Consider the following 57,671-nt stretch of genomic DNA (forward strand, 5'->3'; position numbering starts at 1 on the left):
CAAGCCCCCATGGACGGGTTTACGGCGTCTCCCGCAACCGGCCCCACCCCGCCATCCCTCAGGAAACCAGCTTCTGCTGTTGCTGTTGCTGTTGCTCTGGATCGTAGCGGGTGCAGGGCGCAGCCCTGCCAAACCCCTACCCTCTGGCCATTGCCTGCCACCACTGCGACAGCAGCTCCGGCCTGCGCAGGCGCTCGCGCCACCAGCGCAGTGCAGCGCCATCCTCGCCGGTGCGCCAGGCCAGCCAGAAGGTCTCTTCCGGTTTGTGTTCCTCCACCTCACGGATCACCAGCTGGCCACGCGCCACCGCAGCGCGCGCGCACGGTTCGGGCAGGAAGCCGAAGCCCACGCCTTCGCACTGCAGCTTCAGCTTGCTGGCCATGTCCGGCACCGTCAGCATTTCCTGCCCCATCAACAGGCCGACCGTGCGTGGCAACAGCCGCCGCGCCGAATCGGAGACGGCGATCGCGCAATGCTCGACCAGCTGCTCGCGACCGAGCACGCCCGGCACCGCCGCCAAGGGATGATCGGGCGCCACCGCGAACACGAACTCCACCGTGCCCAGCGGCTCGACCACGTAACCACCGCCACTGGGCCCCTCGCCCGGCGCACCGACCAGCAGGTCGGCACGGCGGTCCAGCAGGGCTTCCCAGGTGCCGGACAGGGCCTCGCCAATCAGCCGCAGCCGGGTCGGCGCCTCGGCCTCACGGAATGCGGCGATATCCGGCCCCAACAGCCAGGTCGGAAACACCGAGTCGACCGCCAGGGTCAGCTCGGTCTCCCAGCCCGAGGCCACCCGCCGCACCCGCAGTTCCAGCTCCCGGGCGGCGCGCAGCAGGTGCCGCCCCTCGTCCAGCAGCGCGCGTCCGGCCTCGGTCGGCTCGGCACGCGGGCCGATCCGGTCGAACAGTTGTACGCCCAGGTCCTCCTCCAGCTTGGCCACGGTGTAGGAGATGGTCGAGGGCACCTTGTGCAGGGCCTTGCCGGCGCCGGCGAACGAGCCGCGGCGGTCGATGGCATCCAGGATCTGCAGGGCATCGAGGCTGAGCTTGAGCATTCGAATTTTTCGATGATGGCTGTCAAAACTATCCGTTTTTCAAACCCCGGGCGCAAGCGGATACTTCTCTGCAACGGGGAAACACAGCGGCTACCGGCCCACCCCGCCCCATCGAAACCATCGAACAAGGAGATTCCATCATGCTGCAGATCCGCAAGAGCGCTACCCGTGGCCTGGCCGAGCATGGCTGGCTGTCCTCGCGCCATACCTTCTCCTTCGCCAACTACTACGACCCGCGCTACGTCAGCTTCGGCCCGCTGCGGGTGATCAACGAAGACAAGGTGATCGGCGGCCAGGGCTTCGGTACCCACAGCCACAGCAACATGGAAATCATTTCCTACGTGCTGGGCGGCGCGCTGGAGCACAAGGACTCGATGGGCACCGGTTCGGTGCTGCGCTACGGCGACGTGCAGCGCATGAGCGCCGGCAGTGGCGTCAGCCACAGCGAGTTCAACCACTCGGCCGACGAGACCGTGCACTTCCTGCAGATCTGGATCTTCCCGGACACCGAGAACATCACGCCGTCGTACGAGGAGACCCATTTCGCGCCGGAGACCAAGCGCGGCCAGCTGCGCCTGATCGCCTCGCCGGACGGTGCCGACGGTTCGCTGCGCATCCACCAGGATGCCCGCATCTTCGCCACCATCCTCGATGGCGGCCAGAAGCTGCACCATGCGCTTGGCAACGGTCGTGGCGCCTATGTGCAGGTGGCGCGTGGCCAGCTGCAGGTCAACGGCATCACCCTGGAAGCCGGTGATGCGCTGCAGGTCAGCGACGAAGCGCAGTTGACCCTGGAAAACGGCAACGACGCTGAAGTGCTGGTGTTCGACCTGCCGCTGTAACGACAACGCCCGCGATGCTGCAGAGCATCGCGGGCGTACGTGTAGAGCCGAGCCCATGCTCGGCTGCGGTGCGACAGCCAGCCGAGCGTGGGCTCGGCTCTACAGGACCCGCGTCAGAACCTGTAGTTCACGGTGAGCCGTACATTGCGCGGCTCACCCCAGGTGTAGGTGCTGTACCAGTTGAAGATCGTGTAGTACCGCTTGTCGAGCAGGTTGTTGACGTTGACCGTGGCCGACAGGCGATCGTTGAACTGGTAGCGCGCCATCGCGTCGAGCAACCAGTAAGGCTGCGTGCGATGCACCACCTTGGCCTGCGTGGCCGGATTGGTGATCTCGCCGAAGGTCGAATCCTGCCAGCGCGCGCCACCACCCAGCGTCAGCGCCTGCCAGGCACCGCGCAGGCGATAGCGGGTATGCAGGCTGAACTGGTTCTCCGGTTCCAGCGTGGTCACCTTGGTGCCCGCCTGGCGGGCGATCTTGTGGGAGAACCCACCCTGCACCTGCCAGCCCTCGCCCAGCTGACCCGACATTTCAAGCTCGTAACCCTTGGTGCGCACGCCCATCAAGGCGCGGTAGGCATCCTGGCCATCCGGTGTCTTGCCGCCGGTGGGCTGGGCGAAGTTGTCCTGATCAAGCTTGAACAGCGCCGCACTGGCATTGAGGCGTCCATCGAAGAACTCGGCCTTCAGCCCCATCTCGTAGCTGCGGCCTTCCAGCGGATCCAGTGCCTTGCCCTGTTCGTCACGCTCGCCCTGGGGCTTGAAGATGGTGCTGTAGCTGGCGTACACCGAGTAGTGCTCACCGAGGTCGTAGACCACACCGGCATACGGCACATAGACGCCGGTCTCGCGTGTATCCGGCGAGCGGTAGCTGGCCAGCCGGCTGCCGACGATCAGCTTCAACGGATCGGCCACGTCGAAACGGCCGACCACGTACAGCCCGTTCTCACGGGTCACTTCATTGTTGTCATAGGTGCGCTGCCACTGCGGTTCGGCAATGTCGCCATTCCAGCTGCGGTAGTCCGGCACGGTATCCGGGAACCCCGCCTGCGGGCCGTAGCCGGTATTGGTCCAGCGCTTGCGCGAGGCACTGCCACCGACCACCAGCTCATGCTCGCGGCCGAACAGGCCGAAATGCCCACTCACATAGAAGTCGGCGGCATTGCTGACGGTCTTGCCGACGTACTTGCCGAGCCACAGGCTGACGCCCTCGCCGGTCAACGGATCCGGATTGCCGGCGGCGGCACCGGCCAGTGCGGCGTCATAGCCGTTGACCTGATGGTTGAGCTGCAGCTTGGCAATCCAATCGTTGGCGAACGTGTGCTCCAACGTGGCGAAACCGGTACGCACGTACTGGCGCCAGCCGGCCCATTGCGCACCATTGTTGAACGAGCGAGGCATGCGGTTGAAGTTGCCGGCGCTGTCCAGCAGCGGAATGCCGCCCCACGTGGAGCCCTTCGGGTCGCTGTCCATCACGTCGCCACCGATCGACAACAGCGTGCGCTCGCCCAGATCGGCTTCCAGCACGGCATAGCCGACCTTGCTGGCGCGCTGGTAGTGGTCCAGGTTGGAGTGCTTGTCTTCCCAGGCCCCCACGGCACGGCCACGCAGGCGGCCATCGGCAGTCAGCGGACCACCGACATCGAGCTCGGCGCGGTAGTCGTCCCAGCGGCCGACACCCAGTGAGGCGCTGCCGGCGAAGTCCTTGGCCGGCTTCTTGCGCACCAGGTTGATGGTCGCACCCGGATCGCCCATGCCGGTCAACAGGCCGGTCGCGCCCTTGAGCACCTCGATGCGGTCGTAGATGGCGGTATCGCTGAGCGTGTTACCGGCGGAGTACGCCGAATTGCGCGACATCGGAATGCCGTCGTACTGGAAGTTCTGGATCGCGAAACCACGCGCGTAGTACTCGGTGCGTTCGCTGTCGTAGGTGACGATGCTGATGCCGGGGGTCACCCGCATCACGTCGTCGATGCCGTGCAGGCCGAAGTCATCCATCTGGGCGCGGGTGATCACGCTGATGGTCTGCGGGGTCTGCCGTGGCGTCAGCACCAGGCGGGTAGCGGTGGCAATGGTGCCGGGCGTATAGGCGCCGCTGCCCTCGGTGATGGTACCGAGCAGGTTGGCGGTGACCTGTACCGTCTGCAGGGTCTGCGATGCAGGCGCCTGGGAATCCTTGCCTGGATCCGTGCTGGACTGGGCAGCAGCAATACTGCTGCTGGCCAGTGCAGCGATCAGCAGGCCCTGCGCGAGCGCCTGCGGCAACGCGCGGCGACGCGGCAAGGGAAACGGAGCATGGGCAACAGGCACGGACAGCACGGCGGGACCTCCACGATAGGGTGGGATCCTCTGGCGGCGGCTGGAGGGAAGAGAGGGACGCGGCCGGATAGCCGCAAGCGCAGGAGTGTACTCCCCTGCGCCCCGGCTGTCGTGCAACGCGCTGCCGCAGCTATCAGCCGCCGATGGCGGCGCACGCCTCCAGGATCAGCGCCGTCACTTCCTTCGGCTGCGAGGCCAATGAGGCATGGCTGGCATCCAGCTCCAGCAGGCGCTTAGGCTGCATCCTTGCGGCCATGGCCTTCTGGTTTTCCGGCGCGATCATGCGGTCGTGGCGGGACAGCTGGTACCAGCTCGGCGTGTGCTTCCACGCCGGATCGCTGACCGCATCACCGAAGGTACTGGCCAGCGGCGCCTTCTGGGTCACCGCCATCACCCGGCCCTCGTCCTCGCTCAGATCCTGGCAGAAGCTCTCATGGAACTTGTCCGCACGCAGCCACAGGTAGCCATCGCTGTCCGGTGCCAGGTTCGGCGCCGCCTCCGGCAGGTGCTGCTGGGTGATGCCACCGGGACTCTCGCCGGCATCAGGCGCGAACGCGGCGATGTAGACCAGGCCCTTCACGTTGGGCTCGTTGCCGGCCTGGCTGATCACCGCGCCGCCATAGGAGTGGCCGACCAGCAGTACCGGCCCGTCGATCTGCCGGATCATTTTCCGGGTTCGCCCTGCGTCGTCGGCCAGCGAGGTCAGCGGCAGTTCCACCGCCTGCACACGGTCGTGGCCATTGCGATGCAGTTCCAGGATCACCTTGGCCCAGTGTGCGGCCCCGCCCCAGAATCCATGGACGAGGAGGATGGTCGGTGTCGTGCTCATGTACGGATCTCCGGCAGCGGCCGGCGGGATGCCGACCGTGCAGCCACTGTCCGTGGGCGACGTTAATCGCCAGTGACGCGATCGGGTCACTGCAATCGTATGCGTCGCCCGATGTCACGCATGGCACTTGCCGAGCCGACCTGAAAACGTTTCCATAAACGTCCCCTGGAGCTTCGCATCGCGCATGACGCCTTCATCCCCACGTGCCCAGCAGCACGCCACCCGCGCCGCCTTCTTCATTCCCGGATTCGCCACCGCCGCGTGGGCGCCCATGGTGCCCTACGCCAAGGCCAAGGCCGGACTGTCCGACGCCAGCCTCGGCGCCGTGCTGCTGTGCCTCGGGCTCGGCTCGCTGCTGGCGATGCCGTTGGCGGGTGCGCTGACCGGGCGACTGGGCTGCCGCCGGGTGATGGTGATCACCTGCGCGATGATGCTGTGCGCCCTGCCCCTGCTGGTGCTGGCGCCTTCGCCGGTGGCACTGGGCGCGGCACTGTTCGTGTTCGGCGCCGGCGTCGGTGCGCTGGATTGTGCGATGAACATGCAGGCGGTGGCGGTCGAGCGCGACGCCGGGCGCGCGATGATGTCCGGCTTCCATGCCTTCTACAGCATCGGGGGCTTTGTCGGTGCCGGCTGCATGACCGGCCTGCTGATCCTCGGCACGCCGCTGTGGCTGGCCGCGCTGGTTTCGGTGGCGGCGCTGCTGCTGGTCGCGGTACTGTCGGCGCCGCACTGGCGTCCGCAACGGATCCTGCACGAAGGACCGTTGCTGGCGCTGCCGCACGGCGTGGTGCTGTTCATCGGCGTGCTGGCCTTCGTGGTGTTCCTCGCCGAGGGCTCGATGCTGGACTGGAGCGCGGTGTTCCTGGCCGAAGTGCGGCAGGTGCCGCGTGACCAGGCCGGCGCCGGCTTCGCGCTGTTCACCCTGGCGATGACCGCGATGCGCCTGTTCGGCGACGGCATCGTCGAGCGCCTCGGCCGCACCCGCACCCTGGTCTTCGGCGGCATCACCGCCGCAGCCGGTTTCACGTTGGCCACCCTGGTACCGTCGTTCCCGGTGGCGCTGGCGGGCTATGTGCTGGTCGGGCTGGGCTGCGCCAATATCGTGCCGGCACTGTTCTCGATGGCCGGCCAGCAGCGGGCGATGCCGGAGAGCATCGCCATCACCGCAGTGACCACGCTGGGTTACGCCGGCATTCTCGCCGGCCCCGCAGCGATCGGTGCGCTGGCACACGGCACCAGCCTCGGCTTCGCCTTCCTGTGCGTAGCCGCGCTGCTGCTGGGCGTCGCGGCGTCTGCCCGCTCGCTGGCACGACGGGTGGCCTGACAGAAAAAGGGGACGGAGGGGATTAAGTCGTTTGCAGCACACCTGTGGCAGATGCGACTTAATCCCCTCCGTCCCCTTTTCTCAGCTGCGCGTCAGCCACTCGGCCTGGGCCGGCAACTGGGGAGCCGGGCAGGCGCTCTGCGGATGGTGCTCGTCGCGCGCCATCCAGTCATCGACCACGCCGGCCAGCAGGTCCAGCCGCAGCGGCAGGGTAATGTGGTCCTCGCCGCGCATCTCGATGTAGTGCGCGCGCGGGTTGGCCTGGGCCAGTTCGCGCCCTTGGCTGACCGGAATGTGCTGGTCGCCCTGCCCGTGCAGCAGCAGCACGCAGGCGCGGGTATCGGCCAGCGCGCGCGCTACATCCACGCGGTCCAGATCGACGTCGATGCGGCGGCTGGCGGCGGCGATCACCTGGTTGATGTCCTGGCCGCCATAGCGCCAACGCGCGTACGACGCCACCGCCTGCGCCTTCAGGCCTTCCGGCTGCAGTCCCATCAGGTGCGGGATCATCGTGCGGATCGCTACGCCGGCATTGGCGAACGATTCCATCGCCACCACGCCTTCCACCTGGTCACCGAGCTTGTCGGCGGTGAACACCGCCGTGGCCGCACCATAGGACACGCCAAACAGGTACAGCGGACCGGTCACTTCACCACGTGCACGCAGCTCGCCGATCACATCGACCACGTCATCCGATTCATAGGTGCCATAGCCCGACGGCCCGGTACCGGACTGTCCATGGTTGCGCAAGTCGAGCGTGACCACGCGGTAGCCGGATTCGGCCAACTGCAGCGACCATGGCAGCATCGAATCACCGTTCATCATCCAGCCGTGCAGCAGCACCACGGTGCCGCGCGGTGCCTGCGCGCGGAACGGCTGCGGTACTGCCAGGCTCAGGCCGGTATCCAGCGGCAGGCCGTTCTCGTGGCGCTGCGGCAGGTAGTGGTAACGCGCGCCGTAATCGCCAGGATCGAACACGCGCCAGAAGATCGGCACGCCATCGCGGCCGGGCGCAAAACCGTGGCGGTTGGGCAGCTCAGCGATGGCCGCAGCAATGCGCGGGCGATCGAGCAGGGTCGATACGCCACCCGGCGCGATCAGCCGATCGGCGAGCGAGGTGGACGAGGCATTGATCGAGGACGAGCATGCAGCCAGCCACAGGCCGGCGCACGCCAGCAACAACAGCAGCAGGCGCTTCATGGGCAATCAGGGAAAAGGTGCGACAGCGTGGCAGGTTAGCGATGCGGGCGTGGGCCATCTATCGCGCGCGGATGACGGCTTGATGACAACGCAGGAACGATTCAGCTTGGTGTGAACGCTGTATCCGTTCAGTCATTGATCCGGATCAATGAACGCGCGCGCGGCATTGCCCACAGTGCCGCCATGCGCACCTCGTTCAAGCTCGCCATTGCCCTGGCCGCCACGCTGGCCGCCGCCTACGGCATCGCCCGCACCACGCCCTACTGGTTCGCACCACGACAGTCGGCGCAGGTCGACATCCACGATCCGACGCTGATCGCGCAGGGACAGTACCTGTCGCGCGCCGCCGACTGCGCGGCCTGCCACACCGCGCCGGGCGGCAGGCCGTTCGCCGGTGGCCTCGGCATGCAGACGCCGATGGGCACGATCTACTCGACCAACATCACGCCCGATCCGGACACCGGCATTGGTGCCTATGACTACGCCGATTTCGAACGCGCGGTGCGCCGCGGCATCCGCCACGACGGCCAGCCGCTGTATCCGGCCATGCCGTACGCCTCGTACGTGATCGCCAGCGATGCCGAGATCAAGGCGCTGTATGCCTATTTCATGGGCTCGGTGCAGCCGGTGAAGCAAAGCAACGCCGACAGCACGATTCCATGGCCGGCCAACATGCGCTGGCCCCTGGCCTGGTGGCAGCTGCTGTTCGCACGCCCGCGCACGTTCAACCCGGATCCGTCGCAGGATGCCGGCCAGCAGCGCGGCGCCGAACTGGTGGAAGGCCTGGCCCATTGTGGCGCCTGCCACACGCCACGCGGGCTGGCCTTCCAGGAAAAGGCGATGGCCGACGATGGCGGTCGCCAATTTCTGTCCGGCTCGGTACTGGAAGGCTGGTACGCGAAGAACCTGCGCAACGAATCGACCGGCCTGGCCAGCTGGAGCGAGGGTGAGATCGTCGATTTCCTGCGCACTGGCCGCACCGATCGCTCTGCGGCCTTCGGTGGCATGGCCGACGTGGTCGAGCACAGCACGCAGTACCTGTCCGACGCCGATCTGCTGGCCATGGCCCGTTACCTGAAACAGCTGCCGGCCCGCGAAGGACGTAGCGCACAGTGGTCGCCCGGTACCGACACCACCACCGCCGCACTGCGCAGTGGCGACTATCGCGTGGCCGGCTCGCTGGCCTATGCAGAGCACTGCCAGGCCTGCCATCGCGCCGACGGCCGCGGCATGCCACGGGTCTACCCAGCACTGGCTGGCAACTCGATCGTGTTCGCCGATGATCCCAGTTCGCTGGTGCAGGTGACCCTGATCGGTGGCCGCACGCCGCATACCCCGCACGACCGGATGGCCTTCACCATGCCCGGCTTCGAACAGCTGCCGAACGCGCAGCTGGCGCAGATCCTGACTTTCATCCGCAGCAGCTGGGGCAACCAGGCCAGCGCCGTGAGCGAGGTCGACGTGGCGCGCATGCGCCGGGTGGTGCGCGACAAGCCAGTGCACTACGTTCCGCAGGAGGCCGCACGATGAAGCGTTCGCGCACGCGTTCCCGCCTGCTGATCGGCAGTGCGATCACCCTCGTGGTGCTGGCGGGCGCCGGCACCCTCGCTTACCGTCATCTGTACCCGGACCTGGATGCCGCCGTGGCCAGCACGATCGATATGCTCGATGCGCAGGGCAAGGTGGTCGGCCACTACCATGCGCCGAGTGCCGAGGAGATCGCCGGGCTCGGCAATGCCGAATCGGTGATGCTCGGCCGCCGCATCCTCAACGAGACCGCACGGTTGCTGCCGGACAACGTCGGCAACGATCTGAACTGCAACTCGTGCCATATGGCCGAGGGCAAGCGGCCTTTCGGCAATCACTACTTCAATACCGGCGGCGGCGCCTATCCGCGCTACATGCCGCGTCCGGGCAAGGTGATCGGGCTGACCGAGCGCATCAACGGCTGCCTGCAGCGTTCGATGAACGGCAAGCCGCTGCCGAAGGGCTCGCCGCAGATGCGCGCCATGCTCGATTACATGGCGTGGTTGAGCAGTCCGGTGCCAGAGGGTGCAAAGGTGGCCGCCCCCAGTGAGGGGCCCATCGACAGCACGCTGACCCCGGACCCGGTCCGCGGCCAGGCGCTGTACGCCGTGCAGTGCGCCGCGTGCCATGGCGACAACGGCGAAGGACGGCGCGACGCCAGCGGTGACATCGCCTTCCCGCCGCTGTGGGGCGACCACAGCTTCAACATCGGCGCCGGCATGGCGCGGCTGTACAAGGCCGCCGGCTTCGTCAAGCACAACATGCCACCGGCGGTGACCCGCGAGCCGCCACTGGGGCAGCAGGTGATGCCCGACCAGGATGCGGTGGACATTGCCGGCTATTTCATCAACCAGCCGCGGCCGGATTTTGCCAACAAGGGTAAGGACTGGCCACGCGACCCGAAACCCAAGGACGCGCGGTACTGAAGCAGGCAGCAGGTGCCGGCCGTCGCTCAACACGATTCCTGCATCGCCACGTCATGCCGATGTCATTGGCGCTGCCGACACTCCGGGGCTTCCCTCCTCTGAAGGTCCGGTCTCGATGCGAACGTCTGCGCGCTTTCCCCGTGTCTCGCTGCTTGCCCTGCTGATCGCCCCCGCACTGGACGCCCTTGCCGAAGCACCGCAGGGCGATGCCGCTGAAGCGCGCAGCAGTGAGGCCCGCACCCTCGACCAGGTGCAGGTGATCGGCCAGGCCACCAGCTACGCCAAGACCTCGGTGCGCGCGGAAACGCTGAACCGCCAGACGGTGATGAGCAGCGTCAACGACGCGCTCAACGAGGTACCTGGCGTGGTGGTCAGCGAGGCCGATGCCACCGGCTCGTCGGTGTGGGGTACGCAAATCAGCATGCGTGGCTTCGTCACCAACCGCGACACCCAGCAGATCGGCACTACCATCGACGGCCTGCCCAATGGCGGCTCAGGTTACGGCGGCGGCTCGCTGGCCAACCGCTACATCGACACCCTGGACCTGGAAACGGTGGAAGTCAGCCAGGGCACCGCTGATATCTCCTCGCGCTCGAACGAAGCCCTCGGGGGCACCCTGAACTTCCTTACCAGCGATCCGCTGCAGGACAGCCGCCTGCGCTTCGTGGTCGGCGCCGGTGACAACGAGGCACGCAAGTACTACGTGCGCTACGACACCGGCCTGCTCGGCGGCCACACCCGCGCCTGGGTCAGCGCTTCCTCCGCGCGCGTGCACGACTGGATCGACGGCAGCGGCAAGACCAGCAACGACCACATCGCCGGCAAGTTCATCACCGAACTGGACCGCTGGACGCTGACCGGCTACCTGTCCTACAACGATGCCGACGAGCCGGAATACACCAGCGTCTCACCGAAGGGCTTCGCCACCAATCCGGATCGTGACAACCTGGTGGGGACCCTCACCGGCATTCCCTACCTGGACCAGAACTACCGCTCCGGCTCGCGTGCACTGCGCGAGAACACCTTCGGCTACCTGCGTGCGGCCTTCGACGGCGGCAACGGCTTCAAGGCCTCGGTGGCCGCCTACGGGCACCGCATGCAAGGTCGTGGCGATTGGCTGCCCCCCTACCTGGCACAGGTCAGCGATGAGGGTGCGGGCCGCCCCGAATCGGAATACGTCGGTGGCAAGACCGTGTATGGCGGCAGCAACCGCGGCCAGATCTTCTTCGTCAATCCCGATGGCAGTGCCGCCCAGCGCCTGGCCAGTTGCACCCCGCGCCCGGGCTTCACCGCCGAGTATGATCCAAACTGCTACGCCGGCAACGTGCTGGGCGCGCAGTCGTATCGCCACACCCACTACGACAACGACCGCATGGGCGTGACGACCGACGTCGAGTGGCGCCAGACCTTCGGCGCAGTCGACAACACGATCCGTGGCGGCCTGTGGGTGGAGAAGCTGGACCGTTCGGCACGCCGCGACTGGCACCGCCTGCTCAACGTCGGCCAGGACATCGCCTTCGACCATCAGCCGTACTGGGTGCAGTTCGAGGACAAGTACAAGGTCGACGAGCAGATGTACTACGTCGAGGACGTGGCCCGCTTCGGGCCGTTCAGTGCACGCTTGGGCGTGAAGCAGTTCTTCGTCGACCAGTCGCGTCGCCGCGTGATCGGCGCCAGCGAACACGTGACGTCCGATTCCAAGTCCGATCCGCTGCTCTCCACCGGCTTCACCTGGGCGCCGGGCGTGGAAGGCATGGAGCTGTTCGCGGGCTTCTCGCAGAACTTCGCCGCCATTCCCTCCGGCGTGCTTGGCGAGACTGATCCGCAACGCTTCCGCAACGTCGAGCCGGAGACCGCCGACAACATCGAAGTGGGCATGCGCATCAGCCGCTGGCCGCTGACCGCCTCGGTGACCCTTTACAAGATCAAGTTCGACAACCGCATCGTCTACCTGCCGGCAGGTTTCGTCAGTGGCATCGACTATCTCGGCGAGACCGACGGCGTCTACGAGAATTTCGGCGGTGTGGAAAGCAACGGCCTGGAAGCCGCGTTCGGCTACGGCTGGGACAACGGCTGGCGCCTCAACGCCGCCTATACCTACAACCGCTCCAAGTACCTGGGCAGTGGCGATGCCGCGCGATACCCAGCTGGGCATCGTCGATGGCGCCAAGGTGATCGGCCAGCCTGAACAGACCCTGGTGCTGTCGGCCGACTGGCAGGGCGAGAACTGGAACTTCGGCCTGTCCGGCCGTTACCTGGGCACGCGTTATCTCGACGCCGCCAACGTCAACAAGCTGCCCTCGGCCACCGTGTTCAACGCCAACATCGGCTTCGACCTGCAGGGCCTGTCGCCGCGCCTGAAGGGCATGGGCGCCAACCTGGTGGTGAGCAACCTCACCGACAAGCGGTATCTTGCAGGGGTGGATGGCCGCGACAACGCATTCATCGGCGCACCGCGTACCGTCGGCATCTCCTTCCGTGTGGACCTGTGAGTGAACCCGTGACCGATATCGGCCGACGCCGGTTGTTGCAGGCCGGCGCTGCCGCCGGCCTTTCCCCCCTGCTGCCCAGCATCGCCCGGGCTGCAGCGATCGCACCCGCCGCGCAGACGCGCAGCCTGGAAGACCTGCAGCACATCGTGGTGTTCATGCAGGAGAACCGCTCGTTCGACCACTACTTCGGCACGCTGCCGGGGGTACGTGGCTTCGGCGACCGCTTCGTGGCCCCGGCCGCCGCGCTGCAGGCCGGTGACCGCGCGCGCAGCCTGTGGCTGCAACCCGACGCGAGCGGCACGCGCGCGATCGCACCGTTCCCGCTGGATACCGCTGCGCACTTCGGCTACATGCGGGTGGAAGGCACGCCGCACACCTGGCCTGATGCACAGCGTGCCTGGGACCATGGACGCATGGGGCAATGGCCGAAAGCCAAGCAGAACCATTCGATGGGCTATTTCCAGCGCAGCGACCTGCCCTTCCAGTTCGCCCTGGCCGATGCCTTCACGATCTGCGATGCCTACCACTGCGCGATGCAGGCAGGCACCAACCCGAACCGGGTGTTCCTGTGGACCGGCCACAACGATGCACAGGCCCGCGCCGGCGGCCCGGTGATCGCCAATTCGCATGACAACTTCCCCGAACACGGCGGGCATCCGGCGTCGTACCGCTGGACCAGCCATGTCGAGCGCCTGCAGAAGGCCGGCGTGTCCTGGCAGATCTACCAGGACATGGCCGACAACTTCACCGACAACCCGCTGGCCGGCTTCGAGGCGTTCCGTCGGGCGTACAGCGCTGCACCCGGGCATGATCCGCAGCTGCGCGCACGCGGTGTCAGCACGCGTGGCCTGGCACAGCTGCGCCAGGACGTACTCGACGGGCGCCTGCCGCAGGTCAGCTTCATCATCGCCGACGCGGCCGGCAGCGAGCACCCCGGGCCCTCCAGCCCGGCGCAGGGCGCGGCCTATACCGCGCGCGTGCTGGATGCGCTGACTGCCGATCCGGAAGTCTGGAGCCGCACCGCGCTGTTGCTGATGTTCGACGAGAACGACGGCTTCTTCGACCACATGCCTCCGCCGGCTCCTCCTTCACCAGTGGGCACTGGCTGGGCGGGTGCGTCTTCGGTCAGTACCGAAGGCGAGTACCATCGCCATCCTGCGCCGGGTGATGAGAAGTACGACCTCGCCGAACTGCGCGGCCGCCCGTATGGACTGGGCCCGCGCGTGCCGCTGTATGTGATCTCGCCGTGGAGCCGGGGTGGCTGGGTCGATTCGCAGGTGTACGACCATACCTCGGTCATGCGGCTGATCGAACGACGCTTTGGCGTGGCCGCACCGGACATCTCGCCGTGGCGCCGCGCGGTCTGCGGTGACCTGACGGGTGCCTTCGACTTCGCCCAGCGCGATACCCGCCCGTTCGTCCGCAGCCTGCCCGATGTGAGCGCGGTGGCCGCACGTGCCGCTGCCTTGCCAGGGCGTACCGTGCCGGCGCTGCCGGAGGGGCTGAAACCAGCAAAGCAGGAAATCGGCGTACGCCCGGCGCGCGCCCTGCCCTATCGACCACAGGCATCGATCGCTGCGGTGGACGCCTCGGGTGTGGATCTGGCGCTGGCCTGCGAAGGTGCAGCGGCGGTGCTGCATGTCTACGACCGGCTGCGGCTGGATGCGGTGCCACGCCGCTACACGCTGCTGCCGGGTATACCGCTGCGCGAGCGCTGGCCGCTCGATGCGCAGGGCCGCTATGACCTGTGGCTGCTGGGCCCAAACGGCTTCCACCGCCACTTCCAGGGGGCGGCCAAGGATCCTGCCGTGCAGGCTTCAATCGATCGCGCGGATAGCCAATTGCGGCTGCACCTGCGCAACCTGGATGACAGCGCACAGCAGGTGCGTGTGCAGGCGGGCGCCTACGCCGGCCACATGCCCGAGCAGACGGTGGCCCTGCCGGCGCGCGCGGAGACCACGTTGGCGTGGGACGCAACGCCCACCGCAGGCTGGTACGACCTGCACATCGGTGCGGGCGACAGTACCCTGCGCCTGGCCGGCCGCGCCGAGGATGGGCGCCCCGGCACCAGTGACCCGGCGATGGGCAGCGAGCCATTGCGGTTCGAACACGATTGAGCAACCCGGCCGTTGTAGAGTCGAGCCATGCTCGACTGCTTTTCAATCGTGCTTCGATCATTGATCGGAAAAAGCAGTCGAGTATGGCTCGACTCTACAAGGGGGCTGGCCTGATCAGGCCTCCTGCAGCCCCGGCCGGCCGTGTTCCACCGCATAGCGCTTCCAGCTCTGCACCGCGCCATTCGGCTGCATCACGGTGTCCATCGTCTTCATGTCGCCGATCCACGCGTCGCGGGTGACATCGCACAGCACGTAGCCACGCTTGTCGGTGGTCGCCTTCAGATAGGGGCTGTGCGCAAGCTGGTTCCTGGCATACGCGTCCACACCCTGGCCATCGGCGCCGGAAGTGATCGACGTGGCGAGGAACTCGCTGGAGACCACACCCGAGTCACGGTAGTCCTGCACCAGATCGCTGGCATAGTGGCGATGCGCGTCGCCGCAGGCGGTCACCACGTTGCCGAAGCCCACCTTCTGGATGTGGTCAAGCAGGCGCCGGCGGCTGTCCAGGTAGCCCGACCACTGGTCATCGGACGACTGCACCACGCCGTCCTTCTCGCGCATGTAGTTGCCCAGCGCCACCTGGTGGGCGATGGTGTGCCAGCGCGGTGCGGCATCGGCCAGGCCGTCGAACAGCCAGCGCTCCTGCTTCGCCCCCACGATGCTGCGCTCCGGCGATTCCACCTCCTCACGCAGCGCCATGTTCACCTGCTTGCTGCGGTACTGGCGGGTATCGAGCAGGTGCAGATCCATCAGCGTGCCGTAGCGTGCGCGCCGGTACATCTGCATGTGGCCATTGCGAGGGAATGCCGAACGGCGCAGTGGCATGTTCTCGTAGTAGGCCTGGAACGCCTGTGCGCGGCGCAGCAGGAACACTTCGCTGGGCGTATCGTCCTGGTCTTCGGCACCGGCCCAGTTGTTGTCCACCTCATGGTCATCGAAGGTGACGAACCAGGGTGCCGACGCATGCGCGGCCTGCAGGTCGGCATCGCTCTTGTACTGGGCGTAGCGGCGGCGGTAATCGTCCAGCGTGTAGGTCTGCGGCCCGACATGATTCCGCAGGTTGGTGAACGGCTGGCCGTTCATCTTCCGCAAGCCCGGCTGGCTTTCGCCTTCGTAGATGTAATCACCGTAGTGGAAGACGAAATCCAGCGGCTCCTCGGCAATACGCCGCCACGCGGTGTAGTGGCCTTCTTCGTAGTGCTGGCAACCGGCCACCGCAAAACGCACGCGATCCACCACGGCCGTGGCTGCGGGCAGCGTGCGGGTGCAACCGACCGCACTGGCGTGGCCGCCGATGGTGAAGCGGTACCAGTAGGGCCGTCCAGGCGCCAACCCGTCCAGCTCCACGTGCACGGCGTGCCCAAGCTCGGGATGCGCCATTGCCGAGCCCTGGCGTACCACCTTGCGCATGCCATCGTCTGCTGCCAGTTGCCATTCGACCACCATCGGCCGGGTCGGCATGCCGCCGCCGAACACCAGTGGCTCAGTTGCCAGCCGTGTCCACAGCACCATGCCATCGGCCGAGGGATCACCCGAGGCCACGCCCAGGGTGAAGGGTGTGCTGGCGAAGCGCGGCTTGGCCAGCAGGTTGCGCGGGTTCAGCGCGGTGGCATCGGCCTGCGCGGCCAGCGCGTGTGCGGTGCCCATCCAGGCGCCGGCGGCAGAGAGGCCGGCCAGGGCCAGGAATCGCCTGCGATTGATCGTATCCACGGCTGTGCCCTCAGTTGTAGATGATGTGGAAGTAGAAGAAGCGGCCGTAGTCGTCGATCTCGGTACGGAAGCGCCCGTTCGGGCCGGTGCTGTAGGTCGGCTGGGTGTTGAACAGGTTCTTGGCCTCGTACTTCAGCGTCACGTGCCTGCTGACCTTGTGGCTGAAGCCCATGTTGAAGGTCATGTAAGGGTCGTAGTGCGAATCCAGCCACTGGGTGTCGCCGAAGTCGACCAGCATGCGGCTGCGGTAGGTGCCGGACAGGCGCAGCTGCGCGCTCTTCCACGGCATGCGCCAGATCACCGAACCGTTGAGCGACCAGTCCGGCTGGTACAGCAGCCGGTCCAGGCGGCGCTCGGTGCCATCACTGATGCGGTAGTTGGTCTGGCCTTCCAGCCGCGTGGCGTTGAAGTACATGTCGAAACGCTGGCGGCCCCACTGCAGGTTGCGGTTGGCCACCGCGAACTCGACACCGCGCAGCGTGGACTCATCGGTGTTCATCGGCTGAGTCACCCGGTAGCGGGTATCACCCACGTTCTCGAAGGTGGTCAGGGTGTAGATGTCGTCCTTGATCACCTTGTCGAACAGCGCCACCGAGACCAGGCCGTTGTTGCCGTTGAAATACAGGTCCCACGCCAGGTCGATATTGGTGGAACGGCGCGGCTGCAGGTTGGCATTGCCCTGCTTGATGCTGCAGAAGCCCCTGCCCTCCTCGTCATCGCCGCAACTGGTGCTGGTGGCCTGGGCGATGTTGCTCGGCGTCGGCCGGCCCAGCGTTCGGCTGGCGGAGAAGCGCAGGCGCTGGTTCTCGGTAAGCTTGAAGGTTGCATTCAAGGAGGGCAGCAGATTGTTGTAGCCACCGCTCGTGTTGCGGAAGGCGGAGGTATAGGTAGTGCCGCCATCATCGCTGAACGGGCTGTAGGCATCGAAGCGGGTGTGGTCGTAACGCAGGCCGCCGATCAGCAGCAGCCGGTCCCAGGCGTAGTGCGCGGATACATAGGCATTGGTGATGTCCTCCACGTACTTGTAGTCACTGGTGACGTTGGCATTCGGATACGCCGCATTGTTGTTGCCCAGTTTTGGCAGCAGTTCCTCGTTCCACTTGCGGTTGTCGATCAGCGGAAAGCCCGGCACGCTGCCCAGCAGCGTCGAACCCGGGTACAGGTAATCGTTGAGCGTGGCACTGCTCTTGAAATAGTCGAAGTCGATGTCCTGCCAGATCTTCAGATGGCGGTACTCGGCACCGGCGGCCAGGCCGAAACCTCTCGCATCGGCATCGATGTTGTAGCTGAAGTCGGCGCGCAGGTTGTCGATGCTCTCCTTGGCATCGCGCGGGGAGACGTAGGCCTGCGCCGGATTGAGCTTGAATGCGGAACTGGTCAGCAGGCTGGAATCGGAAACGGCCACCGCGTTGGGGAAGCCGTGGCTGTCATTCTCGTAATCGACGAACAGATTGCTTGGGTAGGCGCGCACCCCCCAGTAAACCTGGTTGTTGTGGAAGGTCTCTTCGGTATGGCCACCGCGCAGGGTCAGCTGCGATCGATCACCGATATCCCAGTTGAAGCTGGCGATGGCACCGCGGTTGTTGCGGTCCCAACGGTCGTGCCGGTTCTTGATGTAGATGCTGTTGATCTGGGTGGTGCCGCTGTCTTCGGTCTGGTTGCGGATCGGAAACTTGGCGTTGCCGTACAGATCGGTCTTGTTCATCGTCGAGTTCTCGTAGAACCGGTACGAGTACAGCAGCAGCGATGCGTAGAACGGATCATCCGAGGGCTTCCACTCAAGCTTGGCGGAGCCACCGAAGTTGGTGATGAAGTTGGTATAGGTGCCGGTGCTGAAGTTGCCAGGCGCACGCAACCCGTTCCAGCCCTTGGCCTCGTCCGGACCCGTGGTACCGTCGGTGAGGTATTTGCCAGCGTCGTTGTAGTAGTAGTTCGACTCCACCCAGCGCTTGACGCTGTTGCGCGAACGCTGCTCATAGCGTGCCACTGCAACGATGCCGAACGACTGGTCGACGCCGAACTGGTTGGAGAACACCATCTTGGCGCTCTTGCCGAAGTGGCCCAGGGTCTCGTGGTTGCCGCCAGCGCTGCGCTCGACGTTGGTCTCGGCGGTGGAATAGATGCCTGCCACATCGGCAAACACGTACTTGCCGGACCGATCGAAGGCGCTGCGGCTGATGATGTCGATCACGCCGCCGATCGCATCCGGGGCCTGCTCGGCACTGAAACTCTTGTAGATGTCGGTACGGGTGCCGATGTCGCTGGGAATCAGCTGCAGGTTGTTCATGCGCTCGCCGGAGCCACTGCCTCCCACGCTGGCAATCGCGATGCCATCGATGGTGGTGTAGTTGAGGTTGGCCTGTACGCCGCGCACGGTCACGTAACGTGGCTCACCGGCATCCTCCACCGCACTCAGGCCTGGCGCGGCCATCAGGCTTTCGGCCAGGGTCTCGTCGCCGTAGCTGTCCATCTCGTCATACACCACCGAATCCTTGATCACCGGCGACGACTTCTTCTGGTCGATGACCTCATGTGCGGCAATCACCTTCACCGTGTCCAGGGTCGGCGCCACCATCGCCTCGGCCTCGCGCGGCTTCGGCGGGGCCGGCTTCGGCGCGTTGCGTACGGGTGCCGGATCGATTGCGATGACATTGCCATCCACCACGGTGTAGCCCAGGCCGGTACCGGCCAGCAGTGCATCCAGCGCCTGCTTGACGGTGGCACCGCGCGGCACCGCACCGGCCATGCGGGCATCACCGCCGGCCGAGTACAGGAACTGCACCCCGGAACTGCGCGACAACTGCTCCAGCGCACGCGCCAACGGCTGCGCCTCGATCGGCGCCGAAACGCGGGCCTCGAGACCATCGGTAGTGGCCGCAGCCGCCGACGGCACGCTGCAGGGAGACAGGGCGAGGATGATCGACAGGTAGAGCGTGTTGCGCATCACGGGTCCTTGGAAGAGAGAAGGCAGCAGGTGCCGCTGCGCGGATCGGCAGCGGCTTCTCCCAAGTAAGAGCCCGCATCCACTGAAGTGGAGAACGCGGATTCGATGAATTTTTTCTGACAGTCCACGACCACACGGGCCTCAGCGGCTGCCAACCCGCACGGTGTCGCCTTCGCGCCTCACCACAAAGCGCGGGTCGCGTTCGAGGAAGGCCTGCAGCGCACCGATGCGATGCGCATCGAGGCTGCCCGACAACCGTGCCGATGCCGCACCTTCGTCCAGCACGCGCACCTGCACCTGGTTGTGCCGGTTGAAGGCAGCGGCCACCTCGTCCAGCCGCTCATCCAGGAAGGACACTTTGCGCCGCTGCCAGTCCAGCAGCATCGACAACGGTACATCCAGCGACTCCACCGCATGGCTGCGCGCGTCGACCTGCACCACCCGGCCTTCGCCCAGTTGCGCAAGGCGCCGGGCGTCCGCGCCCTGGCTCCATACCTCCACCTCGCCGGAAACCACGCCGATGCGCGTGCCCTGCAACCGTCGGGACACATCGAACACCGTGCCGATATCGCGGATCTGCAAGCCGTTCACCTGCACCTCGAACGGCCGTCGGTCACCGGCGATATCGAACGTGGCCTCACCCTGCAGCAACTCCACCTTGCGGCTGAACCAGCCCATGCGTACCCGCAGGCGGCTGTCCGCGTTGAGCCGCACCTGGGTCTGGTCGGGCAGCACCAGGTCGCGAAGTTCACCCTGTCCGGCACTGTACAGCTGCCCGGTAGGCATCACCTGCGGAACCAGGCCCACGCCGAGCAGGGCGATACAGGCTGCGGCGGCCATCACCCACCAGCGCGCACGACCGCGACGCGGCACAGCGCGCGGCGGTGCGTGCACGCTGGCGAACAGCGGCACCACCTTGGCGGCGACCTGCCGTGGCGGTACCAGCGCCTCTTCAGGCAACGGTGATTGCAGCGCCTCACCCACCTGCCGGTGCAACGCGAGGGCGTGCATGTAGGCGCGCACGTGCTCCGGCGAGTGCTTCATCCAGCCCAGGAACGCAACCCGCTCGGCCTCGCCCAGTGTTCCGTCGCGATTGCGCAGGAACCAGTCCATGGCCTCGCAGGCGATCGTGTCGTCGACTACGGGCGATGAGGTCCGGTTCATGTGTGCTCCCTGGCGCCCAGCGCCTTCCTGCAGGCCTCCAGCCCCTTGCCGATGTGCTTGCGCACCATGTGCACCGACACCTGCAGCTGCTGACTGATGGCCGGGCAATCCAGCCCGTCGCGGTAGTGCAGCTCCATCACCCGCCGCGTGGTTGCCGGCAGTCGTGCGATGGTGCTGCGGATATCATTCCAGCGCTGCGCACGCTCGAATTCACCTTCGATGTCTTCTTCGCTTTTCAGCACTTCGGCCAGCAGATCGACGTCTTCCAGCGGCGGCAGCGACGACCGCGCACGCGCATGCTCGCGCGCGAGGTTGGCCGCCACGGTGAACAGGTAGGCTTCCGGGTTCTCGACCGCACCGGCATCTTCGCCGGTGCTGCGCAGCAGGCGCAGGTAGACCTCCTGCGCCAGGTCTTCGGCATCCTCGCTGGCCGAACCGCGACGCAGGAAGAAGCCACGCAGCAGCCGGCGCCGCAGCGCGTAGCTCTTCTCCCAGATCCTCACGCTGTTCACGGCCGGCCAACCACCCCGAGGCTGGAAAGCCCCGCAGGGTGACCGCCATCGATGACAGTGGCGTTTCAACGACCGGCGGGCAGCCGCTGGAGTGCCGCCCCTGCAATGTCCCGGCGGCCGTCGTTTACCGGAACCCGCCCAACGCCTGGCGCGCTGGTTGCCCATCGTCGCCTGGTGCCTGCTGGGCGTCGGCGTGGCGATCATCCCGGTGTTCCTGCCGGGGCTGTCCCCGGCCTGATCAGCGGCCGCGCCCAGCGCATCGGCCCATGATACGGTGCGCGGCACCAACCCTTGCTTGCCAGAGACCCAAGCCCCGCCCACCTACCGAAGCGTGGGGGGCAGGCCTACGCTTGTCTTCTCGGTGGCCGCCACGGTCGCCCTTCGCGTCACTGCCCCCGCCGTTGCGACCCCGCTCCAGTGCCGTGCGCCCTGCCGGTGTTGTCGCCCAGGCAGACGTCCGACCGGCGCCCTCTGGAGACAGCCATGAACCAAGCCCTCATTCCCTTCGATACCGATCCACTGGAAACCCAGGAGTGGCGTGAATCGCTGGAGGCGGTGATGCAGGCCGGCGGCCGGCCGCGCGCGCACTACCTGATCGACCAGCTGAGCGATCTGGACGCCCGGCAGCACGGCGACCTGCATACCCGTGCCTGGACCGCCTACGTCAACACCATCCCGCCCGAGCGCCAGCCGACCTACCCGGGTGACCTGGCCATCGAGCGCCGCCTGAACGCGATGATCCGCTGGAACGCGATGGTGATGGTGCTGCGTGCCGGCAAGCACTCCAACGTCGGCGGCCACATCGCCACCTACCAGTCGGCGGCTGTGCTGTACGACGTGGGCTTCGATCATTTCTTCCGTGGCCGTACTGACACCTTCGACGGCGACATGATCTACATCCAGGGCCACTCCGCGCCGGGGATCTACGGCCGCGCGTACGTGGAAGGCCGCATCGATCCAGCGCGCATGGACAACTTCCGCCGCGAAGCCGGCCGCGAAGGCCTGTCCTCGTATCCGCACCCGCGATTGATGCCGGAGTTCTGGCAGTTCCCCACCGTGTCGATGGGGCTGGGCCCGCTGACCGCCGCCTACCAGGCGCGCTACATGCGTTACCTGGAGTACCGCGGCCTGAAACAACACCAGGGCCGCAAGGTCTGGGCCTTCCTCGGCGACGGCGAAATGGACCAGCCCGAATCGCTGGCGGCAATTTCCCTGGCCGGCCGCGAGCGGCTGGACAACATCGTGTTCGTCGTCAACTGCAACCTGCAGCGCCTGGACGGTCCGGTACGCGGCAACGCCAAGGTCATCCAGGAACTGGAAGGCACCTTCCGCGCGGCCGGCTGGAACGTGATCAAGCTGATCTGGGGCAGTGGCTGGGACGACCTGCTGGCCCGCGACCACGGCGGCCTGCTGCGCCAGCGCATGATGGAGTGCGTGGACGGCGACTACCAGACCTTCAAGTCGCAGAGCGGCGCCTACGTGCGCGAACACTTCTTCGGCCGTTACCCCGAGCTGCTGGCGCTGGTCGCGCACATGAGCGACGACGACATCTGGGCGCTGGCACGTGGTGGCCACGATCCGCAGAAGGTGTACGCCGCCTACCAGCAGGCGGTGAACACCCGCGGCCGGCCGACAGTGATCCTGGCCAAGACGGTCAAGGGCTTCGGCATGGGCGAGGCCGGCGAAGGCCAGAACATCAACCACCAGCTGAAGAAGATGAGCGCCGACGCGGTGCGTGCCTTCCGTGACCGCTTCAACCTGCCGGTCAGCGACGACCAGCTGGAGGAGATGCCCTACCTGCGCGCGGAACCGGGCAGCGCCGAGGCGGCTTACTTCGCCGAGCGCCGCCGCATCCAGGGTGGGCAGTTGCCAGCGCGCCTGGCCAAGGTCGATCCCCTGCCGCTGCCACCATTGTCGATCTTCAACACCCCGCTGCAGGGCAGTGGCGATCGCGGCCAGTCCACCACCATGGGCTTCGTGCGCATCCTCACCAGCCTGTTGAAGGACCCGGAACTGGGCAAGCTGGTGATTCCGATCGTGCCCGATGAATCGCGCACCTTCGGCATGGAAGGCCTGTTCCGCCAGATCGGCATCCACTCCTACCTGGGCCAGCTGTACACCCCGCAGGATGCCGGCCAGCTGAGCTATTACAAGGAAGCCAAGGACGGTCAGATCCTGCAGGAAGGCATCAACGAATCCGGTGCGATCTGTTCATGGATCGCCGCCGGCACCGCCTACAGCAACCACGGCCTGGCGACGATTCCGTTCTACATCTTCTATTCGATGTTCGGCCTGCAGCGCGTCGGTGACCTGGCCTGGGCCGCTGCCGATGCGCGTACCCGCGGCTTCCTGCTCGGTGCCACGTCGGGCCGCACCACGCTGATGGGCGAAGGCCTGCAGCACGATGATGGCCACAGCCATGTGCTGTCGTCGGTGATTCCGAGCTGCGTGTCCTACGACCCGACCTACAACTACGAGCTGGCGGTGATCATCCATGACGGCCTGCGCCGCATGTATGTCGACCAGGAAGACATCTACTACTACATCACCGTGCTCAACGAGAACTACCCACAGCCGGCACTGCCCGAAGGCGCCGAGGCCGGCATCCTGAAGGGCCTCTACCTGCTGCGTCCGGCAGCCGCCGATGCCGCCTCGCAGCCACGCGTGCAGCTGATGGGCAGCGGCTCGATCCTGCGCGAAGTGGAAGCCGCGGCAGAACTGCTGCAGCAGGACTTCGGCATCGCCAGCGATGTGTGGAGCGCGACCAGCCTGACCGAACTGCGCCGCGACGGCCTGGCCGCCGAACGCTGGAACCTGCTGCACCCGGCCGAGGAACCGCGCGTACCCTACGTGCAGCAGTGCCTGCAGAGCCATGAAGGCCCGGTGGTGGTGGCCACCGACTACATGAAGATCGTCGGCGACCAGATCCGTCCCTTCATCAACGACCGTCGCTTCACCGCACTCGGCACCGATGGCTTCGGCCGTTCCGACACGCGTGAGTCGCTGCGCACGTTCTTCGAAGTGGATCGCCACTTCATCGTGCTGGCAGCCCTGAAGTCGCTGGCCGACGAAGGCCGCATCGAGCGCTCGCGGATGCAGGAGGCCATCGACACGTATGGCATCGACACCGGCAAGCGCGACCCGGCGACGGTGTAAGGTGCCGGTGCCATGCCCGCGGAGTTCCTCCCCGTGGGCATGGCGCAGGCGGCGCCGCTACGGTATCCGCTTGAACAGGTTGGTCTGCAGGATCGGCGTACCGTCGTGACCGTAGAACGCCTTGGTCTCGGTCATCGTCGTACGGTCGGCCGCCACGGTATAGATGCGGGTGGAGGCGGGCGTGCCATGGTCCACCAGCTGCATCACCAGGGTGTTCGGCGCCGGCAGTTTCAGGTTGGCCTTGTCCGCGCCGTAGGTGCCGGACAAGGGCCCCGGCGTACCATCGAGCGCCAGCGTGCCATCGGATTTCATGGTCTTGCCGTCGTGCAGGACGATGTCCACGTGTGAACTCCAACGACCCGCACCGGCGTCCTTGAACTCCAGCACCACCTGCTTCGGGCGCTGCGCTTCGGGTAGCGCAGACGTGGCGATATCCAGCGACCAGCGCCCCAGCAGCGGGGAAGGCGACGCTTCCACTGCGAGCGCCGGAACGGCGGGTAGCGAAAGCGCAGACAACAACACAGCGGACAACAGTTTCATACGTTGCTCCGTTCCAGTGAAGAAAGCGCTGCGTAACGCGTGGTGGGGGGCAGCAGGGCGAATGCTGCACGCCTGCGGCAGGGGGTGCAAGCCACTCGCTGAATGCCTGACCACCCGTCATGTCAGGACCATGTCACACAGGGGTAGTAGAACGATCCAGCATCTCCGGCTCTTCCCCCCAGTACACGGCGTTGAACGCGCAGCCCTCGCCACGGCACCTCTATGCCGCCGGCCACTTTGCCCGCACCCTGGTCTGGTCGTTCGTGGATCTGGTGCTGGGCTACTACCTGCACGCCCGGCTGGGGCTGTCGGCGGCCCACACCGGCCAGCTGCTGGCCATTTCATTGGCCTACAGCAGCCTGCTCGATATGCTGCTGGCCGCCGTATTCAGCCGCCTGCGCAACCAGCAGCGCGTGGCCCTGCGCCTGCAGCTCATCGGCGGGCTCGGCACGGCCGCCAGCGCCTGCCTGTTGTTCAGCCCGGGCAACGCGGCCGAACCTGCCTTCCTGCCATTACTGGTCGCATCGTTGCTGTTCCGTAGCTGCTATGCGGTCTACGACGTGGCGCAGAATGCGTTGACTTCGTTGCTGCCCCGTGACGAGGACGAGGCCATGCGCTATGTCTCCACGCGCGCCGTGGTGGTACCCATTTCCAAGCTGTGCATTGCCGCGGCGCTGTTCGGCGTGGTCGGTGCGCCTGCGTCCCAGGGCAGTGGCAACGCGTTGCTGATCTGCATGATCATCGGCGTGCTGATCGCGGCCGCTGCGCTTCCCCTGGCCTGCGTCGCAACGCCCCCACGACCCTCCGCAACCAGGACGTCCGCTGCTGTTGCCCTGCCCCTGCCAGCGCTGCTGCCTGTTCTGCTGGCCGCAGCGGCAGAGACGGCGCTGGTAGGCCTGGCCGGGCGTCTGTTCCCCTTTGCCGAACACGGGGCAGCACTGACCTTCGCGATGGTGGCGGGCATGGTGGTTACCCCCTGGCTCTGCCTGCGCCTGCGTTCAATGCTGCACAGCGAGACCGGGATGCTTGCGCTGATGTCGGTGCTGGCCGTCGCCACCGTTGTCGTGTACGTGGCCATCCCCTCTCCCCCCATAGCGATTGCATGTGCCGCCATCCACGGGACGGCGGTGGCCAGCGTCGGCCTGGTGCTGTGGCGACGCACCGCGCTGATCGCCCGTCGCCATGCCATCCATAGCGGACGCGACGATGACCTAAGCTGTTTTGCACTGCTCACCGGAACCATGAAGCTATCCATCGCGGCCTCTTCGTTGCTGCTGGGCGAAGTGCTGCCCGGTGTACAGGCGGGCGATCCGGGCACCGCGGCCGCTCTGGTCTCGCTGGTCGCCGCCGGCAGCCTGCTTTCGCTGGCCGCATTGGCCTGGCCCATCCCGGCAGCACGCACCGAGGGCCTGCGCCCGTGAGTCTGGCCCCGACATCGCGGTTGCGCCGCAAGCCGCTGATCGCACTGGAGGCCGACCACAAGCGCATCATCTGGCTGTTGCGCACGATGGGCGCGGTTCCCCGCATCACCATCGCCCACCAGCTGGGCATGCACAACGGCGCGCTGACACGCCTGGCGCGGGAACTGCTGATGCTGGAAGTGATCGAGGAACAAGGACAACTGTGCGATGGCCAGCGCGGCCGTCCCTCGGTGCCACTGGCGCTGTCCGGTCGGGGCGGCTATGCCGCCGGTGCCACGGTGCATCCGGGTTGGCTGGAGATCGCACTGGTGGATTTCGCCGGCCAGGTCATCGCCCGTGATGCCACCGCCTTCGACAGCGCGGATCCTCGCGATTTCGTCCATTGCGTGGACCAGCGCCTGCGCAGCCTCACCAGCAGCACCGGACTGATGCGCGCGCGCTTTCTGGGCCTGGGTGTAGCCGTTCCCGGGCCCGTGGTCGAAACCGGTCCGGCACGCCGGCACGCGGTGGACTGGCTGCATGGCTGGCGCGATATCGACAACGACCAGTTCTTCGAAGACTACTTCGGCTTTCCGGTCTGGGTGGAGAACGATGCAACCTTGGCGGCGCTGGCGGAGTACTACGACAGCGGGCTGATCCGCGACTGCGCTTCGGCGCTGCTGCTGTATGTCGGTCACGGCGTGGGCGGTGGCGTGATCCATCGGCGTGATGTGATGCGCGGTGAATTCGGCAATGCCGGCGACATCGGTCGCCTGTTCCGTATGGACGCACCGCGCCCGTCGGGCATCGACCTGCTGGCCACGTTGCGCGAGGCCGGCGCCGGAATTCCTTCGCTGTTCGAGCTGGAGGCCTGCGTGGACACCCATGCCGGCATCATCAGTGCCTGGGCCGAGCGCGCGGGCAACCAGCTGGGCGCAGCGGCCAATACCGGCGTGGCGTGGCTCGATCCGGGCGCTGTGATCCTGTCCGGTTCACTGCCCCGCCAGGTACTGGAAGCGTTGGGGCAACACCTGCAGCAGCCCGCACGCTGGAGCAGTGCGCTGGACAGCCTGCGCCTGCCGCAGGTGCATGTGTCACGGCTGGGAGGATCCGCAGTATCGGTGGGCGCAGCGCTGCTGCCGATCCACCAGCTGGGCGCCGATGCCAGCGTTTAATTGTTTATTTCCGCCGAAGTAAACAATTCCGTCATCGCCCGGACCTACCGTGCAGCGGTCCCCCTTCCCTGCATGGCCGCCCTCCAATGAACATCAGCCCCCTGGTCCTGGGAATCTCCCTGGCCTTGATATCCCTGCACGGCACCGTTTCTGCGCAGGACGCCCCGGTCCCGAACAAGGACAGCGCCGACGCCGCAACGCTGGATGCGGTGGTGGTCACCGGTGCGGCACGCACCCAGCGTCGCTTCGATGCGTCCTTCGCCGTCAATTCACTCAGCCGCGAAGACGTGCAGAAGCTCGCACCGAAAAGCTATGCCGACCTGCTCGGCTCAGTGCCCGGTATCCATGTCGAGGCCACCGGCGGCGAGGTGCAGAACATCACCCGGCTGCGCGGCATTCCCACCGATCGTGGCTTCATCGCCTTCCAGCAGGACGGCCTGCCCCTCTACCACGAGCTGGATGGCCACTTCTTCAACTCCGGCGACGGCATGAACCGGTTCGACGTGATGAACCAGCGGGTGGAGATCGTACGTGGTGGCCCGGCGCCGATCTATGCAAGCAGTGGCGGCGCCATCGTCAACAACATCCTGGCCGAGGGCTCCGAAGAGACCCACGGCAAGGCCCAGCTGACCGTCGGTGACACCGGGCTGTACCGCGGCGAGATGTACCAGTCCGGCGCCCTCGGCAAGGACACCTTCTACGCGGTCGGTGGATTCCTGCGCCAGCACGATGGCTACCGCGACAACGGCTTCCCGAACGACAAGGGCGGCCAGATACGCGGCAACATCAAGCACTACTTCGACGACACCAGCTGGTTCAAGGTCAGCGGTACCTTCGTCGATGACCACAATACGTTCTACCTGCCGATCCCGGTCGCCGATCCGCGCAATCCCAGCGTTCCGCTGGACCCGTACATCGACTACTTCGACGGTACGCTGAACTCGCCGTCGCTGCGCAGTGTCAACCTGAAGTACCTCGATGGCGGCGGCGTCCTGCAGGGCATGAACCGCGACCTGGCCGATGGCCGCCACATGCGCTTCGGCAACATCGGCTTCCAGTACGAAAACACTGCCAGCGATTGGACGATCTCGCTGAAAACCGGCTACACCAAGGGTCGCAACACCTTCGACGCACTGTACTCGACCACCAACCCGGTCGACGCACGCACCTTCGCCAACGGCTATCTGGGTGCGGCCCGTACCGCCTTCGGTGCCGGCGTCGCGCGGATGGGCTACGCCCTGGCCGGCAGCAACGGGGCGAGCGCCTACGATCCCTATGCCGACTCCGGCCTGGTGATCTCGGCCCAGTACCGGGCCGCAGATTCGGATTTCTACTCCGGCCAGGCCGACTTCAGTGCGACGCGGTTGTTTGAAACGGCCTGGGGCAGCCACGATCTGAACATCGGCGCATACACAGCCTTCTTCGGCACCACGGCCTTCAGCCTGTACCAGGACATGCTGATGGAGATGCGCGGCAAGCCACGCCTACTGGATCTGGTGGCCTACGGCAACGATGGCACCCCGCTGGGTTATGTGACCGACAAGGGCACGCTGCGTTACACCACCACCTTGAATCGCGGCAAGGTCGATGCCCGCATGTTCGCGGTGTATGCCAATGACACATGGGCACTGACGGACCGCTTCAAGCTCGACGCTGGTATCCGCCATGAACGCTATCGCTATGAAGGCTACGCAGAGCAGACCGCGCAGGTCGACCTCGGCGACCGCAGCACACTGGCCGACGACACCACGCGCCGGTTCACCGGCGTCGTCCAGAACCATCGCCTGGATCCGTCCGCGACCAACTGGACCGTGGGTGCGAATTTCGATTTCACCCCTTCGGTGGGCGCCTACGCCCGCGTCTCGCACATGGAGATCGTTCCCAACTCGTCAGTGGCACGCTCGATCGATCCCACCATCGTGCAGACCCAGCTGGACCAGTACGAGCTGGGCCTGAAGGCCGGATTCGGCCGGTCCTACCTGTACCTGACCGCGTTCTATACGAAGTTCGACCCGCTCAACGCCTCGTTCGTAGCGTTCAACCCGACCACCGGCCGCAATGACCAGTCGGTGCCGTTCATCGGTACCGCCGTCTCCAAGGGCATCGAACTGGATGGGCTGTTCCGACCGCTGGACTGGTTCAGCATTGCCGGCTCGATCACGGTCAGCGATCCGCAGTACGACAGCCTGCAGAACGATTCCGGTGCCGATCCGGCTGCCGTCAACGGCAAGCAGATCGTTCGCGAGCCCAAGCTCTACGGCAACCTCCGCCCGACCTTCAGCTTCCAGCACGGCCAGGACCAGTTCGAGACCTGGCTGCGTTATGACGTGGTCGGCAAATCCTATGTTGATCTGTTCAACCAGACGGCGCTGCCTGCCTACCAGACCCTGGGCCTGGGCGTTTCATGGAAGCGCGGCAACTGGGGGGCACAGCTGGTAGGCGACAACCTGACCAATGAAAAGGGACTCACCGAGGGCAACACCCGCACCGATGCCCTGGCCGGACAGGGTTCGGCCGAGGCAATCTATGGACGGCCGCTGTTTGGCCGCAACGTCCGCCTGATGGTGAGCAGGAGCTGGTGATGCATCGACGATTTGCCTTGTCCATCGCCCTGCTTGCCACGGCAGCGCTGCCATTTGCGGCGGCGGCCGACGACCGCGACAGCGCCGCGCTGGCCGCACGCCTGTTCCCGACCCTCACGCAGTTGACGCCCGATATGCTGCCCGACGATGCGCGTGCCCTCCTGGCCGAACGCATGCAGCAGCTGGCCGACTGCCGGACCGCCACCTGCACGCTCGCGTCCGCACGCTGGACGCCCGCGCAGGCAGGCCTGTTGACCGCTGCGGTGCCCGCGCACGCCGAGGCCATCGAACGGGAGCTGGCGGGCCTCAACAACATTCTCTCCGTCTATGGCCAGGGCCAGCCGCCCCGCTACGACGCCATCGACGGCCCGATCGGCGCAGCGGGCAGCACGCGACTGGCCGGCGACGTCGCCATAGCCATGCAGATGAGCGAGGTGGACGCCAGCGCCGCCTACGCCGTATTCGATCGCAGCATCGCGGTGGCGGTAGGCCTGCTCGATGCCAATGACCGCCTCGATGCGATCCGTTTCGAGCCCATCAGCGCGGGGATGAACGCCGCGCCGTTTGCGCGTGCGCGGCAGCTCGATTGGAATGCGCATCCGTACACCGCGATCATCGTGCTGGGCCAGGGACCGGATGAACTGACCACCCCGCTCAGCGCCGGCAGCAAGCTGCGCCTGAAGGCGGCCGCGCAGCGCTACGCGGCAGGTGATGCGCCCTTCCTCATCGTCTCCGGTGGTGCGGTACATCCGCGCGGCACCCGCAACGTCGAAGCGGTGCAGATGCGCGAAGCGCTGATCGCGCGCTTCGGCATTCCCGGAGATGCGATCATCATCGAACCGTATGCCCGCCACACCACCACCAACCTGCGCAATGCAGCCCGGCTGCTGGCGGCCCTGCAGGCACCGCCGCGGCAACCGGCACTGGTGGTGAGCAGTCCGTCGCATATCGATTCGGTCGCCAGCAGCGGGTTCAGTGACCGCAACCGCCATGAACTGGGTTACGTTCCGGGCAAGGTCGGTTCACGCGTTTCGCCCTACGCGATCCCGTTCGTGCCGGCTCCCGAATCGCTGCGCATCGATCCGATGGATCCGCTGGATCCCTGAACCGCGCGACGGCATCTTCAGTAACCCACCTTCAGCGTGAACATCACGTTTCGCGGTGCCCCGTACCAGCCCTGGTTGTAGAAGCCGATCTGCGAGTAGTAGTTGCGGTCAAACAGGTTGTCGATGTTGACCGCCGCCGACACATTGGAACTGAACTGGTAGCGCGCCATCAGGTTCACCAGAGCGTAGCTGGGCTGCTGCACCGGCACCCGGCGATTTCCGAGCGCGGTGGCGGTCTGGTACATGCGGTTCTGCCAGTCCACGCCACCGCCGATCGTCAGCCGGTCCCAGGTACCCGGCAGCCGCCAGGTAGTGAACAGCTTGAACAGGCTGCGCGGCTTGGCGGTATTGATCGCATGGCCCTGCGCGTCCTGCGCGATGAAGGTGGTGAAGCTGGTGCCCAGGCTCCAGCCCGGCAGTGGTTCGCCGGCCAGTTCCAGTTCCAGGCCGTCAACGGTTGCGCCCTTCACCGCGCGGTAGGCCGCCTGCGTGCTGCCTTCGACCAGGCCACCGGTGGCCTCGGCGAGGTTGTCCTGCTGGGTGCGGAACAGCGCTGCCGATGCATTCAAGCGTTCCTGCAGCCAGCTGCCCTTGAGGCCCAGCTCATAGCTGCGGCCGCTGACCGGGTCGAGGATCTGCCCGGATTCATTGCGGTTGTTCTGCGGCTTGAAGATACCGGTGTAGCTGGCGTACACGCTGCTGTAGCCGTTGAGGTCCCAGACCACGCCTGCATACGGTACGAACTCGTTGCGGTAGCGGTACTTCCGCTTGGCGCCGAAGTAGACCTGATCGGTCTCCCTGTTGCTCAGGCGGGCACCGACGATCACGTGCAGCGGATCGGCCAGCGACAAGCGCGCCACCGCGTAGGCACCGCTCTGATGGTTGTCCAGGTCATCGGCCTGGGTCTTGCTGCTGGCCCACGTCGGCTCCGGCGTGCCCGGCCCGTGCCAGTCCAGATAGCTGGCCAACGGCGGCAGCGGCGCCAGCGCGCGGTACTGGCCGAGCGCGATCTCGTCACGCGAACGCGACCAGCCGATGGACGCCGTGTGCTGGCGGCCGAACAGCTGGAACGGACCGGTCAGGCTGGCGCTGATCGCTTCGCGGCGCACCGGACCGTCGTAGCGGGTGAAGCTGTTGCCAGTGGGCATCGCCCCGGTCACCGGATCGGGATAGCCGCCCCGGTAGAGATGCTTCATCTCCATGTCGGTATGCGAGCGGCTGTAGGACACGCGTGCCTGCCAGTCGTTACCGAAGCGATGGTTGAAGTCGAAGAAGCCGTTGCGGGTATCGGTGGTCATCCGTGCCCACGGCGCGGTGGCCGATACCGAGCGGTCGAAGCGGGTACGCGTGCCGTCGGCGTTGAACAGCGCGAAGCCGCTGCCGAAGCCACGGTTGTCGCTGCCCTGGTAGGAGATACCGGCGATCAATCCGGTGTCCTCGCCCAGATCCACACTGACCACGCCGTAGAGTGTCCTTGCGGTGCTGTCCAGGCCAGCGGTGTAGCTGTCACCCTCTGCGTGCGCGGCCACCAGGCGACCACGCACGCGTCCTTCCCGGCTCAACGGGCTGGATACATCCGCCCACGCGCGCCGTGCGTCCCAGCTGCCGAGGCTGATGCCACCACTGGCAGCGAACTCGCGCAGCGGGCGCTTGCGCACATAGTTCACCGCCGCCGAGGGATTGCCGGCGCCGGTCATCAGGCCATTGGCACCGCGCACGATCTCGATGCGGTCGTACACCACCATGTCCAGATTGTTCTCGCCGAAGTTCCATGGCGACAACACCGGCATCACCACGCCATCGAACTGGTAGTTGTCGATGTCGAAGCCGCGTGCGGAGAACGAGTAGCGGTTGGCATCGCTGCGCGTGACCGAGATGCCGGGCGCGGTCGCCAGGGCATCGGCGGTGCTGAGCAGGCCACGGTCCTCGATCTGCTGCCGGGTGACCACGCTGACGGATTGCGGGGTCTGCCGCGAGGTCAGCGACAGTCCGGTCGCCGTGCCCATCGAATCGGTGGTATACGAACGCGACGTTTCGGTGCAGCCATCAAGGTCGGCAGTGACCTGCACGGTCGGGAGCTGGGAAGGCGTTACGGACGGAGTGCGTTCGGCGGCGTGGGCAGCGTTGAACAGCGCCAGGGTCGTGCCGATGGCGCTAGCCAGGGCACACGGGCGGAAACAGGCAGGCATGGGAGATCCAGCGGGAAGGAAAGGCTGGATGAGAATTATTATCATTTGAGCGTGAGCACACGTATGCGCGGACGCAGCAGGCGTATGCGCACTGCCGACGATGGCCCGGACTCAGCGAAGCTCGCTGGGTGCGATGCCGTAGCGCGCGCGGAATGCGGTCGCGAAATTGGTGGCGTGCCGGTAGCCGACGAAATGCGCGGCCTGCTGCACGCTGCAGCCCTGCCGCAGCTGCTCGCAGGCCAACTGCAGGCGCCGCTCGCGCAGCCAGGCGAACACCGAACACCGGTGCACCTGCTGGAACTTCAGCCGCAGGCTGCTCGAGCTCATGCAGGCCAGGCGCGCCAGATCCTCCAGGCTGTGGTCGGCGGCCGGCGCCGCCTGCAGGCAGTCGATCACCCGCTGCAGCATGCGGCGATCACGTGCTGAAACGCGCAGGTCGGGCGATGCCTCCGGTGCCGGCGCGCCCAGCGCAATGGCCAGCATCTGCAGGCCAATGCCTTCGCACAAAAGTGCATGCATTGCGCCCTGCCAGGTGCCCGACAACACCTGGTCGGCGGCGTGCTCGAGATGCCCGGGCACCTGCCAGCTGCGCAGCTGCTGGCCACCGCTGCGATGCGCGGCGGATAGCAGTTCGGTGATGATCGGATCGTCCAGCTCGGCCGGTGCGTCCAGCGAGACATTCAGGCTGCGCATCCGTTGGCCCGCTGGGTGTATCGCGGTCATCGGCGTAGCGTCGGCCCGCACCATCGCGCCAGCGCCCGGACCCATGCCGATCACCGCCTGCCCCGCCAGGCGCGCACCTGCGCGGCCCTCCAGCATCACGATTGCCGAGAAGGCAGGCGGCGACTCGGAGGTGGCCTCGAACGGCTGGCGTGCGATCACGTCCGACAGCGCCAGATGGACGCCCGGACGCAGGCGACGCTGCTCGACCCTGCCCTGCACCACGCAATCCTCGCCCGACAGATCGGAAGCCGCCCGCGCAGGCAGCCGATAGCGGAAGCCGCTGCTGCGGCCCAGGCGGTCGAGGTCGGCCAGGGTGAGGCTGTGCATGGTGCGCCCGTGAAGAATCACCCGCCATTCTCATATGCGAACCGTTCTCATATCCAGTCCCGATGGCAAGGCCCAATCCGCCCTTGTCGATACAAATAGTTACGTTATAACATTTCACATCAACTTCACGGATCGTGTCATGCGCTGCCATCTCCTTGCTGCTGCCATTCTGTTCGCCGTCCACACCGCCCAGGCCGCGGACGAACCCACCCTCCCCACCCTCCAGGTCCAGGCCTCCCAGCCCTCGCGCATCGACAGCCGGGTCACCGTCGACAATCCACAAGCCCAGAACCGCACCCTCGGCAACCTGCTCGAACATGTCTCCGGCGTGCAAAGCAGTGCCTTCGGGCCGAACGCGGGCGCTCCGGTCATCCGCAGCCTCAGCGGCAACCGCGTGCAGATCCTGCAGGACGGCCAGTCCATCCTCGGCATGAACGCGATCAGCGGCGACATCAACATTCCGTTCGATCCGCTGTTCGTACGCAGTGTCACCGTCAACAAGTCCTCCGACACCGTGCGCTACGGCGGCAATGCGATCGGCGGCAGCGTGGAGATCGATCCGGGCCTGATCTCGCGCCGCATGGAAGACAAGGACCAGTCGATGGAGCTGGTCCTGCGCAAGGGCTTCAATGCCGCCGACGCGCAGGGCTTCCGCATGAACTTCAACAACCAGCGCAACCTCTCGACCAACCTGCAGGTCTCGCGCCAGCGTATCTCGCACTACGACATCCCCGGCAAGAGCAAGGCCAGTGTCTGCAACACCCGACTGTTCCCGCCGACCGGCGGCGTCAACTCGGCGCTGGCCGACAGCTGCCAGAAGGAAGCGCGCGTGCAGCAGATCTACAACAAGGCCTCGCAGCCCTACATCGACCAGTTCATGACCGAGAATCCGGACTGGGCCGATGGCGATTTCTCCTTCTACACCAACAACCCGACTTCGGTCTGGCAGCGCCGTACCTATATCAATCCGGTCAATCCGGCCTATGTCGCCGGCACGCCGTCATACGTACAGAAGCAGATCAACAATGATGTGACCCCCGACTATCACCACCGGCTGGGCAACAGCTACGCGCGCAATTCGCAGGTGGCGTTCGGGTCGACCCTGTTCTTCGACCGTGGCTACGTCGGCGTCAGCATCGATGCCAAGGACAGCGGATACGGCGTGCCGGGGTTCTCGATGCAGAATCTGTCGTTCGGTTCCAACTACGCCAACGCATTGCCGGTGGGGGTGGTGATCAAGCAGGAACGCTACGCACTGGAAGCCCTGTTGCGCGATCCGCTGCCGTGGTTCGAGCGCGCCGAACTGCGTGTTTCGAAGCTGGACAACACCTCGGGCGAACGGCTGGGTGCCACCCGGGCCAACGACTACGATTTCGAGAGCACCCAGGCCGAGCTGCTGCTCAGCCATCAGCGCGTCGGTCCGCTCAGCGGCCTGCTCGGCTTCAGCCACCAGTCGCGTGATGTCACCGGCAGCGGTTCGCTGCGCTACCTGCCTGACGTCGACACCCGCAGCAACGCGGTGTTCCTGAAGGAGACGCTGGACGTCGGCTGGGCCAGTTTCGACGCTGGCGTGCGCCACGAGCGCGTTGACCATGACCTGCAACCAAGCCGCTTCAAGACAGCGCGCAATGCCGCCAACACGAAACTGCAGGACCGCGACTACCGACTCAACAGCTACAGCCTGGGATCGTATGTCGAGCTCGGTCCGTTGTTCGCGGCCAAGGTGCGCTACTCGTCCTCGCAGCGCGCACCGGAGATCAACGAGCTGTATGCGAGCAATGCGCACTACTCGGTGATGACCCAGGAAGAAGGCAACCAGAACCTCGAGCCGGAACGCGCGAAGAACCTGGAGTTGACCGGCCTGTTCCACGTAGGCGATTTCGAACTGTCGGCCACCGCGTACCGGATGCGGTACGAGAACTACCTCTACCTCGGCTACTCCGGCCTGCAGACCGCCAACCGCCTGCCACTGAAGTACTGGAAGCAGACCGACACCACGGTGAAGGGCTTCGAGATCGATGCCTCGCAGGCATTGGACCTGGGCCGCTACGGCACGTTGAATGTGTCCGCCTTCGCTGACCTGGTGAAGAACAAGGCCGACCGCCCCGATTCGTTGCGTGCCCACAATGACGGCGAGTACCTGCCGAACATGCCGACCAACCGCTACGGTGCCAACCTGCAGTGGCAGCGCGAAGGCTGGAAGGCGCAGCTGTCCAGCACTTACTACGACACGCAGAAGTACCTCGGCCGCAATGTCAGCGAGGAAGTGCCACTGGATGCGTTCAACCTGGTCGACCTGCAGGTCAGCCGTGAGCTGCCGGTACGCAACAACTACATCGCTGGCATGGAAGTGTTTGTCAACGCCAGCAATCTGCTCAATGAAGAAGCACGCCCGCACAACTCGCCGCTGAAGTACATCGCGCCGTTGCCGGGGCGTGGTTTCCAGGTGGGTGTGACGGTGAAGCTCTGAGGAGAGCGTGATTCGGTCGCCATCCAACGATCAATGATCGCTGGATGGCATGCCGGGCCCCTCCATCCGCGCAAAGAAAAACGCCTGCAGATCGAGGATCTGCAGGCGCTTCTTTGTATCTGGCGGAGTGAGAGGGATTCGAACCCTCGATAGAGCTTTTGACCCTATACTCCCTTAGCAGGGGAGCCCCTTCGGCCACTCGGGCATCACTCCGGGGTTTTCTCCGCGTCTGGTGCGTTGCACCTCAGCGGGGCGTGAATCATAACGTTAATCGAGTGCGAAGGTAAAGCGTTATTCGGCAGAATTTTCGCTACCGGTGCCACCGGCTTCATCACCACGCTGGATGCGCTGATAGATCTCTTCGCGATGCACAGCGACGTCCTTCGGCGCGGTGATGCCGATACGCACCTGGTTACCCTTGACGCCAAGCACGGTGACGCTCACCGAGTCACCGATCATCAGGGTTTCGCCGACGCGGCGAGTCAGGATCAACATTTTTGTAAGTCTCCATGGAACCGTGTGGAAGGGTATCCCCCACCGGCTTGACGCTCCGTCAAGAAGCGCTACCACGACAAAGGGAAAAGATTCGCAATGGTACCGTCAGCCGTCCCGCTCCTACAAGGAGGGGGACGGCCAGGTTCATCACAGGCGGGGGCTGACCCATTCGACGACTGCAGCCAGCGCAGTGGCAAGGGCGGGCCCGTCCTCGCCACCACCCTGGGCGAGGTCCGGGCGTCCGCCGCCCTTGCCCCCGATCTGACTGGCGATATGGGACAACAGTTCCCCGGCCTTGACCTTGCCCATTGCACTGCCGTTCACACCCGCAACCAGGGCAGCCTTGCCGTCCTGGGCACCGGCCAGCACGATCACCGCATCGCCCAGCTGCTGCTTCAGGCGGTCCATGGCGTCACGCAGGGCCTTGGCATCGAAGCCCTCCAGGCGGGCAGCCAGCACCTTCACGCCGGCAACCTCGACAGCCTGGCCGGACAGGTCGGCCGTGGCACCCGCGGCGACCTTGGCCTTCACGGCCTCCAGCTCGCGCTCCAGCAGCTTCTGGCGCTGGCCAAGGGCACGGATCTTCTCGACCACGTCGGCAGCGCTGCCACCGAGCAGGTCGGCGGCCTCGGCCAGGCGGGCCTCTTCGGCGTCCACGTAGTCCAGCGCGCCCTGGCCGGTGACCGCTTCGATACGGCGTACGCCGGCGGAAACACCGCCCTCGGAGGTGATCTTGAACAGGCCGATGTCGCCGGTGCGGTTGACGTGGGTACCGCCGCACAGCTCGGTGGAGTAGTCACCCATCTTCAGCACGCGCACATGCTCGCCGTACTTTTCGCCGAACAGGGCCATCGCGCCGAAGTCCAGCGCTTCCTGCATGCCCATGTTGTGCACTTCGGCGGCGTTGTTGGCGCGTACCTGCTGATTGACCTTACGCTCGATCACGGCCAGTTCTTCCGCGCTGATCGGCTGGAAGTGCGAGAAGTCGAAACGCAGGCGGTCCGGAGCGACCAGCGAGCCCTTCTGCTGCACGTGGGTGCCGAGCACTTCGCGCAGGGCGGCGTGCAACAGGTGGGTGGCCGAGTGGTTGAGGATGGTGGCGCCACGGCGCTCGCCATCGACCTGGCCAGACAGCACATCACCGACCTTCAGGCCGCCTTCGGACAGGATACCGACATGGCCGTGGAACTGGCCGGCAAACTTCTGGGTGTCTTCCACCGCCAGGCGCACGCCGCTGCCGGTCAGCACGCCGGTGTCGCCGACCTGGCCGCCGGACTCGGCGTAGAACGGAGTCTGGTTGGTGATGACGATGACTGCGTCACCGGCTTCGACCGACTGCACCGGACGACCGTCCTTGAGCAGGGCCAGCACGGTCAGGCCGTCGGCCTGCAGGCGGTCGTAACCGAGGAACCGGGTCGGGCTCAGGGTCGCCACCAGCTCGGCCGGCAGGGTCACGCCACCACCGAACTTGCCGGCCGCACGCGCGGTCTCGCGCTGCTGCTCCATCGCGGCATCGAAGCCGGCAATGTCGACGGTCAGGTCGCGCTCGCGGGCGATGTCCTGGGTCAGGTCGAGCGGGAAGCCATAGGTGTCGTACAGGCGGAACGCGTCAACGCCCGGGATCACGCCATTACTGGCCTTGCCCGCGACGTCTTCGAAGATCTTCATGCCGGCGTCGAGGGTTTCGGCGAAACGCTCTTCTTCGGCCTGCAGCGCACGGGTGACGGTGTCCACCGCTGCCGGCAGTTCCGGATAGGCCTCGCCCATCTGCTCGACCAGGGTCGGCACCAGCTTGCTGAAGAACGGCTGGCGCACGCCCAGCATCCAGCCATGGCGCAGGGCGCGGCGGATGATACGGCGCAGCACGTAGCCGCGGCCTTCGTTTGACGGCAGCACGCCATCGACGATCAGGAACGAACAGGCACGGATGTGGTCGGCGATCACGCGCAGCGACTTGTTTTCCAGATCGGCAGTGCCGGTCAGTTCGCTGGCCTTGCGAATCAGGGCCTGGAACAGGTCGATCTCGTAGTTGGTGTGCACGTGCTGCAGGATCGCCGCCAGGCGCTCCAGGCCCATGCCGGTATCCACGCACGGTGCCGGTAGCGGCACCAGGGTGCCATCCGGCTGGCGGTCGAACTGCATGAACACCAGGTTCCAGATTTCGATGAAGCGGTCGCCGTCTTCATCCGGAGAACCCGGGGGGCCGCCGGCGATATGGTCACCGTGGTCGTAGAAGATCTCGGTGCACGGGCCGCACGGGCCGGTGTCGGCCATCTGCCAGAAGTTGTCCGAGGCGAACGGTGCGCCCTTGTTGTCGCCGATGCGCACGATGCGCTCTTCCGGCACGCCGACCATGTCGCGCCACAGTTCATAGGCTTCGTCATCGGTCTGGTAGACGGTGACCAGCAGGCGTTCGGCCGGCAGCTTCCAGACCTGGGTCAGCAGTTCCCAGGCCCAGGCGATCGCGTCCTTCTTGAAGTAGTCGCCGAACGACCAGTTGCCCAGCATTTCGAAGAAGGTGTGGTGGCGCGCGGTGTAGCCGACCTGGTCGAGGTCGTTGTGCTTGCCGCCCGCGCGCAGGCAGCGCTGCACGTCGGCCGCGCGCACGTAGCTCCGCTTCTCCGCGCCAAGGAACACGTCCTTGAACTGCACCATGCCGGAGTTGGTGAACAGCAGGGTCGGATCATTGCCCGGCACCAGCGGCGCCGACGGCACGATGGTGTGGCCTTTACCCTTGAAGAACTCAAGGAAGTCGCTGCGGATCTGGGAAGTCGTGAATTTGGCGGATGCGTTCATTGGGGGCTGGCAGTCTGCGGGCCGGCGGGCCCGGACCACCGGCCGCGTTGGCCAGGGTCACGAGGGACCGCCGAAAACCTAAAGGGTATCAGGCCCGGCGCCGCCAGTCTCAGTCATCCGGGTCGTAGCGGGTCGCGCGGCGGATGCTGTCGCCGTCGAAGCCCCGTCGGGCCAGCAGATCGGCGGCCTTGCGCCGCTGTGTCAGGTCCTGCGGGCCGGCCTCGCCAAAGCGTCGGCGGACCAGATCACGGGCGTTTTCCTGCCAGTCGCCTTCGTAGCTGTCCATCGCCGCGGCAATCGCGGCGCTGTCCAGGCCGTGGGTCCCCAGCTCGGCGCGGACATGGATCGGCCCATAGCCGGTGTTGGCGCGCATCCTCACCAGATTTTCGGCAAAACGGGTGTCGTCCTGCCAGCCGGCCTCGGTCAGCTTGGCGACAGCCGCCTGCGCAGCCTCGTCTTCGATGCCACGAGCGGTCAGCTTGCGGGTGAGTTCCTTGCGCGAGTGCTCGCGGCGGACCAGCAGGCCCAGCGCTCGTTGCACGGGCGTCTGCTCGCGCGACCGGCGTTTGCGGCCGGTGGGAATGTCGTCGGCGTCGGACATCGGTGCTCCAAGGGTGGCGCCGTCCGTGGCGCCCTGCCCATCCCTGGGCGATTCGAACCTGCGGGACAGGGCGACGTCACTGACGGCGCCACCCTGCCCCACAGCAAGCCTTATTCGTCGTCGCCTTCGTCGTCGCCTTCCTCACGGGTGGCTTCGGTCGGCTGGAACTTCTCGCGCAGCTCGGCTTCGAGCTTCGCGGCAACCGTCGGGTTGTCGCGCAGGTAACCGCGGGCATTATCCTTGCCCTGGCCGATGCGCTCCTCACCGTAGCTGTACCAGGCGCCGGCCTTCTCGACCAGCTTGGCATCCACACCCATGTCGATCAGCTCGCCTTCGCGGCTGATGCCCTCGCCGTACAGGATCTCGGTGATGACCTGCTTGAACGGAGGCGCCAGCTTGTTCTTGACGACCTTGATCTTGGTCTGGTTGCCGATGATCTCGTCGCCCTTCTTGATCGCGCCGATGCGACGGATGTCCAGGCGGACCGAGGCGTAGAACTTCAGCGCGTTGCCACCGGTGGTGGTTTCCGGGCTCTGGCCAGGCATCATCACACCGATCTTCATGCGCAGCTGGTTGATGAAGACCACCAGGGTGTTGGAGCGCTTGATGTTGCCGGTCAGCTTGCGCAGCGCCTGGCTCATCAGGCGGGCCTGCAGGCCCGGCAGCTGATCGCCCATCTCGCCTTCGATTTCAGCCTTCGGGGTCAGCGCGGCGACCGAGTCGATCACCAGGATGTCGACCGAACCCGAACGGACCAGCATGTCGGCGATTTCCAGCGCCTGCTCACCGGTATCCGGCTGCGACAGCAGCAGGTCGTCCACGTTCACGCCCAGCTTGGCGGCGTAGATCGGGTCCAGCGCGTGCTCGGCATCGATGAAGGCCGCAGTGCCGCCCATCTTCTGGCATTCGGCGATGGCCTGCAGGGTCAGCGTGGTCTTGCCCGAGGATTCCGGCCCGTAGATTTCAACGACACGGCCCTTCGGCAGACCGCCAATGCCCAGTGCGATGTCGAGCATCAGCGAACCGGTCGGGATAGCCTCGACGGGCTCAACCACGCGGTCGCCCATGCGCATCACCGAGCCCTTGCCGAACTGCTTTTCGATCTGGCCCAGAGCTGCAGCGAGGGCGCGCTTCTTGTTCTCGTCCATCGGATTGGTCCTTGCAGAGGTCGTGTCGTTGGAAGTGCTGTCTTTGGGGGTCTTCTTTGCCATGGGCTCACTTTAAGTCGGATGTATCGCACAGGCTGAGATTCTGCCCGGCGCTCTGAAAAGAATTATCGGACATCCGTACCAACCTCAGTGGAACCAGAGAATCGCCACAAAAGACCGCGGGGTAATGCGCTATGGAACGGGTCAACGATTGGGTCGCAGCAGGCCGCAATAGAGGCCTTCGATCGCGAAATCCTGATCCGGCAGCACTTCGATCGGCTTGTAGTCGGGATTACGCGGCAGCAGGCGGATACGATCCTTGGCGATCTTCAGCAGCTTGACGGTGATCTCGTCATCGATGCGCGCCACCACGATCTGGCCGGAATGGGCGTCGCGGGTGCGATGGACGCCGATCAGGTCACCGTCGAAGATGCCCTCATCGATCATCGAATCGCCCTGCACCTTCAGCAGGTAGTCCGGCGCCGGCGAGAAGAACACCCGGTCCAGCACCACGAAATCGTCCGAGCCGATGTCGGCGCCGATCGGCAGGCCGGCCGCAACCCGGCCGAGAACCGGCAGGCGCAACACGCTGTCCGGCAGGCCCGGCTCGGCCAGCTTTTCGACGGGCGGCGCCTGCACCAGGCGGATACCGCGGGCCTGGCCAGGGATGCGACGGATCGCACCGGCCTGCTCCAGGGCTTCCAGGTGGTACTGAGCCGCGCGCACGCCCTTGAAGCCGAACGCACGTGCGATTTCAGTCTGCGACGGCGGTGCGCCTTCGCTCTCGATACGCTCGGCGATCAACTGCAGGATCGCCTGCTGGGTGTCGGTCAGGTCCATGGTTAGTAGTATTACTACTAACTGACGAGACCGCAAGTGCCGGGGACGATAGGGGGTGATGCGGGCCCTGTTGGGCCGAGGCATGCTCGGCAAGCGCACTAACGCCCGGCCGGGCAGCAAAGCAAAAGCAAATGCAACCGCGGCCGACTAACAGTCGGCTCTACAGGAATCGCTGCGCGATTCCGCGGTAAACACACTCACGTGTGCTTACCGCTTCTCCATATCGAGAACAGGATCCACACGCCGCAGAAGCCGGCGCCGATGAAGCCGCAGACGCCCAGCGCCAGCAGCCAGCGGCTGGAGACGCCGCCGACGCTGTGCATCACGATCGAGGAACCGATGATCAGCGCAGCAGTGACGATGCCCATCACCAACCGGTTCGCTGCGCGGTTCACCTGTTCGCCAAAGCCCTGCAGCGCCGTGGTTTCCACCTTCAACTGCAGGCGTCCCCGGCGCGCCGCCTGCACCAGCTTGCGCAGGTCGCGGGGAAGCTCACCGGCGAAGTCGACCAGGCCCAGCAGGCTGCGGCGGCCGCGCTTGAGCAGCGCCTTGGGCGCATAGCGCTGCAGCACCACCCGCTCCAGGAACGGGCGCGCGGCGCTGGCCATGTCGAAATCCGGGTCCAGCTGCCGGCCCATGCCTTCCAGGGTCAGGAACGCCTTGATCATCAGCGCCAGGTCAGCCGGCAGGGTCAGGCTGTAGCTGCGCAGCAGCTGGGTGATGTCGCCCAGCATCAGGCCGATGCGCAGGTCCTTCAGCGGCACGCCACGGTACTGGTCGACGAACTGGCTGATGTCGTGCTGCAGCCGGTTCTCGTCCACCTCAACACCGCCGGCCCAGTCCAGCAGCACGTCGGCCACGCCCTGCGGGTCCTGCTCGACCAGCCCGTGCAGCAGCTGCGCCACCTGGAAACGCCGGACTTCCGACAAGGCGCCGACCATGCCGAAATCAATCACGCCGATGCGGCCATCACGTAGATAGATGATGTTGCCCGGGTGCGGATCGGCGTGGAAGCTGCCGTCCTCCAGCACCATCTTCAGCACGATGTCCGCACCGCGCCGCGCCAGTTCGCGCCGGTCCAGTCCTGCCGCGTCGACGCCAGCCAGGTCACGCCCGGGAATGCCGTCGACGAAGTCCTGCACGTTCAGGCTTTCGCAGGTCCACTGCCAGTGCACCTTCGGAATCAGTATGTCGTCACGGCCGCTGAAGTTGCGCGCGATGCGCTCGGCATTGCGGCATTCGGCAGCGAAATCCAGCTCGCGGCGCAGCGACACGGTGAACTGCTGCACGACTTCGGCCGGGCGGTAACGACGCAGGTCCGGCAGTCGCGCTTCAACGATCTCGGCCAGGCGGGCCAGCAGACGCAGGTCGGCCTCGACCACATCGCGGATGCCGGGGCGCCGCACCTTCAGCACCACCTCGCGACCATCATGCAAGCGCGCGCGATGGGCCTGCGCCAGCGAGGCGGCAGCCATCGGGGTTTTATCGAGGAACGCGAACACCTCTGCAGGCGATGCGCCAAGGTCGGCCTCAAGCTGCTCGCGGATATCCGCATACGGCAGCGCCGGCACCGCGTTCTGCAGTTCAGAAAGCTCGGCGATCCATTCCGGCGGCAACAGGTCGACACGCGTTGCCAGCACCTGCCCAAGCTTGACGAAGGTCGGGCCAAGATCCTGCATCGCGCTGCGCACACGCACCGGCGCGGTCATCCGCAGCAGTTCCTGCCGCTCCTCGTTCCAGTGCAGCAGGCGCCCTGCCCGCTCCAGCGTGCTGGCCAGGCCGATGCGCCGCACCACGTCACCGAAGCCGTAGCGGATCAGGACGACGGCAATTTCCTGCAGTCGGCCCAGGTCACGGACCGTGCCCAGCGTTTCCCACATCATGCGTGCTCCGGACGATTACCGGAGCAGCATGTCACAGCTGGGCGTCGATACCGCGCAATGCCGCTGCCACGGTTTGCCGGCGGATGGCTTCGCGGTCGCCATCGAACTGGAACAGCTCGGCGCGGGCGTAGCCGCCGCGCCGCTTCCAGCCGATCCAGACACTGCCGACCGGCTTGTCCGGGCTGCCACCGCCAGGACCGGCGATGCCGGTCACCGCCACGGCGATGCCGGCACCGGAATTGACCAGTGCGCCGGACACCATCTCCAGCACGGTTTCGCGGCTGACCGCACCGAACTGCTCCAGGGTCTGCGCGCGCACACCCAGCAGGCGCTGCTTGGCCTCGTAGCTGTACACCACCATGCCGCAGTCGAAGAACGCCGAGGAACCGGCGATATCGGTCATGCACTTGGCGATCCAGCCACCACTGCAGCTTTCAGCGGTCACCAGCTGCAGCGAGGCCTGCTGCAGGCGCTGCCCGAGCGCGGCGGACTGGGCATTGAGTTCAGCGTCGGTGGGAATGGACATCGGCATGACGGTGGGGTGAAGAACCTGCACGTTGTACCGCAGATGACAGGCGGATGTCGCGCCCCTCCGGCGCGGCTGCGTTGCCGGCCAGCGGCCGGCACTACCCGGTATCGGCCGCTAGCTCACCACTCCGGCAGCTTCTCCGGCAGCAGCGCCCGGATCGGCGCACCGTCGGCACTGGCGGCCAGCTTTTCGGCTTCGGCGATCGGCAGATCGACCTGCAGCAGCCAGCCGTCTTCATCGGCCTGCTCGCTGCGGATCACTTCCAACTGGTGCAGGCGCGCACGCAGGCGGCCGGCATCCGGCGGCAGGCGCAGTTCGCCGGTGACATGCTGCAGGCCCAGGCGCTTGCCCAGCACCGCCTGCAGCAGCTCCAGGCCCTGCCCGTCACGCGCGGAAATCCACACCCGCTCGCGACGCGACTCATCCGGGATACCGTCCTGGCCATCGTGGCGGACGTCGGCACCGTCGATGCGGTCGATCTTGTTGAACACCAGCAGCTGCGGCAGGTCACCGGCACCGACCGCGGTCAGTACCTCGTCCACCTGGGCGATGCGCTCCTCGCGGTGCGGATCAGCAGCGTCGACCACGTGCAGCAGGAAGTCAGCCTCGCGCGCCTCGGACAGGGTCGAGCGGAACGCGGCGACCAGATCATGCGGCAGATCGCGGACGAAGCCGACGGTATCGGCCAGCACCACGTTGCCCCCGGGCACCGCAATGCGTCGCACGGTCGGGTCCAGCGTTGCGAACAGCTGGTCGGCGGCATACGCCTCGGCCCCGGTCATGGCATTGAACAGGGTCGACTTGCCGGCGTTGGTGTAGCCCACCAGGGCCACGCGCGGCAGTTCGCTGCGCACGCGCGCGCGCCGCATCTGGGTGCGCTGCACCTCCACCTTTTCCAGGCGCTTCTGCAGCTGCTCGACCCGCTTCTGCAGCAGGCGGCGGTCGGTTTCCAGCTGGGTTTCACCCGGGCCACGCAGGCCGATGGAACCACCGCGCTGGCGCTCCAGATGGGTCCAGCCGCGCACCAGCCGCGTGGCCAGGTGGCGCAGCTGCGCCAGCTCGACCTGCAGCTTGCCCTCGTGGCTGTGCGCACGCTGGGCGAAGATGTCCAGGATCAGGCCGGTACGGTCGATCACCCGGCGCTCGAGGAAGCGTTCCAGGTTGCGTTCCTGGCCCGGGCTCAACGCATGGTTGACCAGGATCAGGTCGGCACCGCTGGCGTCGGCCGCAGCCTTGATCTCGTCCAGCTTGCCGCTGCCGATCAGGGTCGACGGATTCGGACGGTCCAGGCGTGCGGTGATCGTCGCGGCGATGCTGGCCCCAGCCGAGCGGGCCAGATCACCGAATTCTTCCAGCACATCGTCTTCCAGCTTGCCGAAATGGGGCTGGATCAACAGGGCGTGTTCGCCCTTTTTCGAGCGGTCAAACATTCACCGCTCCGGTATTACTCGTCTGCTTCATCACCTGCCTGACCACCTTCACCCGACTGCACGTAACCACCGCCCGGACCGACCTTCACGTTGCGTGCCGGAACGACCGTGGAAATGGCGTGCTTGTAGACCATCTGACTGACCGTATTGCGCAGCAGGACGACGAACTGGTCGAACGACTCGATCGTGCCCTGCAGCTTGATGCCGTTGACCAGGTACACCGAAACCGGCACGCGCTCGCGCCGCAGTGCGTTCAAGAAAGGATCCTGCAGCGATTGCCCCTTGGACATTGCACACTCCTGATTATTGTTCTTATTGGGTTGCCGACGGTTGCCACGGCCCCCGAGCCGCCCGCCGAACGATGATGTTACACGGCTGGCGGGGGTTCAGCGTGCGACGAAGGTCGACACCGCGCCGGCAAGGCGCTCGTGGTCGATATGGGGGTCGAACCAGCGCGCATCAAGTTCGCCGCGCAGCCAGGTCAGCTGGCGCTTGGCCAGCTGCCGGGTGGCGAAGATCGCCTTGTCCCGGAAGCGGGCGGCATCGCCCTCCCCGCCCAGATACTCCCAGGCCTGGCGATAGCCGACCGCGCGCACTGCCGGCAGGTCCAGCGGCGCCTCCACGGCGACCATTTCCGGCATCGCGCGCAATGCCCGCACCTCATCCAGAAAGCCCTGTACCAGCATGGCGTCGAAGCGCGCCTCGATACGCTGGTGAAGCACCGCGCGGTCACGCGGCGCCAGGATCAGCTTGAGCGTGCGTACCGGCAACGGCGCCACGCCCGGTCGACGCTGCCATTCAGTGATGGGGGTACCGGTCAGGCGATAGACCTCCAGCGCGCGCTGGATGCGCTGGGGGTCGGTGGCATGGATGCGTGCGGCGGCGGCCGGGTCGACCTTGGCCAGCTCAGCGTGCAGTGCTGCCCAGCCGCGTTCGGCCGCCTCGGCGCTGAGCGCTTCGCGCGTCGCCGGATCGGCCTCCGGCATCGGCGACAGACCCTGCAGCAGCGCCCGGAAATAAAGACCCGTGCCGCCGGCCAGGATCGGCATCTTGCCGCGCGCCACGATGTCGGCAACGACCCGGCCGGCATCGACGGCGAATTCGGCTGCCGAGTAGGTCTGCCACGGATCGCGCAGGTCCAGCAGATGGTGCGGCGCCTGCGCACGCTCGGCCGCATCCGGCTTGGCCGAGCCGATATCCAGGTGGCGGTATACCAGCGCCGAATCGACGCTGACGATTTCGCCATCCAGCTGCTGTGCCAGAGCGATCGCGGTGGCGGTCTTGCCACTGGCGGTCGGCCCCATCACGGCGATCGCCAGTGGCCGCCGGTCGATGCCCATCAGTCTTCGTCCGGCCAGCGGATCGTCGGCGTGGCATCGGCACGCGGCGTCGGCACGGCCTCGACCGCCTGCCAGATCTTCAGCGCATCGACGGTGGCGGCTACGTCATGCACGCGTACGATGCGTGCGCCGCGCTGCACCGCGATCAGGTGCGCGGCCACCGACGCGGCCACGCGCTCGGACGGTGTGTCGCGACCGGTCAGTTCGCCCAGGCTGCGCTTGCGCGACAGGCCAGCCAGCATCGGCACGCCCAGCTCCAGGAAGCGCTCGGAGCGTGCCAGCAGGGTCATGTTGTGGGCAGTGGTTTTGCCGAAACCGAAACCGAGATCGATCAGCAGGTTCTTCTTCGCAATGCCCGCCATCTCGGCAGCGAACAGGCGCTGGACCAGGAAGCCGTGCACCTCGGCGACCACGTCGTCGTAATGTGGATCGGCCTGCATGTGGCCTGGCTCGCCCTGCATGTGCATCAGCACCACCGGCACGCCGGTTGCAGCGGCGGCGTCCAGCGCCCCTTCCTGACGCAGGCCGTAGATGTCATTGATCATGCCGGCGCCAGCCGCCACGGCCGCGCGCATCACTTCCGGCTTGAAGGTGTCGATGCTGATCGGCACCTGGGTACGGGCCGCCAGCTGCTCGATCACCGGAATCACCCGGCGCAGCTCCTCCTCCACCGATACCGGCGCAGCGCCCGGGCGGGTCGATTCGCCGCCGATATCCAGCAGATCGGCGCCTTCCTCGACCAGCTTGAGGCCATGAGCGACCGCGGCCTCGGTGGTGTCGTGCGCGCCACCATCGGAGAACGAGTCCGGAGTGACGTTGACGATGCCCATGACCCGGGCACGGTCGAGGCGCAGGATGCGACCGGCGCAATCGAGCTGGGGCGAGGTATCGAACATCGGTAATCCTGTTGGGACAACGGCGGGTAGTTTAGTTCGGCAGGGCGGCGCCCTGCACCCGCAGAGGCAACGGCCACAGCAAAAACCCAAGCAACAGCAGAAGCTGGTTTCCTGAGGGTAGGCGGGGTGGGTCCGGTTGCGGGGGCCGCTGCAAGTACGTCCGTGTAAGCTCGGTCGCCGCATCCATGCGGCTCACGCCCCCGCAACCGGACCCACCCCGCCTTCGACAGATTTCCGCGATCTGTCGGGCCTTGTTTTCTGTAGAGCCGAGCCATGCTCGGCTCAGGTCTCCCGGATATCGAGATGTTCGATTTAGATGGAGATTCATCCATGCATGGCGTGGATCTACGTGTCGACCAAGGTCGACACCTACCAACAGCACCAGGAAACTGTCAAAGGTGGGACGGTGTCGGAGGGCGGGGTGTCAGCCGCATGGGCCCGAGGCATGCCTCGGGCGGGTTGGGCTGGATGCCCAACCCCGGTCTTGCCGTGTGCGCAGGACAGCGCACACGAGCAAGCGGCTGCCAAGCTTACAGGGACGTACTTGCAGCGTCCCCGCACTCCGACACCGCCCCGCCAAATCATGGAATACCGCTGTTGCTGTTGCTCTGGCTCGTAGCAGGTGCAGGGCGCAGCCCTGCCGACACCACTCAACGGCGGCGCTTGCGGTCCACGTACAGGGTCTTGGCAATGCTCAGCACGATGCCGACACCGATACCCACCACGCAGCCCAGCAGCAGGTTGTCGGCGCCCAGGCCCACACCCACGCCGACCACGGTGGCGATGACCATTTCGGCAGTGTGGGAAATCGGTTCGGGCTTCGGGGCGGACATGCGGGCTCCAGCGTCAGTTGGGTTCTTCGGGATGGGCCAGTGGCCCGGAAACGACGAAGCCGGGTTGCCCCGGCCTCGTCTGGTGTCACGTGCAGCGGGCCGTCAGTGCGATTCGGCCGGGCCCGCGATCGGCGGCAGCGGACGGGCGTCGCCGCCCTTGTCGTTGCCACCATCCTTGTTCGACTTGTTCCAGCCGGCCGGCGGCGGTGGATCGCGGCCTTCCATGATGGCGTCGATCTGCGGCGCGTCGATGGTTTCGTACTGCAGCAGCAGCTGGGACATCGCGTGCAGCTTGTCCAGGTTGGCGGTCATCAGCTCGGTGGTGCGTGCGTATGCCTCGTCGAGGATGTTGCGCACTTCCTCGTCGATGCGGCGCGCAGTGTCGTTGGACACGCTCTTGTGCTGGGTGACCGAACGGCCCAGGAACACCTCGTCGTCCTCTTCGCCATACGCGATCGGGCCGAGCTGGTCGGACAGGCCCCACTTGGTGACCATGTTGCGGGCCATCTTGGTGGCGCGTTCGATGTCGTTGGAGGCACCGGTGGTGACCTTGTCGGCACCGAAGATCAGCTCCTCGGCCACGCGGCCACCGTACAGCGAGCACAGCTGCGACTTGATCGCCACGCGGTTCATCGAGTACTTGTCGCCTTCCGGCAGGTACATGGTCACACCCAGCGCACGACCGCGCGGAATGATGGTGACCTTGTAGACCGGGTCATGCTCGGGCACCAGACGGCCGACGATGGCGTGACCGGCTTCGTGGTAGGCGGTGAGGGTCTTCTCTTCTTCGCTCATGGCCATCGAGCGGCGCTCGGCACCCATCAGGATCTTGTCGCGGGCACGGTCGAAGTGATCCATGCGGACTTCCTTCTCGTTGCCACGCGCAGCGAACAGGGCGGCCTCGTTGCAGAGGTTGGCCAGGTCGGCACCGGAGAAGCCCGGAGTACCACGCGCGATCACCATCGGCTCGACGTCGTCGGCCAGCGGCAGCTTGCGCATGTGGACCTTCAGGATGTGCTCGCGGCCCTTCACGTCCGGCAGGCCGACCACGACCTGGCGGTCGAAGCGGCCCGGGCGCAGCAGTGCCGGGTCCAGCACGTCAGGACGGTTGGTCGCGGCGATCACGATCACGCCTTCGCCGCCTTCAAAACCGTCCATCTCGACCAGCAGCTGGTTCAGGGTCTGCTCGCGCTCGTCGTGACCGCCGCCCAGGCCGGCACCACGGTGGCGACCGACGGCGTCGATTTCGTCGATGAAGATGATGCACGGCGCGTGCTTCTTGGCCTGCTCGAACATGTCGCGTACGCGGCTGGCGCCGACGCCGACGAACATTTCCACGAAGTCCGAACCGGAGATCGAGAAGAACGGCACCTTGGCCTCGCCGGCGATGGCCTTGGCCAGCAGCGTCTTGCCGGTACCCGGCGGGCCCACCATCAGCACGCCGCGCGGGATCTTGCCGCCCAGCTTGGTGAACTTGGACGGGTCGCGCAGGAAGTCGACCAGTTCGCCCACTTCTTCCTTGGCCTCGTCGCAGCCGGCGACGTCGGCGAAGGTGACCTTGATCTGGTCTTCGCCCTGCAGCTTGGCGCGCGACTTGCCGAAGGACATCGCGCCCTTGGCACCACCGCCACCGCCCTGCATCTGGCGCATGATGAACAACCAGAAGCCGATGATCAGGATGACCGGCAGGAAATTCATCAGGATCGCGCCGAGGGAAATGCCGCTGGACGGCTCCTCCTGCACGATCTCCACGTTCTTGGTACGCAGCACGTTGATCAGGTCACGATCGAACGGCGCGGTGATGGTGGACGACTGCCCACCGCGGGTGGTGTAGGTCAGCTGGCTGGTGCCGCCGCGCATGTCGCCGCCAAAGGCGACCTTCTGCACGTTGCCGCTGTCCACCTGGTCCAGGAACTGCGAGTACGACGCGCCCTGCGCGCCGGCCCCGGAGGACTTCGGCGAGAAGCTCTGGAAGACCACCATCAGCACGACGGCGACGACCACCCATAGCAGGAGGTTCTTGGTCAAGTCGTTCATCCTCATTGGCTCCGGTGTTCCTCTCAGTGCTGGCGTTGCGTTGGGGTCGAACTTGCGTACGTTGCGAGCTTACTTCATGTGGGCGCGTTTTCCCTGACCCAAGGCATACACCTCGGGAGAGCGCTTGCGCGAGGCTTCCGGCTTGCGGATGGAGACCTTGTCGTACCGGCGGCGCATGTCACGCACGTAGTCGTCAAAGCCTTCGCCCTGGAACAGCTTGATCAGGAACGCCCCACCGGTCTTCAGGTGGTTGTCGGCAAAATCCAGGGCCAGCTCCGCCAGGTGCATCATCCGCGGCTGGTCGACCGCGCCTACACCACTCTTATTGGGGGCCATGTCCGACAGCACAAGGTCTACCGGCTGATCCCCGAGCATGGCTTCAAACTGTGATAGGACGGCTTCTTCCCTGAAGTCACCATGAAGGAACTCCACGCCAGCCAGCGGCGGCATGTCCAGGATGTCCAGCGCCAGCACGCGACCGGTGTCGCCGATCTGTCTCCGCACCTGCTGAGACCAGCCGCCTGGGGCGGCGCCCAAGTCGACCACCACCATGTGCGGCTTCAGCAACCGGTCACGTTCCAGCAGCTCTTCGAGCTTGTAGGCGGCGCGCGAGCGCATGCCTTCGGCCTGGGCCTTCTTCACGAAGGGGTCGGAGAAGTGTTCCTTGAGCCAGCGCTGGCTGCTTTTGCTGCGGGTAGCCATTGAAAATAGGGGCTGATGGGGTCCTCATGATACCCTGATCGCCCCATTCAACCGTGTTTTCCTGCATGTCCATCGCCCTGACCGCCTCCCAGACCCGTTTCCTGCGCGGCCAAGCCCACGACCTGAAGGCCCTGCTGCAGACCGGCGGCAAGGGCGTGACCCCGGCCTTCATCGCTGAGCTGAACGAAGTGCTGGAGCGCCACGAGCTGGTCAAGGTGAAGGTCGCTGCCGAAGACCGCGACGCCCGTGACGTGATGATCGGCGAGATCGTCGAATCCACCGAAAGCGCGCTGGTGCAGCGCATCGGCCACGTCGCCGTGCTGTACCGCCCGAGCAAGGAACAGCGCCAGATCGTGCTGCCGCGCGGCTGATCGCCCTACCGCCATGCAGCTGAACCACGAACCGCCAGATTACGCCTACAGCCTGCGTGCCGCCGATGGCCGCTCGGCCAAGGTGAATGACCAGGTACTGGGCAGCAGTTTCTTCCTGACCCCGGACCAGCTGGTCACGCAATGGCCGGTGGTGAGCGCCACTGCGCTGCAGCTGGCTGACCTGGAGCCGATCCTGGCGCTGAACCCGGCGCTGATCGTGCTCGGCACGGGTGACCGTCAGGTGTTCCCGCCGGCGGTGGTGATGGCCGCCTGCCTGTCGCGCGGCATCGGCCTGGAAGTGATGAACAATCCAGCCGCCGCGCGCACCTTCAACATCCTGGCGGGCGAAGGCCGCAAGGTCGCGGCTGCTTTCATTCTGGAAGGCTGAAGCGGCGCTGCCGGCCATGGTACGGCGCTCCCCTGGATCTCACGTAGCCTGTAGCGCCCGAGCCCATGCTCGGGCGTCGTCGTTTACCGGCGAAGAGCAGCCGAGCATGGCCCGGCTGTACAGGTGAAGCACGCCGGGCCTGGCCCGGCGCTACCTACTCGATCACACGCGATCAGCGCGCCGGCAGGTACTGCTGCGGGTCGACCGGCTTGCCGTTGTAGCGGGTGAGCCGGCGGTGTTTGCGGCCCATGGGCCGCACCGTCGGCGAACGCCCGGCGCGCTGCGCCGGGCCGGGGATCCGCCCGGATTATGAATCGACGATCAGCGTGCCGGCAGGTACTGCTGCGGGTCTACCGGCTTGCCGTTGTAGCGGATCTCGAAGTGCACCATGTCGCGGTTCGCACCGGTACGGCCCATTTCGGCGATCTGCTCGCCAGCCTTCACGCTCTGCCCTTCATTCACCAGGCGCTTGCGGTTGTGGCCATAGGCCGACAACCACTGGTCGCTGTGCTTGATGATGATCAGCTCTCCGTAGCCGACCAGACCGGCACCGGAATACACCACCACGCCATTGGCGGTGGCCTTGACCGCCTGGCCGCTGGTGCCGGCGATGTCCACGCCCTGCTTGGTCGCGTCACCGGCCACGTAGCGACCAACGATGGCGCCGTCAGCCGGCCACCGCCAGGCGATGTTGCTCTTCACCGGTCCCACCGGCGCCGGGGCCGGTGTGGTGCTGCCGCCACTGCTGGCACCGGAACGCGGCGCGGTCACCACCGTGGTCGGCGCGCGGCCGGCGCTGGCACCGGCCGGATACAGCCGGATCACCTGCCCCGGATGGATGGTCGAGGGGTTGTCCAGGCTGTTCCAGGCAATCAGGTCGGCCGGGGTGATGTCATGGATGCGGGCCAGCGCATAGATGGTGTCGCCCTTGCGCACCACCACGGTCTGCCCGGGCTTGGGCACCGAGGTCTTCGGCGTGGTCACACCACCCGCGGTGCTGCCACCACCAGGACGAACCACAGTCGCGGTACCGCAGGCGGCCAGGGTGGAAACCAGCAACGCCAGCGCGCCGATGCGCACTCCTTTGCTCAGACGATCAGGACTCATGCGAACTTCGACCTCCATACAAGCCAGGCAATCAGCACCACCACCAACGCGGTGGCGATCCAGCCCAGCGGTTCAATCCAGCGACGCAGTGCCGCTTCAGCACGCGCACCACCGATACGGATGACCGCAGCCAGCACGAATACGCGCTTGCCGCGACCGATCAGCATGCTCAGCAGGTACTGCGGCATCGGTACGCCGACGATACCCGATGCCCACGTGAAGACCTTCATCGGGATGGGCATGAATCCGCCCAGCACCAGGAAGGTGAACACCGCCCACGGCGACTCGGCCATCTTCGCCTGCACGGTGGTGATGCCCTGCTCGATGGCCGGCAGCATGCCCAGTGCTTCGAACAACGGCTTGATCGCTTCGAAGGCGTAATGACCCAGTGCATAGCCAATCAGCGCGCCGACCATCGAGCCGGCCAGGCTGAGGGTGGCGAACCACCAGCCGCGCTTGGGCTGGGCCACGCACATCGGTGCCAGCATCACCTCCGGCATCACCGGGAAGATGATCGCCTCGAAGAAGCTCAACACCGTCAGGTAGGTCGGCGCGCGTTCGTGCGCCGCCCACTTCATCGCCCGCTCGTACAGCGGCCCGAAAATCTTCATGCAACCCTGCTCCGTGGATTAGTCGAGCATGCCAGACAGCAGCGGCACGAACGTGACCGGCGCCAACACGTGTTGTTCGATGCTGCCGTCGGCCTTGCGGTCCAGCTGTACCAGCGACTGCGCCCCTGGGCCACCGACCGGCGCCACCAGGCGGCCGCCCTCGGCGAGCTGCTCGATCAGGGCGTCGACCAGTGCCGGCGCCGCCGCAGTGACCACGATGGCATCGAACGGTCCGTGCTCGGCCCAGCCGACGCGGCCGTCGTCATGCTTGGTGCGGATGTTCATGCCCAGCGCACGGAAGCGCTTGCGCGCCTGGCGCAGCAGGTCACCGATGCGCTCCACGGTGTAGACCTCCAGGCCCAGCGCACCGAGGATGGCGGCCTGGTAACCGGATCCGGTGCCGACTTCCAGCACCCGCTTCGGCGCGACCTGGAGCACCGCCTCGGTCATCCGCGCGACCACCCAGGGTTGCGAGATGGTCTGGCCGTGGCCGATCGGCAGCGCGGTGTCTTCATACGCACGCGAGGCCAGTGCCTCGTCGATGAACAGATGGCGCGGCACCACCCGGATCGCGTTCAAGGTCGGCTCGTCGACAATCCCGGCTTCGCGAAGGCGGTCGACCAGGCGGTCACGCACGCGCTGCGAGGTCATGCCGATACCGACGGCTTCCGGTTGCAGGCGCAGGCGTGGGCTCATGCTGGCTGGTCCAGCGCGGCACTGAGGCCGCCGACCCAGCTGGCCACCTTCTCCAGTGCCTGGTAACGGGTCAGGTCGACCTGGATCGGGGTGATCGAGATGTGGCCGGTGCGCACCGCATGGAAATCGGTGCCGGGGCCGGAGTCCTGCTCACGACCGGCCGGGCCGATCCAGTACACCTCGTTGCCGCGCGGATCCTTCTGCGCGATGCAGCCTTCGGCGCGATGGCGGTTGCCCAGGCGGGTGACCTCGAAGCCCTTGACTTCGCTCCACGGCAGGTCAGGCACGTTGACGTTGAGGATGGTGTCAGCCGGCAACGGATCGGCCTTGAGCCGGGCGACGATCTCCACCGCGGCGCGCGCGGCGGTCTCGAAGTGCTTCGGATCATGGTTGCGGGTAACCAGCGAGACCGCCACCGCCGGCAGGCCGAGGAAGCGACCTTCCATCGCCGCCGAGACGGTGCCGGAATAGATCACGTCATCGCCGAGGTTGGCGGCATTGTTGATGCCGGACACGACAATATCGGGTTCGAACTCGAGCAGCCCGGTCAGCGCCAGGTGCACGCAGTCGGTCGGGGTGCCGGCCACCGAGACGGTGTAATGGTCGATGCGCTTGAGGCGGATCGGCAGGTCGAGGGTCAGCGAATTGCTGGCGCCGGAACGATCGCGGTCGGGCGCGACCACCGTGACTTCGTGACCGGCCTCACGCAACACCGAAGCAAGCATCCGGATGCCTGCGGCGTCGACGCCATCGTCGTTACTGACCAGGATTCGCATCTTCGATTTAACCGCTTGATTTTCCAAGAATTCGATTCCATCACCGTGCAGTGTGGGCGGGACCGTCGTACTTCCCTGCGGAAGCCGTCGACCCTGCAAGGGCATCGTCTATTGTGCCGCATGCGAGCCGCCGGTCCTACCCTGCCGGCGGTCACGGCCGACATCGAACCGTCATAGGCAGACCTGCGCCGGCGGTTTACCCTGTGCGCATGTCGCACCCTGAAGACGAAGACCCGGCCGCATTGTTCCGTGCGGCCATCGGCGAAGTGACGCCGCTGCGCAAGGATGCCGAGCCGGCACCGGCTGCGCCCCGGCCGAAGCCGCGCGCGCGCATGGCCGAACGTGACGAGGCCGAAGCCGCCGGCGAGTTCGCACGGCTGCTGCGCGACAGCACGCCACTGGAAGCCGGCGACGTGGCCAGCTATCGCCGCGACAACCTCCCACCTCGCATGTTCCAGCGGCTGAAGCGTGGCCAGTACTCGGTGCAGGACGAACTGGACCTGCACGGCGCCACCGCGTCGCAGGCGGAGACACTGCTGCGCCAGTTCCTGCTGGAAGCGCATGCACACGACTATGGCTGCGTGCGCATCATCCACGGCAAGGGATTGCAGTCCGATGGCGGTGCGCCGGTACTGAAGAACCTGGTCGACCGCCTGCTGCGGCTGCGCAATGATGTGCTGGCGTTCCACTCGGCGCCAACCGGGCAAGGCGGTACCGGTGCGATGCTGGTGCTGCTTGCACGTAGATGAAAAAGGGGACGGAGGGAATTAAGTCGTTTGTGGCACAAACGACTTAATTCCCTCCGTCCCCTTTTTCTGTCAGGCCTGCGAGGCGTCTTCGACCGGGCCGAGCTCGTGCAGCACGGCGGTGGCGTAGCAACCCGGTGGCAGCGCGAACGATAGCTCCAGCACGTCATCGGCCAACCATTGGTGCTGCAGCAGCGCCGGGCGCAGGCGCAGCGCGCGGCGCTCCTGCTTCAGGCGCGCGTCTTCCAGGCCGGCCCGCAGTGCCTTCGACTCTTCGTCGTCCAGCGCGGCCAGCTCCAGCTCGCGTGCCGCATCGGTGCTGCGCAGCTCGCCTTCGCCCCACAGCGGCGCGCTGGGATGGATGTCGAAACGCGCCAGGCGCTCGGCCAGGACATCGGTGTACGGCTCGGGTCCGAACACGCTGCGGCTGCCATCGAGCATCCACACTTCACCTTCAAGCGGCTGATCCCAGTTGCCCTGCTCCACGCGCGCGGCCAGCACCCGATTGAACAGCGCCGAGCGGGCAACTGACAGCAGCAGCGAACGCTGGTCCTTGCGCATGCGGCGGCCACCGAACATCGCCAGTGCCGCCGGCACATTGCCGCCGTCGCGGCCAAAGCGCTGCTCGCCGAACCAGTTCGGCAAGCCGCGCTCGGCAATCTGCTGCAGGCGTTCGCTGATTGCTGCGGCATCGCCCTGCACTTCGCGCAGCACCAGCTTGAAGCGGTTGCCGGCCAGTGCGCCACGCTGCAGCTTGCGGTTGTGCCAGGTGGCTTCGAGCACTTCGATCTCGTCACTGGCCAGCTCGGCCAGGTC

At 66.1% G+C, this 57,671-nt stretch carries 45 protein-coding genes, 1 tRNA gene and 1 pseudogene (1 of these 47 running past the window's edge); 16 read left to right on the forward strand and 31 right to left on the reverse strand.

Features of this window, described 5'->3' with window-relative positions; all coding sequences use genetic code 11:
* Nucleotides 1-136: 136 nt before the first annotated feature.
* On the reverse strand, nt 137-1,057 hold the full coding sequence (locus N5J73_RS09585; RefSeq protein ID WP_049449607.1) for a LysR family transcriptional regulator: 921 nt from the start codon (nt 1,055-1,057) through the stop codon (nt 137-139).
* Nucleotides 1,058-1,197: 140 nt separating this feature from the next.
* Here N5J73_RS09585 and N5J73_RS09590 point away from each other — a divergent pair, with 140 nt between their 5' ends.
* The gene (locus N5J73_RS09590; protein ID WP_049434728.1) at nt 1,198-1,899 is read left to right on the forward strand and encodes a pirin family protein; all 702 of its coding nucleotides are present in this window, start codon (nt 1,198-1,200) and stop codon (nt 1,897-1,899) included.
* 113 nt (nt 1,900-2,012) lie between these two features.
* Here N5J73_RS09590 and N5J73_RS09595 read toward each other — a convergent pair whose 3' ends face one another.
* Entirely contained in the window at nt 2,013-4,217 is a 2,205-nt protein-coding gene (locus tag N5J73_RS09595) for a TonB-dependent siderophore receptor (protein WP_049449604.1), read from the reverse strand.
* 133 nt (nt 4,218-4,350) lie between these two features.
* Entirely contained in the window at nt 4,351-5,046 is a 696-nt protein-coding gene (locus N5J73_RS09600; RefSeq protein WP_049449601.1) for an alpha/beta hydrolase, read from the reverse strand.
* 184 nt (nt 5,047-5,230) lie between these two features.
* Between N5J73_RS09600 and N5J73_RS09605 the strand changes: the two genes are divergently transcribed.
* Nucleotides 5,231-6,370 carry an MFS transporter gene (locus tag N5J73_RS09605; protein WP_049449598.1) on the forward strand — a complete coding sequence of 380 codons (1,140 nt, stop codon included), beginning with the start codon at nt 5,231-5,233 and terminating at the stop codon, nt 6,368-6,370.
* Between the two features lie 81 nt (nt 6,371-6,451).
* Here N5J73_RS09605 and N5J73_RS09610 read toward each other — a convergent pair whose 3' ends face one another.
* Entirely contained in the window at nt 6,452-7,570 is a 1,119-nt protein-coding gene (locus N5J73_RS09610; protein ID WP_049449596.1) for an alpha/beta fold hydrolase, read from the reverse strand.
* A gap of 183 nt (nt 7,571-7,753) precedes the next feature.
* On the opposite strand from N5J73_RS09610, the gene N5J73_RS09615 reads away from it, so the two are divergent.
* The 4 genes and pseudogenes from N5J73_RS09615 (at nt 7,754) to N5J73_RS09630 (ending at nt 14,632) form a co-directional block, all read left to right on the forward strand.
* Complete coding sequence (locus N5J73_RS09615) at nt 7,754-9,100, forward strand: cytochrome c (RefSeq protein ID WP_049449610.1); 1,347 nt, start codon at nt 7,754-7,756, stop codon at nt 9,098-9,100.
* Nucleotides 9,097-10,023: a c-type cytochrome gene (locus N5J73_RS09620; protein WP_049449593.1), complete on the forward strand. Its 927-nt coding sequence runs from the start codon at nt 9,097-9,099 to the stop codon at nt 10,021-10,023. The genes N5J73_RS09615 and N5J73_RS09620 overlap by 4 nt, the downstream gene beginning before the upstream one ends.
* Nucleotides 10,024-10,138: 115 nt before the next feature.
* A pseudogene (locus N5J73_RS09625) lies at nt 10,139-12,515 on the forward strand (TonB-dependent receptor).
* Between the two features lie 8 nt (nt 12,516-12,523).
* On the forward strand, nt 12,524-14,632 hold the full coding sequence (locus tag N5J73_RS09630) for a phospholipase C, phosphocholine-specific (protein WP_049449591.1): 2,109 nt from the start codon (nt 12,524-12,526) through the stop codon (nt 14,630-14,632).
* A 114-nt stretch (nt 14,633-14,746) separates the two neighbouring features.
* Here N5J73_RS09630 and N5J73_RS09635 read toward each other — a convergent pair whose 3' ends face one another.
* From N5J73_RS09635 to N5J73_RS09650, 4 genes are all read right to left on the reverse strand, one after another.
* Nucleotides 14,747-16,342, reverse strand: a complete 1,596-nt coding sequence (locus tag N5J73_RS09635; RefSeq protein ID WP_049449589.1) for an alkaline phosphatase D family protein — start codon at nt 16,340-16,342, stop codon at nt 14,747-14,749.
* Nucleotides 16,343-16,352: 10 nt separating this feature from the next.
* The gene (locus tag N5J73_RS09640) at nt 16,353-19,286 is read right to left on the reverse strand and encodes a TonB-dependent receptor (protein ID WP_164078713.1); all 2,934 of its coding nucleotides are present in this window, start codon (nt 19,284-19,286) and stop codon (nt 16,353-16,355) included.
* 141 nt (nt 19,287-19,427) lie between these two features.
* On the reverse strand, nt 19,428-20,450 hold the full coding sequence (locus N5J73_RS09645) for a FecR domain-containing protein (protein WP_049449585.1): 1,023 nt from the start codon (nt 20,448-20,450) through the stop codon (nt 19,428-19,430).
* Nucleotides 20,447-20,962: a sigma-70 family RNA polymerase sigma factor gene (locus tag N5J73_RS09650; RefSeq protein WP_049449583.1), complete on the reverse strand. Its 516-nt coding sequence runs from the start codon at nt 20,960-20,962 to the stop codon at nt 20,447-20,449. The genes N5J73_RS09645 and N5J73_RS09650 overlap by 4 nt, the downstream gene beginning before the upstream one ends.
* Before the next feature lie 91 nt (nt 20,963-21,053).
* On the opposite strand from N5J73_RS09650, the gene N5J73_RS09655 reads away from it, so the two are divergent.
* Both N5J73_RS09655 and aceE read left to right on the forward strand, forming a co-directional pair.
* Complete coding sequence (locus N5J73_RS09655) at nt 21,054-21,200, forward strand: hypothetical protein (RefSeq protein ID WP_239508903.1); 147 nt, start codon at nt 21,054-21,056, stop codon at nt 21,198-21,200.
* Nucleotides 21,201-21,445: 245 nt separating this feature from the next.
* On the forward strand, nt 21,446-24,118 hold the full coding sequence (gene aceE, locus N5J73_RS09660) for a pyruvate dehydrogenase (acetyl-transferring), homodimeric type (protein WP_164078714.1): 2,673 nt from the start codon (nt 21,446-21,448) through the stop codon (nt 24,116-24,118).
* Between the two features lie 57 nt (nt 24,119-24,175).
* On the opposite strand, the gene N5J73_RS09665 is transcribed toward aceE, so the two are convergent.
* The gene (locus N5J73_RS09665; RefSeq protein WP_049449580.1) at nt 24,176-24,658 is read right to left on the reverse strand and encodes a hypothetical protein; all 483 of its coding nucleotides are present in this window, start codon (nt 24,656-24,658) and stop codon (nt 24,176-24,178) included.
* Nucleotides 24,659-24,849: 191 nt separating this feature from the next.
* Between N5J73_RS09665 and N5J73_RS09670 the strand changes: the two genes are divergently transcribed.
* The 4 genes from N5J73_RS09670 (at nt 24,850) to N5J73_RS09685 (ending at nt 30,921) form a co-directional block, all read left to right on the forward strand.
* Complete coding sequence (locus N5J73_RS09670) at nt 24,850-26,079, forward strand: MFS transporter (protein WP_049449578.1); 1,230 nt, start codon at nt 24,850-24,852, stop codon at nt 26,077-26,079.
* Nucleotides 26,076-27,233, forward strand: coding sequence for an ROK family protein (locus N5J73_RS09675; protein ID WP_049449576.1), 1,158 nt, complete (start codon nt 26,076-26,078; stop codon nt 27,231-27,233). Before N5J73_RS09670 ends, N5J73_RS09675 begins: the two co-directional genes overlap by 4 nt.
* Nucleotides 27,234-27,319: 86 nt before the next feature.
* Nucleotides 27,320-29,815, forward strand: a complete 2,496-nt coding sequence (locus N5J73_RS09680) for a TonB-dependent receptor (protein WP_049449574.1) — start codon at nt 27,320-27,322, stop codon at nt 29,813-29,815.
* The gene (locus N5J73_RS09685) at nt 29,815-30,921 is read left to right on the forward strand and encodes a YdcF family protein (protein WP_049449572.1); all 1,107 of its coding nucleotides are present in this window, start codon (nt 29,815-29,817) and stop codon (nt 30,919-30,921) included. The genes N5J73_RS09680 and N5J73_RS09685 overlap by 1 nt, the downstream gene beginning before the upstream one ends.
* Nucleotides 30,922-30,938: 17 nt before the next feature.
* Here the strand turns inward: N5J73_RS09685 and N5J73_RS09690 are convergent, their stop codons facing one another.
* Together N5J73_RS09690 and N5J73_RS09695 are read right to left on the reverse strand one after the other, a co-directional pair.
* Nucleotides 30,939-33,110, reverse strand: a complete 2,172-nt coding sequence (locus tag N5J73_RS09690) for a TonB-dependent siderophore receptor (protein ID WP_049449571.1) — start codon at nt 33,108-33,110, stop codon at nt 30,939-30,941.
* Nucleotides 33,111-33,221: 111 nt separating this feature from the next.
* Nucleotides 33,222-34,160: an AraC family transcriptional regulator gene (locus tag N5J73_RS09695; protein ID WP_049449569.1), complete on the reverse strand. Its 939-nt coding sequence runs from the start codon at nt 34,158-34,160 to the stop codon at nt 33,222-33,224.
* A gap of 139 nt (nt 34,161-34,299) precedes the next feature.
* Here N5J73_RS09695 and N5J73_RS09700 point away from each other — a divergent pair, with 139 nt between their 5' ends.
* Nucleotides 34,300-36,630 carry a TonB-dependent receptor gene (locus N5J73_RS09700; RefSeq protein ID WP_049449567.1) on the forward strand — a complete coding sequence of 777 codons (2,331 nt, stop codon included), beginning with the start codon at nt 34,300-34,302 and terminating at the stop codon, nt 36,628-36,630.
* 120 nt (nt 36,631-36,750) lie between these two features.
* Here N5J73_RS09700 and N5J73_RS09705 read toward each other — a convergent pair.
* From N5J73_RS09705 to rlmE, 15 genes are all read right to left on the reverse strand, one after another.
* A tRNA-Ser gene (locus tag N5J73_RS09705) sits at nt 36,751-36,843 on the reverse strand.
* A gap of 78 nt (nt 36,844-36,921) precedes the next feature.
* Nucleotides 36,922-37,125: a carbon storage regulator CsrA gene (csrA, locus tag N5J73_RS09710; protein WP_004152909.1), complete on the reverse strand. Its 204-nt coding sequence runs from the start codon at nt 37,123-37,125 to the stop codon at nt 36,922-36,924.
* A gap of 147 nt (nt 37,126-37,272) precedes the next feature.
* On the reverse strand, nt 37,273-39,921 hold the full coding sequence (gene alaS / locus N5J73_RS09715; RefSeq protein WP_049449565.1) for an alanine--tRNA ligase: 2,649 nt from the start codon (nt 39,919-39,921) through the stop codon (nt 37,273-37,275).
* Nucleotides 39,922-40,030: 109 nt separating this feature from the next.
* On the reverse strand, nt 40,031-40,522 hold the full coding sequence (gene recX / locus N5J73_RS09720) for a recombination regulator RecX (protein ID WP_049449562.1): 492 nt from the start codon (nt 40,520-40,522) through the stop codon (nt 40,031-40,033).
* Between the two features lie 110 nt (nt 40,523-40,632).
* A complete protein-coding gene (gene recA / locus N5J73_RS09725) occupies nt 40,633-41,670 on the reverse strand; it encodes a recombinase RecA (RefSeq protein ID WP_049449560.1) in 1,038 nt (345 codons plus the stop codon).
* A gap of 204 nt (nt 41,671-41,874) precedes the next feature.
* On the reverse strand, nt 41,875-42,510 hold the full coding sequence (gene lexA, locus N5J73_RS09730; RefSeq protein WP_005412936.1) for a transcriptional repressor LexA: 636 nt from the start codon (nt 42,508-42,510) through the stop codon (nt 41,875-41,877).
* 197 nt (nt 42,511-42,707) lie between these two features.
* Nucleotides 42,708-44,390, reverse strand: a complete 1,683-nt coding sequence (gene ubiB, locus N5J73_RS09735; RefSeq protein WP_049449609.1) for a 2-polyprenylphenol 6-hydroxylase — start codon at nt 44,388-44,390, stop codon at nt 42,708-42,710.
* A gap of 34 nt (nt 44,391-44,424) precedes the next feature.
* Complete coding sequence (locus N5J73_RS09740) at nt 44,425-44,919, reverse strand: nicotinamide-nucleotide amidohydrolase family protein (protein ID WP_010484249.1); 495 nt, start codon at nt 44,917-44,919, stop codon at nt 44,425-44,427.
* A gap of 122 nt (nt 44,920-45,041) precedes the next feature.
* Nucleotides 45,042-46,352 carry a ribosome rescue GTPase HflX gene (gene hflX, locus N5J73_RS09745; RefSeq protein WP_005412934.1) on the reverse strand — a complete coding sequence of 437 codons (1,311 nt, stop codon included), beginning with the start codon at nt 46,350-46,352 and terminating at the stop codon, nt 45,042-45,044.
* Between the two features lie 14 nt (nt 46,353-46,366).
* The gene (gene hfq / locus N5J73_RS09750; protein WP_004152891.1) at nt 46,367-46,642 is read right to left on the reverse strand and encodes an RNA chaperone Hfq; all 276 of its coding nucleotides are present in this window, start codon (nt 46,640-46,642) and stop codon (nt 46,367-46,369) included.
* Between the two features lie 96 nt (nt 46,643-46,738).
* Nucleotides 46,739-47,692, reverse strand: coding sequence for a tRNA (adenosine(37)-N6)-dimethylallyltransferase MiaA (gene miaA, locus N5J73_RS09755; RefSeq protein WP_049449559.1), 954 nt, complete (start codon nt 47,690-47,692; stop codon nt 46,739-46,741).
* Nucleotides 47,692-48,588: a dihydropteroate synthase gene (gene folP, locus N5J73_RS09760; protein WP_049449556.1), complete on the reverse strand. Its 897-nt coding sequence runs from the start codon at nt 48,586-48,588 to the stop codon at nt 47,692-47,694. Before folP ends, miaA begins: the two co-directional genes overlap by 1 nt.
* Before the next feature lie 650 nt (nt 48,589-49,238).
* Nucleotides 49,239-49,421, reverse strand: a complete 183-nt coding sequence (locus N5J73_RS09765; RefSeq protein ID WP_049447756.1) for a hypothetical protein — start codon at nt 49,419-49,421, stop codon at nt 49,239-49,241.
* A 102-nt stretch (nt 49,422-49,523) separates the two neighbouring features.
* Nucleotides 49,524-51,458: an ATP-dependent zinc metalloprotease FtsH gene (ftsH, locus tag N5J73_RS09770; protein WP_010485966.1), complete on the reverse strand. Its 1,935-nt coding sequence runs from the start codon at nt 51,456-51,458 to the stop codon at nt 49,524-49,526.
* A gap of 69 nt (nt 51,459-51,527) precedes the next feature.
* Nucleotides 51,528-52,160, reverse strand: coding sequence for a 23S rRNA (uridine(2552)-2'-O)-methyltransferase RlmE (rlmE, locus tag N5J73_RS09775; RefSeq protein WP_005409014.1), 633 nt, complete (start codon nt 52,158-52,160; stop codon nt 51,528-51,530).
* A 65-nt stretch (nt 52,161-52,225) separates the two neighbouring features.
* Here rlmE and yhbY point away from each other — a divergent pair, with 65 nt between their 5' ends.
* Both yhbY and N5J73_RS09785 read left to right on the forward strand, forming a co-directional pair.
* Nucleotides 52,226-52,531, forward strand: coding sequence for a ribosome assembly RNA-binding protein YhbY (gene yhbY, locus N5J73_RS09780; protein WP_049447757.1), 306 nt, complete (start codon nt 52,226-52,228; stop codon nt 52,529-52,531).
* Nucleotides 52,532-52,544: 13 nt separating this feature from the next.
* A complete protein-coding gene (locus N5J73_RS09785; protein ID WP_012510659.1) occupies nt 52,545-52,919 on the forward strand; it encodes an Mth938-like domain-containing protein in 375 nt (124 codons plus the stop codon).
* A gap of 321 nt (nt 52,920-53,240) precedes the next feature.
* Here N5J73_RS09785 and N5J73_RS09790 read toward each other — a convergent pair whose 3' ends face one another.
* The 4 genes from N5J73_RS09790 to surE are packed head-to-tail and all read right to left on the reverse strand — an operon-like array spanning nt 53,241 to nt 56,109.
* A complete protein-coding gene (locus N5J73_RS09790; protein WP_049447758.1) occupies nt 53,241-54,026 on the reverse strand; it encodes a peptidoglycan DD-metalloendopeptidase family protein in 786 nt (261 codons plus the stop codon).
* Nucleotides 54,023-54,637: a YqaA family protein gene (locus N5J73_RS09795; protein ID WP_005409010.1), complete on the reverse strand. Its 615-nt coding sequence runs from the start codon at nt 54,635-54,637 to the stop codon at nt 54,023-54,025. The genes N5J73_RS09790 and N5J73_RS09795 overlap by 4 nt, the downstream gene beginning before the upstream one ends.
* A gap of 18 nt (nt 54,638-54,655) precedes the next feature.
* On the reverse strand, nt 54,656-55,333 hold the full coding sequence (locus N5J73_RS09800) for a protein-L-isoaspartate(D-aspartate) O-methyltransferase (RefSeq protein ID WP_010485977.1): 678 nt from the start codon (nt 55,331-55,333) through the stop codon (nt 54,656-54,658).
* Nucleotides 55,330-56,109, reverse strand: a complete 780-nt coding sequence (gene surE / locus N5J73_RS09805) for a 5'/3'-nucleotidase SurE (protein ID WP_010485979.1) — start codon at nt 56,107-56,109, stop codon at nt 55,330-55,332. The genes N5J73_RS09800 and surE overlap by 4 nt, the downstream gene beginning before the upstream one ends.
* Nucleotides 56,110-56,318: 209 nt before the next feature.
* Between surE and N5J73_RS09810 the strand changes: the two genes are divergently transcribed.
* On the forward strand, nt 56,319-56,858 hold the full coding sequence (locus N5J73_RS09810; protein ID WP_049447759.1) for a Smr/MutS family protein: 540 nt from the start codon (nt 56,319-56,321) through the stop codon (nt 56,856-56,858).
* A gap of 69 nt (nt 56,859-56,927) precedes the next feature.
* Here N5J73_RS09810 and truD read toward each other — a convergent pair whose 3' ends face one another.
* A protein-coding gene (truD, locus tag N5J73_RS09815; RefSeq protein ID WP_049447760.1) for a tRNA pseudouridine(13) synthase TruD crosses the window boundary here: on the reverse strand, nt 56,928-57,671 show its 3' portion. Its footprint extends 288 nt past the window's final position; 744 of the gene's 1,032 nt are visible here — the last part of the coding sequence; its start codon lies beyond the right edge, outside the window; its stop codon occupies nt 56,928-56,930.

This window comes from Stenotrophomonas sp. GD03654 (assembly GCF_029845105.1).
GTDB lineage: Bacteria > Pseudomonadota > Gammaproteobacteria > Xanthomonadales > Xanthomonadaceae > Stenotrophomonas > Stenotrophomonas africana.

Excerpts from the sequence above, each read along its gene's own strand:
- csrA (WP_004152909.1), bottom strand. The coding sequence starts at position 37,125 with ATGTTGATCCTGACTCGCCGCGTCGGCGAAACCCTGATGATCGGTGAC.
- ftsH (WP_010485966.1), bottom strand. The coding sequence starts at position 51,458 with ATGAACGACTTGACCAAGAACCTCCTGCTATGGGTGGTCGTCGCCGTC.
- alaS (WP_049449565.1), bottom strand. The coding sequence starts at position 39,921 with ATGAACGCATCCGCCAAATTCACGACTTCCCAGATCCGCAGCGACTTC.
- N5J73_RS09695 (WP_049449569.1), bottom strand. The coding sequence starts at position 34,160 with ATGCACAGCCTCACCCTGGCCGACCTCGACCGCCTGGGCCGCAGCAGC.
- rlmE (WP_005409014.1), bottom strand. The coding sequence starts at position 52,160 with ATGGCTACCCGCAGCAAAAGCAGCCAGCGCTGGCTCAAGGAACACTTC.
- ubiB (WP_049449609.1), bottom strand. The coding sequence starts at position 44,390 with ATGTGGGAAACGCTGGGCACGGTCCGTGACCTGGGCCGACTGCAGGAA.
- N5J73_RS09790 (WP_049447758.1), bottom strand. The coding sequence starts at position 54,026 with ATGAGTCCTGATCGTCTGAGCAAAGGAGTGCGCATCGGCGCGCTGGCG.
- N5J73_RS09690 (WP_049449571.1), bottom strand. The coding sequence starts at position 33,110 with ATGCCTGCCTGTTTCCGCCCGTGTGCCCTGGCTAGCGCCATCGGCACG.
- N5J73_RS09680 (WP_049449574.1), top strand. The coding sequence starts at position 27,320 with ATGAACATCAGCCCCCTGGTCCTGGGAATCTCCCTGGCCTTGATATCC.
- N5J73_RS09785 (WP_012510659.1), top strand. The coding sequence starts at position 52,545 with ATGCAGCTGAACCACGAACCGCCAGATTACGCCTACAGCCTGCGTGCC.
- N5J73_RS09765 (WP_049447756.1), bottom strand. The coding sequence starts at position 49,421 with ATGTCCGCCCCGAAGCCCGAACCGATTTCCCACACTGCCGAAATGGTC.
- hfq (WP_004152891.1), bottom strand. The coding sequence starts at position 46,642 with ATGTCCAAGGGGCAATCGCTGCAGGATCCTTTCTTGAACGCACTGCGG.
- yhbY (WP_049447757.1), top strand. The coding sequence starts at position 52,226 with ATGTCCATCGCCCTGACCGCCTCCCAGACCCGTTTCCTGCGCGGCCAA.
- surE (WP_010485979.1), bottom strand. The coding sequence starts at position 56,109 with ATGCGAATCCTGGTCAGTAACGACGATGGCGTCGACGCCGCAGGCATC.
- N5J73_RS09640 (WP_164078713.1), bottom strand. The coding sequence starts at position 19,286 with ATGCGCAACACGCTCTACCTGTCGATCATCCTCGCCCTGTCTCCCTGC.
- N5J73_RS09810 (WP_049447759.1), top strand. The coding sequence starts at position 56,319 with ATGTCGCACCCTGAAGACGAAGACCCGGCCGCATTGTTCCGTGCGGCC.
- hflX (WP_005412934.1), bottom strand. The coding sequence starts at position 46,352 with ATGTTTGACCGCTCGAAAAAGGGCGAACACGCCCTGTTGATCCAGCCC.
- N5J73_RS09685 (WP_049449572.1), top strand. The coding sequence starts at position 29,815 with ATGCATCGACGATTTGCCTTGTCCATCGCCCTGCTTGCCACGGCAGCG.
- N5J73_RS09605 (WP_049449598.1), top strand. The coding sequence starts at position 5,231 with ATGACGCCTTCATCCCCACGTGCCCAGCAGCACGCCACCCGCGCCGCC.
- N5J73_RS09740 (WP_010484249.1), bottom strand. The coding sequence starts at position 44,919 with ATGTCCATTCCCACCGACGCTGAACTCAATGCCCAGTCCGCCGCGCTC.
- N5J73_RS09615 (WP_049449610.1), top strand. The coding sequence starts at position 7,754 with ATGCGCACCTCGTTCAAGCTCGCCATTGCCCTGGCCGCCACGCTGGCC.
- miaA (WP_049449559.1), bottom strand. The coding sequence starts at position 47,692 with ATGGGCATCGACCGGCGGCCACTGGCGATCGCCGTGATGGGGCCGACC.
- folP (WP_049449556.1), bottom strand. The coding sequence starts at position 48,588 with ATGTTCGATACCTCGCCCCAGCTCGATTGCGCCGGTCGCATCCTGCGC.
- aceE (WP_164078714.1), top strand. The coding sequence starts at position 21,446 with ATGAACCAAGCCCTCATTCCCTTCGATACCGATCCACTGGAAACCCAG.
- N5J73_RS09600 (WP_049449601.1), bottom strand. The coding sequence starts at position 5,046 with ATGAGCACGACACCGACCATCCTCCTCGTCCATGGATTCTGGGGCGGG.
- N5J73_RS09610 (WP_049449596.1), bottom strand. The coding sequence starts at position 7,570 with ATGAAGCGCCTGCTGCTGTTGTTGCTGGCGTGCGCCGGCCTGTGGCTG.
- N5J73_RS09585 (WP_049449607.1), bottom strand. The coding sequence starts at position 1,057 with ATGCTCAAGCTCAGCCTCGATGCCCTGCAGATCCTGGATGCCATCGAC.
- N5J73_RS09700 (WP_049449567.1), top strand. The coding sequence starts at position 34,300 with ATGCGCTGCCATCTCCTTGCTGCTGCCATTCTGTTCGCCGTCCACACC.
- N5J73_RS09620 (WP_049449593.1), top strand. The coding sequence starts at position 9,097 with ATGAAGCGTTCGCGCACGCGTTCCCGCCTGCTGATCGGCAGTGCGATC.
- N5J73_RS09665 (WP_049449580.1), bottom strand. The coding sequence starts at position 24,658 with ATGAAACTGTTGTCCGCTGTGTTGTTGTCTGCGCTTTCGCTACCCGCC.
- recA (WP_049449560.1), bottom strand. The coding sequence starts at position 41,670 with ATGGACGAGAACAAGAAGCGCGCCCTCGCTGCAGCTCTGGGCCAGATC.
- N5J73_RS09800 (WP_010485977.1), bottom strand. The coding sequence starts at position 55,333 with ATGAGCCCACGCCTGCGCCTGCAACCGGAAGCCGTCGGTATCGGCATG.
- N5J73_RS09590 (WP_049434728.1), top strand. The coding sequence starts at position 1,198 with ATGCTGCAGATCCGCAAGAGCGCTACCCGTGGCCTGGCCGAGCATGGC.
- N5J73_RS09645 (WP_049449585.1), bottom strand. The coding sequence starts at position 20,450 with ATGAACCGGACCTCATCGCCCGTAGTCGACGACACGATCGCCTGCGAG.
- recX (WP_049449562.1), bottom strand. The coding sequence starts at position 40,522 with ATGTCCGACGCCGACGACATTCCCACCGGCCGCAAACGCCGGTCGCGC.
- N5J73_RS09795 (WP_005409010.1), bottom strand. The coding sequence starts at position 54,637 with ATGAAGATTTTCGGGCCGCTGTACGAGCGGGCGATGAAGTGGGCGGCG.
- lexA (WP_005412936.1), bottom strand. The coding sequence starts at position 42,510 with ATGGACCTGACCGACACCCAGCAGGCGATCCTGCAGTTGATCGCCGAG.